General features: G+C 38.4%; 59 protein-coding genes (1 of these 59 cut by a window edge). 39 read left to right on the top strand and 20 right to left on the bottom strand.

The annotated features are described in order from the left end of the window. Positions 1-524 carry the 5' portion of a hypothetical protein gene (locus tag Q0948_RS04875; RefSeq protein ID WP_298349342.1) on the bottom strand. 100 nt of this gene lie to the left of the window's left edge, so the window shows 524 of its 624 coding nt (coding positions 1-524); the start codon lies at positions 522-524; its stop codon lies beyond the left edge, outside the window. Positions 525-776: 252 nt separating this feature from the next. Here Q0948_RS04875 and serS point away from each other — a divergent pair, with 252 nt between their 5' ends. Then, positions 777-2,048 carry a serine--tRNA ligase gene (gene serS / locus Q0948_RS04870; protein ID WP_298349340.1) on the top strand — a complete coding sequence of 424 codons (1,272 nt, stop codon included), beginning with the start codon at positions 777-779 and terminating at the stop codon, positions 2,046-2,048. A gap of 34 nt (positions 2,049-2,082) precedes the next feature. Then, positions 2,083-2,388, top strand: coding sequence for a hypothetical protein (locus Q0948_RS14925; protein ID WP_363317804.1), 306 nt, complete (start codon positions 2,083-2,085; stop codon positions 2,386-2,388). Positions 2,389-2,473: 85 nt separating this feature from the next. On the opposite strand, the gene Q0948_RS14920 is transcribed toward Q0948_RS14925, so the two are convergent. Next, entirely contained in the window at positions 2,474-2,581 is a 108-nt protein-coding gene (locus Q0948_RS14920) for a hypothetical protein (RefSeq protein WP_363317805.1), read from the bottom strand. On the opposite strand from Q0948_RS14920, the gene Q0948_RS04865 reads away from it, so the two are divergent. From Q0948_RS04865 to Q0948_RS04790, 16 genes are all read left to right on the top strand, one after another. Then, positions 2,543-3,970 carry a tetratricopeptide repeat protein gene (locus tag Q0948_RS04865; protein WP_366941186.1) on the top strand — a complete coding sequence of 476 codons (1,428 nt, stop codon included), beginning with the start codon at positions 2,543-2,545 and terminating at the stop codon, positions 3,968-3,970. The genes Q0948_RS14920 and Q0948_RS04865 overlap by 39 nt on opposite strands. Position 3,971: 1 nt before the next feature. Continuing rightward, positions 3,972-4,625 (top strand): hypothetical protein, encoded by a 654-nt coding sequence (locus Q0948_RS04860; RefSeq protein ID WP_298349335.1) that lies wholly within the window; start codon positions 3,972-3,974, stop codon positions 4,623-4,625. Next, positions 4,625-4,933 (top strand): DUF4286 family protein, encoded by a 309-nt coding sequence (locus tag Q0948_RS04855; protein ID WP_298349332.1) that lies wholly within the window; start codon positions 4,625-4,627, stop codon positions 4,931-4,933. Before Q0948_RS04860 ends, Q0948_RS04855 begins: the two co-directional genes overlap by 1 nt. Positions 4,934-4,982: 49 nt before the next feature. Continuing rightward, positions 4,983-5,849, top strand: coding sequence for a 16S rRNA (adenine(1518)-N(6)/adenine(1519)-N(6))-dimethyltransferase RsmA (gene rsmA, locus Q0948_RS04850; protein ID WP_298349329.1), 867 nt, complete (start codon positions 4,983-4,985; stop codon positions 5,847-5,849). A gap of 71 nt (positions 5,850-5,920) precedes the next feature. Then, positions 5,921-7,270 (top strand): magnesium transporter, encoded by a 1,350-nt coding sequence (gene mgtE, locus Q0948_RS04845; protein WP_298349325.1) that lies wholly within the window; start codon positions 5,921-5,923, stop codon positions 7,268-7,270. Then, entirely contained in the window at positions 7,267-7,695 is a 429-nt protein-coding gene (locus tag Q0948_RS04840) for a thioesterase family protein (protein ID WP_298349323.1), read from the top strand. Before mgtE ends, Q0948_RS04840 begins: the two co-directional genes overlap by 4 nt. 45 nt (positions 7,696-7,740) lie before the next feature. After that, positions 7,741-8,127: a cupin domain-containing protein gene (locus Q0948_RS04835; protein WP_298349321.1), complete on the top strand. Its 387-nt coding sequence runs from the start codon at positions 7,741-7,743 to the stop codon at positions 8,125-8,127. Between the two features lie 9 nt (positions 8,128-8,136). Further along, positions 8,137-8,307: a hypothetical protein gene (locus tag Q0948_RS04830; protein WP_298349319.1), complete on the top strand. Its 171-nt coding sequence runs from the start codon at positions 8,137-8,139 to the stop codon at positions 8,305-8,307. Continuing rightward, complete coding sequence (locus Q0948_RS04825; RefSeq protein ID WP_298349316.1) at positions 8,307-9,254, top strand: 2-hydroxyacid dehydrogenase; 948 nt, start codon at positions 8,307-8,309, stop codon at positions 9,252-9,254. Before Q0948_RS04830 ends, Q0948_RS04825 begins: the two co-directional genes overlap by 1 nt. Before the next feature lie 24 nt (positions 9,255-9,278). After that, positions 9,279-9,791: a DUF4199 domain-containing protein gene (locus Q0948_RS04820; protein ID WP_298349313.1), complete on the top strand. Its 513-nt coding sequence runs from the start codon at positions 9,279-9,281 to the stop codon at positions 9,789-9,791. Between the two features lie 22 nt (positions 9,792-9,813). Next, positions 9,814-10,209: a VOC family protein gene (locus Q0948_RS04815; RefSeq protein ID WP_298350208.1), complete on the top strand. Its 396-nt coding sequence runs from the start codon at positions 9,814-9,816 to the stop codon at positions 10,207-10,209. A 117-nt stretch (positions 10,210-10,326) separates the two neighbouring features. Next, positions 10,327-10,710 (top strand): TM2 domain-containing protein, encoded by a 384-nt coding sequence (locus tag Q0948_RS04810; RefSeq protein ID WP_298350206.1) that lies wholly within the window; start codon positions 10,327-10,329, stop codon positions 10,708-10,710. A gap of 91 nt (positions 10,711-10,801) precedes the next feature. Further along, complete coding sequence (locus Q0948_RS04805; RefSeq protein ID WP_035325968.1) at positions 10,802-11,131, top strand: metalloregulator ArsR/SmtB family transcription factor; 330 nt, start codon at positions 10,802-10,804, stop codon at positions 11,129-11,131. Further along, positions 11,131-12,555 (top strand): aminotransferase class I/II-fold pyridoxal phosphate-dependent enzyme, encoded by a 1,425-nt coding sequence (locus Q0948_RS04800; protein WP_298349309.1) that lies wholly within the window; start codon positions 11,131-11,133, stop codon positions 12,553-12,555. Before Q0948_RS04805 ends, Q0948_RS04800 begins: the two co-directional genes overlap by 1 nt. 65 nt (positions 12,556-12,620) lie before the next feature. Continuing rightward, entirely contained in the window at positions 12,621-13,088 is a 468-nt protein-coding gene (locus Q0948_RS04795) for a GNAT family N-acetyltransferase (protein WP_298491290.1), read from the top strand. Positions 13,089-13,198: 110 nt separating this feature from the next. Continuing rightward, entirely contained in the window at positions 13,199-13,912 is a 714-nt protein-coding gene (locus Q0948_RS04790; protein WP_298349303.1) for a flavodoxin family protein, read from the top strand. 16 nt (positions 13,913-13,928) lie between these two features. On the opposite strand, the gene Q0948_RS04785 is transcribed toward Q0948_RS04790, so the two are convergent. From Q0948_RS04785 to Q0948_RS04775, 3 genes are all read right to left on the bottom strand, one after another. Continuing rightward, positions 13,929-15,743, bottom strand: coding sequence for a lysophospholipid acyltransferase family protein (locus tag Q0948_RS04785; protein ID WP_298349300.1), 1,815 nt, complete (start codon positions 15,741-15,743; stop codon positions 13,929-13,931). 87 nt (positions 15,744-15,830) lie between these two features. Further along, positions 15,831-17,081 carry an aspartate kinase gene (locus Q0948_RS04780; protein ID WP_298349297.1) on the bottom strand — a complete coding sequence of 417 codons (1,251 nt, stop codon included), beginning with the start codon at positions 17,079-17,081 and terminating at the stop codon, positions 15,831-15,833. A gap of 61 nt (positions 17,082-17,142) precedes the next feature. Next, positions 17,143-17,634, bottom strand: a complete 492-nt coding sequence (locus tag Q0948_RS04775; protein ID WP_298349294.1) for a GNAT family N-acetyltransferase — start codon at positions 17,632-17,634, stop codon at positions 17,143-17,145. 118 nt (positions 17,635-17,752) lie between these two features. Between Q0948_RS04775 and fbp the strand changes: the two genes are divergently transcribed. The 5 genes from fbp (at position 17,753) to Q0948_RS04750 (ending at position 22,056) form a co-directional block, all read left to right on the top strand. Beyond that, on the top strand, positions 17,753-18,757 hold the full coding sequence (gene fbp, locus Q0948_RS04770) for a class 1 fructose-bisphosphatase (protein WP_298349291.1): 1,005 nt from the start codon (positions 17,753-17,755) through the stop codon (positions 18,755-18,757). 83 nt (positions 18,758-18,840) lie between these two features. After that, the gene (locus tag Q0948_RS04765) at positions 18,841-19,191 is read left to right on the top strand and encodes a fructose 1,6-bisphosphatase (RefSeq protein ID WP_298349288.1); all 351 of its coding nucleotides are present in this window, start codon (positions 18,841-18,843) and stop codon (positions 19,189-19,191) included. Between the two features lie 16 nt (positions 19,192-19,207). Next, positions 19,208-20,008 (top strand): cell envelope biogenesis protein OmpA, encoded by an 801-nt coding sequence (locus Q0948_RS04760; RefSeq protein ID WP_298349285.1) that lies wholly within the window; start codon positions 19,208-19,210, stop codon positions 20,006-20,008. Continuing rightward, entirely contained in the window at positions 19,995-20,492 is a 498-nt protein-coding gene (locus tag Q0948_RS04755; protein WP_298349282.1) for a Rab family GTPase, read from the top strand. The genes Q0948_RS04760 and Q0948_RS04755 overlap by 14 nt, the downstream gene beginning before the upstream one ends. After that, positions 20,485-22,056, top strand: a complete 1,572-nt coding sequence (locus tag Q0948_RS04750; protein ID WP_298349280.1) for an ATP-binding protein — start codon at positions 20,485-20,487, stop codon at positions 22,054-22,056. Before Q0948_RS04755 ends, Q0948_RS04750 begins: the two co-directional genes overlap by 8 nt. A gap of 77 nt (positions 22,057-22,133) precedes the next feature. Here the strand turns inward: Q0948_RS04750 and Q0948_RS04745 are convergent, their stop codons facing one another. Next, entirely contained in the window at positions 22,134-22,562 is a 429-nt protein-coding gene (locus Q0948_RS04745) for a TerB family tellurite resistance protein (RefSeq protein WP_298349278.1), read from the bottom strand. 92 nt (positions 22,563-22,654) lie between these two features. Between Q0948_RS04745 and Q0948_RS04740 the strand changes: the two genes are divergently transcribed. The 4 genes from Q0948_RS04740 (at position 22,655) to Q0948_RS04725 (ending at position 25,637) form a co-directional block, all read left to right on the top strand. After that, positions 22,655-23,248, top strand: a complete 594-nt coding sequence (locus tag Q0948_RS04740; RefSeq protein ID WP_298349275.1) for a HupE/UreJ family protein — start codon at positions 22,655-22,657, stop codon at positions 23,246-23,248. 74 nt (positions 23,249-23,322) lie between these two features. Next, positions 23,323-23,751: a dCMP deaminase family protein gene (locus Q0948_RS04735; protein ID WP_298349273.1), complete on the top strand. Its 429-nt coding sequence runs from the start codon at positions 23,323-23,325 to the stop codon at positions 23,749-23,751. Next, positions 23,751-25,340, top strand: coding sequence for a S41 family peptidase (locus Q0948_RS04730; protein WP_298349271.1), 1,590 nt, complete (start codon positions 23,751-23,753; stop codon positions 25,338-25,340). The genes Q0948_RS04735 and Q0948_RS04730 overlap by 1 nt, the downstream gene beginning before the upstream one ends. Positions 25,341-25,349: 9 nt before the next feature. Next, a complete protein-coding gene (locus Q0948_RS04725; RefSeq protein ID WP_298349269.1) occupies positions 25,350-25,637 on the top strand; it encodes a hypothetical protein in 288 nt (95 codons plus the stop codon). A gap of 1 nt (position 25,638) precedes the next feature. Here the strand turns inward: Q0948_RS04725 and Q0948_RS04720 are convergent, their stop codons facing one another. Next, a complete protein-coding gene (locus Q0948_RS04720; RefSeq protein WP_298349267.1) occupies positions 25,639-25,836 on the bottom strand; it encodes a hypothetical protein in 198 nt (65 codons plus the stop codon). Positions 25,837-25,840: 4 nt separating this feature from the next. After that, positions 25,841-26,425, bottom strand: a complete 585-nt coding sequence (locus Q0948_RS04715; protein WP_298349265.1) for a MarC family protein — start codon at positions 26,423-26,425, stop codon at positions 25,841-25,843. A gap of 327 nt (positions 26,426-26,752) precedes the next feature. On the opposite strand from Q0948_RS04715, the gene katG reads away from it, so the two are divergent. Further along, positions 26,753-28,969 (top strand): catalase/peroxidase HPI, encoded by a 2,217-nt coding sequence (gene katG / locus Q0948_RS04710; protein WP_298349262.1) that lies wholly within the window; start codon positions 26,753-26,755, stop codon positions 28,967-28,969. An 83-nt stretch (positions 28,970-29,052) separates the two neighbouring features. On the opposite strand, the gene Q0948_RS04705 is transcribed toward katG, so the two are convergent. Beyond that, a complete protein-coding gene (locus Q0948_RS04705) occupies positions 29,053-30,552 on the bottom strand; it encodes a M20/M25/M40 family metallo-hydrolase (RefSeq protein WP_298349258.1) in 1,500 nt (499 codons plus the stop codon). Positions 30,553-30,749: 197 nt separating this feature from the next. Here Q0948_RS04705 and Q0948_RS04700 point away from each other — a divergent pair, with 197 nt between their 5' ends. Together Q0948_RS04700 and Q0948_RS04695 are read left to right on the top strand one after the other, a co-directional pair. After that, complete coding sequence (locus tag Q0948_RS04700) at positions 30,750-31,316, top strand: DUF3109 family protein (RefSeq protein WP_038601058.1); 567 nt, start codon at positions 30,750-30,752, stop codon at positions 31,314-31,316. Between the two features lie 74 nt (positions 31,317-31,390). Next, positions 31,391-32,533, top strand: a complete 1,143-nt coding sequence (locus tag Q0948_RS04695) for a methionine aminotransferase (RefSeq protein WP_298349251.1) — start codon at positions 31,391-31,393, stop codon at positions 32,531-32,533. Here Q0948_RS04695 and Q0948_RS04690 read toward each other — a convergent pair. Beyond that, on the bottom strand, positions 32,530-33,042 hold the full coding sequence (locus Q0948_RS04690) for a DUF1440 domain-containing protein (RefSeq protein WP_298349248.1): 513 nt from the start codon (positions 33,040-33,042) through the stop codon (positions 32,530-32,532). The genes Q0948_RS04695 and Q0948_RS04690 overlap by 4 nt on opposite strands. A 222-nt stretch (positions 33,043-33,264) precedes the next feature. Between Q0948_RS04690 and Q0948_RS04685 the strand changes: the two genes are divergently transcribed. After that, positions 33,265-33,735: an ankyrin repeat domain-containing protein gene (locus tag Q0948_RS04685; RefSeq protein WP_298349245.1), complete on the top strand. Its 471-nt coding sequence runs from the start codon at positions 33,265-33,267 to the stop codon at positions 33,733-33,735. Positions 33,736-33,791: 56 nt separating this feature from the next. On the opposite strand, the gene Q0948_RS04680 is transcribed toward Q0948_RS04685, so the two are convergent. Genes Q0948_RS04680 through Q0948_RS04670 form a run of 3 tightly spaced genes read right to left on the bottom strand, consistent with a single transcriptional unit; the run spans position 33,792 to position 37,051 of the window. Then, complete coding sequence (locus tag Q0948_RS04680; protein WP_298349243.1) at positions 33,792-34,454, bottom strand: HAD family hydrolase; 663 nt, start codon at positions 34,452-34,454, stop codon at positions 33,792-33,794. Beyond that, positions 34,451-35,140: a 3'-5' exonuclease gene (locus Q0948_RS04675; RefSeq protein WP_298349240.1), complete on the bottom strand. Its 690-nt coding sequence runs from the start codon at positions 35,138-35,140 to the stop codon at positions 34,451-34,453. Before Q0948_RS04675 ends, Q0948_RS04680 begins: the two co-directional genes overlap by 4 nt. Then, positions 35,141-37,051, bottom strand: coding sequence for a DUF294 nucleotidyltransferase-like domain-containing protein (locus Q0948_RS04670; protein ID WP_298349238.1), 1,911 nt, complete (start codon positions 37,049-37,051; stop codon positions 35,141-35,143). A 93-nt stretch (positions 37,052-37,144) separates the two neighbouring features. Here Q0948_RS04670 and Q0948_RS04665 point away from each other — a divergent pair, with 93 nt between their 5' ends. Then, entirely contained in the window at positions 37,145-37,924 is a 780-nt protein-coding gene (locus Q0948_RS04665) for a nitrilase family protein (protein WP_298349235.1), read from the top strand. Here Q0948_RS04665 and Q0948_RS04660 read toward each other — a convergent pair. Both Q0948_RS04660 and Q0948_RS04655 read right to left on the bottom strand, forming a co-directional pair. Next, positions 37,911-39,551, bottom strand: a complete 1,641-nt coding sequence (locus Q0948_RS04660) for an Ig-like domain-containing protein (protein WP_298349232.1) — start codon at positions 39,549-39,551, stop codon at positions 37,911-37,913. The two genes, Q0948_RS04665 and Q0948_RS04660, sit on opposite strands and share 14 nt — an antisense overlap. Before the next feature lie 65 nt (positions 39,552-39,616). Continuing rightward, the gene (locus Q0948_RS04655; protein WP_363317807.1) at positions 39,617-40,219 is read right to left on the bottom strand and encodes a phosphoribosyltransferase family protein; all 603 of its coding nucleotides are present in this window, start codon (positions 40,217-40,219) and stop codon (positions 39,617-39,619) included. A 131-nt stretch (positions 40,220-40,350) separates the two neighbouring features. Here Q0948_RS04655 and Q0948_RS04650 point away from each other — a divergent pair, with 131 nt between their 5' ends. The 3 genes from Q0948_RS04650 to Q0948_RS04640 all read left to right on the top strand — a co-directional run bounded on the left by Q0948_RS04650 (position 40,351) and on the right by Q0948_RS04640 (position 45,988). Further along, entirely contained in the window at positions 40,351-41,232 is an 882-nt protein-coding gene (locus tag Q0948_RS04650) for a hypothetical protein (RefSeq protein WP_035325924.1), read from the top strand. Between the two features lie 164 nt (positions 41,233-41,396). After that, positions 41,397-42,932, top strand: coding sequence for a glycine--tRNA ligase (locus Q0948_RS04645; RefSeq protein WP_298349226.1), 1,536 nt, complete (start codon positions 41,397-41,399; stop codon positions 42,930-42,932). A 122-nt stretch (positions 42,933-43,054) separates the two neighbouring features. After that, the gene (locus tag Q0948_RS04640; protein ID WP_298349223.1) at positions 43,055-45,988 is read left to right on the top strand and encodes a proprotein convertase P-domain-containing protein; all 2,934 of its coding nucleotides are present in this window, start codon (positions 43,055-43,057) and stop codon (positions 45,986-45,988) included. 74 nt (positions 45,989-46,062) lie between these two features. On the opposite strand, the gene Q0948_RS04635 is transcribed toward Q0948_RS04640, so the two are convergent. Continuing rightward, a complete protein-coding gene (locus Q0948_RS04635) occupies positions 46,063-46,407 on the bottom strand; it encodes a hypothetical protein (RefSeq protein WP_298349220.1) in 345 nt (114 codons plus the stop codon). 38 nt (positions 46,408-46,445) lie between these two features. Further along, complete coding sequence (locus Q0948_RS04630; protein ID WP_298349217.1) at positions 46,446-49,871, bottom strand: hypothetical protein; 3,426 nt, start codon at positions 49,869-49,871, stop codon at positions 46,446-46,448. Positions 49,872-49,989: 118 nt separating this feature from the next. Between Q0948_RS04630 and Q0948_RS04625 the strand changes: the two genes are divergently transcribed. Genes Q0948_RS04625 through Q0948_RS04610 form a run of 4 tightly spaced genes read left to right on the top strand, consistent with a single transcriptional unit; the run spans position 49,990 to position 53,270 of the window. Beyond that, positions 49,990-50,754, top strand: coding sequence for an exodeoxyribonuclease III (locus Q0948_RS04625; RefSeq protein WP_038597754.1), 765 nt, complete (start codon positions 49,990-49,992; stop codon positions 50,752-50,754). Between the two features lie 37 nt (positions 50,755-50,791). Then, complete coding sequence (locus tag Q0948_RS04620; RefSeq protein WP_298349210.1) at positions 50,792-51,772, top strand: OmpA family protein; 981 nt, start codon at positions 50,792-50,794, stop codon at positions 51,770-51,772. Between the two features lie 2 nt (positions 51,773-51,774). Then, a complete protein-coding gene (locus Q0948_RS04615; protein ID WP_298349208.1) occupies positions 51,775-52,224 on the top strand; it encodes an RDD family protein in 450 nt (149 codons plus the stop codon). 11 nt (positions 52,225-52,235) lie between these two features. After that, entirely contained in the window at positions 52,236-53,270 is a 1,035-nt protein-coding gene (locus Q0948_RS04610) for an NADP(H)-dependent aldo-keto reductase (protein WP_298349206.1), read from the top strand. A gap of 71 nt (positions 53,271-53,341) precedes the next feature. Here Q0948_RS04610 and radA read toward each other — a convergent pair whose 3' ends face one another. The 3 genes from radA to Q0948_RS04595 all read right to left on the bottom strand — a co-directional run bounded on the left by radA (position 53,342) and on the right by Q0948_RS04595 (position 57,662). Beyond that, the gene (gene radA / locus Q0948_RS04605) at positions 53,342-54,712 is read right to left on the bottom strand and encodes a DNA repair protein RadA (protein WP_298349204.1); all 1,371 of its coding nucleotides are present in this window, start codon (positions 54,710-54,712) and stop codon (positions 53,342-53,344) included. A gap of 131 nt (positions 54,713-54,843) precedes the next feature. Beyond that, on the bottom strand, positions 54,844-56,277 hold the full coding sequence (locus Q0948_RS04600) for a LuxR C-terminal-related transcriptional regulator (RefSeq protein ID WP_298349202.1): 1,434 nt from the start codon (positions 56,275-56,277) through the stop codon (positions 54,844-54,846). Between the two features lie 239 nt (positions 56,278-56,516). Beyond that, positions 56,517-57,662 (bottom strand): alpha/beta hydrolase-fold protein, encoded by a 1,146-nt coding sequence (locus tag Q0948_RS04595; RefSeq protein ID WP_298349201.1) that lies wholly within the window; start codon positions 57,660-57,662, stop codon positions 56,517-56,519. Positions 57,663-57,671 lie beyond the last annotated feature (9 nt).

Genomic DNA, 57,671 nt, shown 5'->3' with positions numbered 1-57,671 from the left:
TAATCAGACCACTGTACAAATGCTATTTGCTTAGATGGATTTCTATATACTCCTGTAATCAGTCTATAAACCTTAGCCTCTATATTTTCTGCATCATAATCGAGTAAAAGATCTGATTCTAACATAGCCTTTATTTCAGAATTTAATGGAGTTGCAACCACTTTATCAGACGCAAAAAATTCTAAATCTTTATTAGTAAGAATGTCATTATACTTAATATAATTGTTTCTTAGAACACAAGGAACAGCACTGCTAGAGTCTTTGTATTTTGTAAGCACTTCTTTGCAAAGACTATCGGATTTACGGAACTTCTCTAAGTTTCCTTTGTATTCGCCCAAACAAACTTTTTTGAATTTTCTCTCTGTTGAGTAAACTAATGGGGTGTCTTTATAATTTGCCTGATAATCTTTAATGACCTTTTCAAAAATCTTGAGCGCGTTTTTATCTTCTGCTTTTCTTTCTACTTGGCAAGATGACAGTATTATAAGTAATAAAAGATAAGTTAAGGTCCTTAGTATATTCACAAGACTCGTTTGTAGAAGTGAGTCACTATAAACCCACCTAAAATATGAGGAGTAAAAAGTACTGCTCGGTTTTTTGATTGATGAATGACTGCAAAATTACAACCACTCGCGGCTACAATTTTACGGATTTCCGTAAAACGGGCGATATTTTTTAAAATTTCTCTAGCAGCTTGTAAAAACTAGGTGGTGGCTTTCCTTTTACTTGCAGGCATTTCCTTAAATTTACCCTTTCGTTTTTAAAACCCATTTACTATGCTAGAAGTAGCACACATTAGAGAAAACAAAGAAGCTTTCGCGAAAGCGTTATCTAAAAGGAACATAGACGCCGCAACCTTGCTAGATCAAGTAATTGCTGCAGATGAGTTACGTCGTAATTCCCAGTCACAGTTAGATGAAGTACTTGCAGATAGTAATAAGTTTTCTAAGGAAATTGGGATGCTTTTTAAGAGCGGAGAAGCTCAAAAGGCAAATCTCTTAAAGGAGAAAACAGCCGGTCTCAAAGAGCAGTCTAAAACACTACAGGAGCAGCTTAATGCGGCTACAGAAGAGCTTCAAAATTTACTATATCAACTACCTAACGTGCCTCACGATAGCGTACCAGAAGGTAATAGTGATGAGGATAATGAGGAGATCTTTAGAGAAGGAGACATCCCAGTACTACACGATGCGGCGCTACCACACTGGGAGCTTGCAAAAAAGTATGACATTATAGACTTTGAGCTAGGTACAAAAATTACGGGAGCAGGTTTTCCGGTATATAAGGGTAAGGGAGCTCGCTTACAGCGCGCGCTTATCTCTTATTTTTTAGATAAAAATACAGCCGCAGGCTACACAGAGTACCAGGTGCCACACCTTGTAAATGAGGCTTCTGGTTTTGGTACAGGGCAACTTCCAGATAAGGAAGGGCAAATGTATCACGTGACAGAAGACGACTTATATTTAATCCCTACGGCAGAGGTGCCGGTGACTAATATGTTCCGTGGTGATTTGCGCAGTCATAGTGAGTTACCTATTACTTGTACTGGGTACACACCTTGTTTTAGAAGAGAGGCAGGATCTTATGGAGCGCACGTACGTGGGCTTAACAGGTTGCACCAGTTTGATAAAGTAGAGATTGTGCGTATCGAGCACCCAGATAAGAGTGCTGCTGCGCTAGACGGGATGGTAGATCACGTAAAGACAATTTTGCAAGAACTAGAATTGCCATACAGAATCTTGCGTCTTTGTGGTGGTGATCTTGGGTTTACCAGTCACCTTACGTATGATTTTGAACTCTTTAGTACAGCACAAGATCGCTGGCTAGAGATAAGCTCTGTGTCTAACTTTTTGACCTTTCAGGCAAATCGTTTAAAACTTCGTTTTAAAGACCAAGATGGACAAAACAAGCTTGCACACACACTTAACGGTAGTGCCCTTGCATTACCACGTGTACTCGCAGGGATTTTAGAAAATTGCCAAACTCCAGAAGGGATAAAAATCCCTAAGGCACTTGTGCCGTACTGTGGTTTTGATATGATAGATTAAAAAAAATCACTTCCCACGCAAAGCCATTTCTTTAATGAGAAGGAGTGTAGCCTTTGTAATGGAACACTATTATAATATAGAAACGTGCTGCAGCAATGCTATGGCACGTTTTTCGTTATCTTTAGGCTATGAAGAAGAGTTTGTTACTACAAGTTGTTATGTTGTTGCTGGTTTCCGCTTTCGCGAAAGCGCAATCAGAACAGCTAGCGCGCAATTATGCAGACCAAGGCGAGTATCAAAAAGCCATTATCTCTTACAAAAAAGCCCTAGTAAAACAACGCGGAAACAGTGTGCTACTCGCTGGCCTCATAAAAAGTTACCAGCAACTAGAGCAGTATAATAAAGCCGAAGAGGTGATAAGTCAAAATCTTAAAACCACGAGAGATAAAGGGTTTTTACTTGTAGAGTTAGGTTATAACCACCAGTTACAAGCGCAAGACTCTATAGCCAGAAGTTATTATGATCAGGTAATTGAAGGTGTGGCACAGGGTACAATGAATCCTTATCGCGCCGCTCGCACCTTGCAACAGCATAGCTTGCTAGAAGAAGCCGTGCGTACTTATGAGGTGGGTATGGAGAGTAACCCTAATTCAAATTTTAATATACAGCTAGCAAAACTATATGGGGAGCTAGGCGAAGTGCAAAAGATGTTTGATGCCTATCTCAACCTTATAAATAGAAGCGGGAAGTATGTGCAGGTGGCACAACGCAATTTCTCAATTTATATAAATGATGACCCGCTTAATGATGCAAATATCATTTTTAGAAAAACACTACTCAAGCGATTACAGTCTGAGCAAAACGTACTTTATAATGATTTGCTTAGTTGGCTATTTATCCAGCAAAAGCAGTATAACAAAGCCTTTGCTCAAGAAAAAGCTATTTACCGCCGAACAGACGGTAGGTACGAAGGTTTAGAAAATCTTGCAGATATTGCGATAGAAGAAGGCGAGCTAGAAGATGCTAGAGAGATTTTACTGTTTTTAAAAGAAAACATCGCAAATGAAGATGTAAAGCTAGAAGCCGAACAAAAACTTATAAAGATAGACATCGCTAGTGCTAGCACTGCAGATGCGCAAGAAGCTATAAAAAACAGGTATGAAGCAATTCTTGATGAGTATGGTCAAACACCATTTACCATACCGCTACAGATAGATTATGCGCATTATTTAGCTTTTAATATGGAGCAGCCAGATGCCGCGATTACGTATCTCAAAAAATCACTTAAGTCACCGTTAAGAAGATTTGATGAAGCGCGACTCAAGATGGAGCTTGCAGATGTACTCGTGCTCAAAGAGAAGTTTAACCAGGCACTTATCTATTACTCACAGATCCAGAACAAGATTAAAAACAATGTCATCTCACAAGAGGCACGATTTAAAGTGGCACAGACGAGTTACTATAAAGCAGATTTTGACTGGGCAGAGGCGCAGCTCAATGTGCTTAAAGCGGGAGCCACACAACTCATTGCAAATGATGCCCTAGAGTTGCTACTCGTAATACGAGATAACTCTATGGATGATAGCTTGCAAACGGCGCTCAAAAAGTATGCTACGGCAAGCCTGCGTGCATATCAAAACAAGACCGAAGAGGCTATCACGCTATATGATGATATACTAGAGGTTCATAAGGGAGAAAAGATAGAAGACGAGGCACTACTATCTCAAGCAAAACTTCTTGAAGCTAAGAAAGATTTCAAAAAAGCCGAAAAAAACTACCTCACAATCATAGAATATTATAGCGATGGCGTACTGGCAGATGATGCTTATTATCGTCTAGCAAGATTATACGAAGGACCGCTCAATGAGCCAGAAAAGGCAAAAAATAATTATGAGCGCATCATTTTTGACCTTGCAGACAGTATCTATTATGTAGAGGCACAGAAGCGATTTAGGAATTTGAGAGGAGATGCAATAAATTGACATGGCAAAGAAGAAAAAAATAGACTGGCTCAACCATTTTCTGGAATTTATTGTGGTTGTCATTGGTATTTTGCTTGCTTTTCAGCTCAATACGTGTTCTCAAGCAAAGAAAGAGGGGGAGCTTGTTGATAGACACATTGAGAGTATAATTGATGAAACTGTTTACAATCAGAATAACGTAAAGAGGAGTTTAAAGTCTTCTAATGCTATGCTAGCGCTAGTAGATACTCTAGCTGTAGTTGTAAATGATAAACAACGCCTTAAAGGTGAGTACTGGCTAAGTTTTAAGTTACTTGCGGCAGATTATCTTTATATTAAAAAGAATGCTTACAATACACTTATGGCTACTGGCGACGTTAGATTTATAGAAAATCCAGTACTTCAAAATGATATTGTAGGTATTTATGAATATTATGGCTGGGCAGAGGGAGTAGATGAACAGAGCCGGAGTACAATGACAGAGTATTATTATCCTTATCTGATAGATTATTCAAATATGACTTCGGATACACTGGAAAACCCAGCTCCTTATGAGACTCAGAAATTTAAGAATATTCTAGCTTCATATGGATACGCTTTAAGAGAACGAATTAAAAAACAAGAGGATCTTGATAATGTAATTCAAGAATTTTTAGAAAAATATAAAAAGAACTAATGCTTATATACAACGTTACCATAAACATAGAAGAGTCTGTTGAGAAAGAATGGCTTACCTGGATGCAAGAAGTACACATACCAGAAGTGATTGCAACCGGAAAGTTTGAAAAAGCACTTATGACAAAAGTACGCGCCGAAGAGGAAATGGGCGGAGTCACATACTCTGTACAATATGGTTGCCCGAGCCAGCAGCACCTTGATGCCTACTATGCAGAAGATCAAGAAAGAATGCAAGCGTCTATTAACAAGTTTGCGGGTAAATTTGTCGCTTTTAGAACAGAGCTCGAGGTAATCTCGCAGCACTAGTTTTCAGGCAAGGAAATACAAGTAACACCTACTCACTAGCTCCACTACGATGTCAAAACAACAAAAGAAGAGAAAATTTGAAAAGCCGCACGCAAACCGTGGTCATCGCGATCAAGGGGTGAAGGCAAAAAAGCACTTGGGGCAACACTTCTTAGGTGACGAGTCTGTGGCAAGAGATATTGGGGACACGCTCACATTAGAAGGGTATAAACACATCTTAGAGATAGGACCTGGTACGGGAGTACTCACCAAGTATATTCTAGCAAAACCAGCACAACTCACGGTGATGGATCTAGATACCGAGTCTATTGAGTATTTAAGAAGTTCGTTTACGCTAGAGCATAAGCTCAATGATGAGAAGTTTACCGTACTAGAAGCCGATTTTTTAAAGTACGACCTAGACACTATTTACCCTGGAGAGCCACTAGCAATTACGGGAAACTTTCCATATAACATTAGTACGCAAATAGTTTTTAAAACTATTGAGCATAAAGAGCGCATCCCAGAGTTTACGGGAATGTTTCAAAAAGAAGTTGCCGCACGCATTTGTGCAGATCACGGGAGCAAGACCTACGGCATTTTATCTGTACTGGCACAAGCATTTTATGATGCAGAATACTTATTTACAGTACCTCCTACCGTTTTTATTCCGCCACCTAAAGTAGATAGTGGAGTTTTACGCTTAAAGCGAAAAGAAAACTTTAAAGACATAGGTTGCACAGAAGAGATGTTATTTAAGGTCGTAAAAATGGCATTTCAGCAGCGCCGAAAGACGTTGAGAAACAGTCTTAAGGGTATGGGGTTAAGTGACCGCTTTCGCGAAAGCGAAATTCTTAATAAACGCCCAGAGCAAATCTCTGTACAAGGCTTTATAGAACTTACAGCAGCAATCACAAAAGATATACAAGAGCAGTAAAATCTCTAGGCATTGTAATTACTCTGCGCAAGGGGTTTTCCTATATTTGTACTACTAGTAAAAACAAACCTATGCAATTTCAACTCACAAGCAATCTCATAGACCAGATACAAGCACACGTAGCTGTTCAAGATGAGGTAGCCCTCAAAGAATTGCTTACAGATCTTCACCACGCAGATATTGCAGAGATCCTTGATGAGGTAGATGCAGATGAGGCTGCCTACCTAGTACTTCTCTTAGATAGTGAGCAAACTTCTGAGGCTCTTATGGAGCTAGATGAAGATGTGCGAGAAAAACTTCTAGAAAACCTAACTCCTGCCGAAATTGCAGATGAGGTAGAAGAAATGGATACCGATGATGCGGTAGATATGATAGGTGAGCTAGATGATGATATACAGCTAGCAGTTATAAACCAGATAGAAGACGAAGAGCATAAGGCAGACATACGTGAGATGCTGCAATATGATGAGAATAGTGCTGGTGGTCTTATGGCAAAGGAGCTTATTAAGGTAAAAGAAACCTGGACAGTGGCAGGGTGTGTGCGTGAGATGCGTCGCCAGGCAGAAGAGGTGACTCGAGTGCACTCTATCTACGTGGTTACAAAAGAGAATGAACTCATAGGGAGACTATCGCTCAAAGACCTTCTTACCTCAGATACGAGAACAAAAATATCTGAAATCTATATACCTAAAGTAGACTCTGTAAATGTAAATGACCCAGCAGAAGATGTTGCAAAGGTGATGCAAAAGTATGACCTAGAGGCTATACCCGTTGTAGATGATAATGGTGTGCTGCAAGGACGCATTACAATAGATGATATTGTAGATTTTATAAAAGAAGAGGCCGAAAAAGATTACCAGATGGCAGCAGGTATCTCTCAAGATGTAGAGGCAGATGATAGCATACTACAACTCACTCGTGCGAGGTTGCCTTGGCTATTTTTAGGATTACTAGGTGGTGTAGGAGCTGCGGCTATTATGGGCGGTTTTGAAGAGGTGTTAAATGATCACGTTATTCTTTTACTATTTACACCGCTTATTGCTGCAATGGCTGGAAATGTAGGGGTACAATCTAGTGCGATTATTGTACAAGGTCTTGCAAATGATGATGTAAAAGGAAGCATAGGTAACAGATTAATTAAGGAAATGCTGCTCGCAATGCTTAACGGTGCTGCGCTGGCCATTGTATTGTTCTTTTACGTATGGATATCAGAAAGTGCGGTAGACTATGCGACGTCTATATCAATTTCGCTATTTGTTGTAATCATTGTTGCCGGGATTATAGGTACGTTTATTCCGTTGTTTTTGCATAAAAGAGGGATTGATCCTGCCATTGCAACTGGGCCGTTTATTACTACAAGTAATGATATATTTGGGATACTTATTTACCTCTATATCGCAAAACTTATACTAGGTATTTGAGCCAGAAAAGCTATGAATATCACCTCACCGTACCAGCATCTGCTATAGATGTGCTCAATCACGTAAACAATGTCGTGTACTTAGACTGGGTGCAAATTGCTGCATCAAAACATTGGAACCACGTAACGAGAGACTATTTTAAAGACGAAGACCCAGCCGAAGAGCGACTAGGCATCAATAAAATGGCTTGGGTGGTGATGGATCACCATATAAAGTATCACGGCCAGGCATTTAAAGATGACGAGGTTGTCGTAACAACTACGGTGGTTCAAATCTCTGGTGCAACCTCGCAGAGAAACACCACCATAAAACGCAAGGGAGAAGAAAAAGTACTGGTGAGTGCAGTTACAAACTGGTGCTTGCTCAAAATGCCCCAAGGACGACCTATGCGAGTACCGGTGGAGGTATCCCAATTATTTGCGTAGTATAAAGAGGTCCTTATGTGTATCTTTATATCATAGGAAATGCATATGAAACCCATTAATATCCACGAGAAATTAGGCAAATTTGATAAGCAATGGCATCCACACCAGATTGCTACGGTAGATGATATGCAAGTACTTCTAGCAAAGGTTTCGGGTGAGTTTGTATGGCACAGTCATAAGGATGAAGATGAGTTGTTTTTTGTGCAAAAAGGGGTGTTAGAAATGCGCTTTCGCGAAAGCGGAAACCGAGAAAAAGAGTGGTCTGAAACGGTACATCAAGGTGAAATCATAGTTGTACCTAAAGGCGTAGAACATTGCCCAACTACCAAAAATGGAGAAGAGGTACACCTACTGCTTTTTGAAAAATTAAGTACGGCTCACACGGGAGAAGTAACAAACGCCAAAACTCAAACAGATTATCCTAAAATTTAAAAGAGAAATATGAATAAGAACAAGATAGTAGGAATTATTGTTATGGCCATCGCGGGGATATTATTATACGCATTTGATGACACATCTGGAGGCATAGGTTTTGTAACTGGTGCAATGATGGCAATAGGATTAGGTCTCTTTTTAGGTTGGATTCCCGTGAGAAAAAATAAAACTAAGTAATGAAAATACTCCATCTAGATAATAATCACCCGCTACTGGTAAAGCAACTTGAAGAAGCAGGTCATACTAATGTTGAAAATGTTACTATCTCAAAAGAAGAGACAGAGGCTATCATAGCAGATTATGAGGGTATTGTAATACGCAGTCGTTTTAAAATAGATAAGCAGTTTATAGACGCTGCTCCTCACCTTAAGTTTATTGCTCGCGTAGGCGCAGGCCTAGAGAGTATCGATATTCCTTATGCTGAGAGTAAGGGCATTTATCTCATCAGTGCGCCAGAGGGTAACCGTAATGCCGTAGGCGAGCAATCACTAGGAATGCTGCTTAGTCTTTTTAATAATTTAAATAGAGCAGATGCCCAAGTAAAAGCAGGTCACTGGAACCGGGAGCCTAATCGGGGTGTTGAGCTAGAAGGAAAAACCGTGGGGATCATAGGCTATGGTAATATGGGGAAAGCCTTTGCTAGAAAACTGCAAGGTTTTGACTGTAAAGTGCTTTGTTATGATATAAAAGAAAAGGTGGGTGATAGTAATGCTAAGCAGGTGTCACTGAGCCAATTTCAAAAAGAGGTTGATGTTGTGAGTTTACACACGCCTTGGACTCCACAAACAGATAAAATGGTAGATGCTGCTTTTATAAATGCTTTTACAAAACCATTTTATCTCATAAATACCGCAAGAGGGAAATCTGTTGTGACAAGGGATCTTGTAGCAGCTATGAAAGCAAAAAAAGTACTAGGAGCTGGACTGGATGTACTTGAGTATGAAAAGTTATCTTTTGAGAATTTATTTACCACAGACGGAAATTCAAACCTTCCAGAACCCTTACAATATCTTATAGAGCAAGATAATGTACTCCTCACGCCACACATTGCAGGGTGGACGGTTGAGAGTAAAATAAAGCTAGCGCAAACCATAGTAGATAAGATACTGCAGCGTTTTTCTTAAATTGATGTTTTAAAAGATAAGTATATGAGTTTAGTGATAAAGAAATTTGGTGCGATTGCATTCTTTTTAGGTCTCCTAGGATTTACGATCGCACTGTATTTAGGTAAGAGCTTAGATTACGGTACGCAAGAACTCGTAGGTTGGGGAGTTATGGGTATGACGGCAGCGATGGTGTACTTTGGGGTGGCTTACCAGCGTGACACGGTTAATGCGGGTAAAATCTCTTTTGGTAGCGCTTTAAAAACAGGAATTATTATTGCTGCTTTGGGCGGTTTAGGTGTAGCACTTGCAGATATAGTGTATACCTTATTTGTAAATCCATCTTTTTTTCTTGAATACAATGATTATGCTAGAGATCTAGCAGAGCAGTCTAATAATCAAGCTGCGATAGATCAACTTGCTCGCCAGCGAGAGATGTATGAGGATTATAGCGGTACAGAGATGTCTTTTATAGCCGGACTTATGATGTTTGTAATGACGTTTATACTTGGTTTTGTGGTGAGCTTACTTGCTGCTGTGATTTTAAAGAAAAAATAGTTCACCATACGATAATACTTTAATTATGAAAAGAGTAACAGGCATAGGAGGGATGTTTTTCAAAAGTGAAGATCCAGATGCACAAAAGGAGTGGTATAAAAATCACCTAGGCATTCCTACAGATCAATACGGCTGGACATTCTGGTGGCGTGATGAAAATGGTAATAAGTGCTCTACCCAATGGAGCCCTATGAATGCGGATACAGAATACTTTTCTCCCAGCAAGAAACAGTTTATGTTTAATTTTAGGGTAGAGAATCTCATAGAGTTACTTAAAGTACTTAAGGAGGAAGGTGTTACTATAGTAGGAGAGGTAGAGGAGTATAGCTATGGTAAATTTGGCTGGATACTAGATCCAGAAGGAAATAAAATCGAACTCTGGGAGCCTATAGATAGTGTTTTTGAAAAAGATAATTAGCACGATAATCACGTACATCTTTTTTGTAGTTTTAAGGGCAACAAACTAACAACCAATAATATGAGTACAGAAGACAACAAAATACCAGGCGACAAGCCCGAAAATGATGGCAAACGTATGGCAGACGATGCAAAAGACGCCGTAAATGACTTTGCAGAAGATGCTAAGGAGACTGCAAAAGAATTTGGCGATAGTGCAAAAGAAGCCGCTGGCAATGTAAAAGAAGAGTGGAATAAAATGACAGGAAGTACAGAAAATAAAAAAGTACTTGCTGGGATACTTGCCATTGTTCTAGGAGGCTTCGGTATTCATAAGTTTATTTTAGGATATCAAAAAGAGGGTATTATAATGCTTGCAGTAAACATTGTAGGCTGGTTTTTATGCGGTATACCTAGTCTAGTGGTATGGGCAGTAGGGGTGATAGAAGGTATAATGTACCTCACAAAATCTGACGAAGAATTTTATAACACGTACCAAGCGGGTAGAAAACCTTGGTTCTAGTATAATTTAAAAGCTCAGTTTAAGACTGAGCTTTTTTTATTTTCTATTTTAATGTAATATTGCGATATTACATATTCAAATAAAATGTATTATGGGAGTTACAAAGAGACATATACACTCTATGAGAGCAAATCAAATTGCAGATGTTGCAAAGATTCTTTCTAATCCTGCTAGAGTGGCAATTATAGAATATATAGGAGATTGTGATGGCTGTTTGTGTCAAGATATATCAGACAAGATACGATTATCACAACCTACAACCTCTCAGCACTTGCAGGTTATAAAGAGAACTGGAGTTTTAAAAAGTCAGTTTAAAGGGAAGGCGCAATACTACAGTATAGATGCACGTAAATGGGGGCAACTACAGACCTTGTTTAATGACTTTTTTGAGCTTACAAAATCAAAAATGGCAGATAAGTAATGAGCACACCACTACTGCATAAAGCTTATGATAGTGCGCTCTTTAAAAATGAAGGAGAGCAACTTGTTAGTTTGCTAGCAAACTATCTACATACTACAACAACGGGTGGTTCAGATAAAGTGCTTAGATGGACTGAGCCAGAAGATGAGTACACATTTTGGCAACAATATCTCTCAACATCACATAGCACTTCAGACTTTTTTAAAGAAGTACTAGAGCGATCTATACACACGCATCACCCTAAATATATTGGTCATCAAGTTGCACCCACTGTACCAGTGTCTGCTCTTGCAACATTATTGAGCGCACAACTTAATAACGGGATGGCAGTGTATGAGATGGGAGCTGCTGCCACGGCAATAGAACGCCTCGTTATAGACACCTTTTGTAGGGCCATAGGCTACACAAACGGAGATGGATTTCTCACCTCTGGCGGTACCCTTGCAAACCTCACTGCGCTTCTTGCAGCACGCAGGGCTAAGGCTACAGATGATGTGTGGAATGAAGGTCACAGTAAGAAACTAGCCATTATGGTTTCAGAAGAGGCACATTATTGTGTAGATAGAGCCGCTCGTATAATGGGACTGGGAAGTGACGGAATCATAAAAGTACCAGCAGGCGATAATTACCAGATACAGACAGATGCTTTAGAGTCGTATTATACTTCGGCGATAAAAAATGGTTTTGAGGTAATTGCCATTGTAGGCAGTGCGCCAAGTACAAGTACGGGAGTGTATGATGATTTGGAGAAGGTTTACGCTTTCGCGAAAGCAAAAAAAATATGGTTTCATATAGATGCTGCACACGGCGGTGCGGCCATATTTTCTAAAAAGTATAAACACCTTCTTAATGGAGCCCATAACGCAGATTCTATAATTATAGATGGTCACAAAATGATGGGAACTAGCGCCATCACTACAGCCGTTATTTTTAAAAATAGCACAGATAGCTATGCTACCTTTGAGCAAAAAGCACAATACCTATGGGAGAAAAATGACGATGCAGACTGGTTTAATATGGCAAAGAGAACCTTTGAGTGCACAAAGAGTATGATGAGTGTGCGCTTTTATGTTATTATAAATGCATACGGCCTGCAGTTTTTTGACGATTTTGTAACGACACTTTATGATGCTGCACAGCAATTTAGCGATCTCATAGCTGCTCAGCAAGATTTTGAAATTGCTCTTGAGCCGGTGTCAAATATTGTTTGCTTTAGATATAAACCTTCTAATCAAGAGGATGTAAATGAAGTAAATAAGCGTATAAGAAGAGTTCTTCTAGAAGATGGAGAGTTTTATATAGTAGCTACCACGCTGCGTGGTGAGTATTACTTACGCACTACGTTTATGAATCCTTTTACTACAGAAGCGCATACAGCTGGGTTACTCAAAAAAATACGAGTTATTGCAGCTACCAGTTTTTAAGAGCATCTTTATAAGAGATTGATATGTGATATGTTGTAAAGTTTTATGCGGTGACCATTAGACCTTTGTTAGAACAAGATTATACCCATTGCGCTCAGATTTATCAAGATGGGTTAGATACAGGTATGGCAACTTTTGAGACAATAGTCCCAGACTGGATAAGTTGGGATGCTAAGTTTTTAGAGCAGTGTAGATTTGTAGCAATTAAAGAAGAGGTTATACTAGGTTGGGTAGCACTCACCCCGTTTTCTACGCGTGAAGTTTATAAGGGTGTAGCAGAGCTTACCTTATATATTTCTAAAATTGCCAGGGGCAAAGGGATAGGACGAGCATTACTTATGACCGCAATAAAGGAAAGTGAGCGAGCGGGATTCTGGACTTTACAAGCCAAAATTTTTGCTCAAAATGAGGCTAGTATGGCCTTATTTCAAAAATGTGGTTTTAGAATAGTGGGTGTACGTGAGAAGTTAGCGATGAGAGATGGTATATGGCACGACAATGTGCTTCTTGAGAAAAGGAGTGAGCTGTTTTAGGTAGGATAAGGGAATAGGAGACTCTCTAGAATGGTGTTTTGATGAGGGTTAAGAACTCATTATCAATGGATTTGTAAGTAATGAGTAACTTATACGACAAAACCTACCATATGAAAAATACAAACGACTTCTCAACATTAAAAGCTTTGTACATTAACTGTACTCTTAAAAAGACACCACGTATGAGCCATACTCGAGCTCTTATGGATGTATCAATGGATATTATGAAATCTGAAGGAGTGGAGGTGGAGCATCTACGCTTTGTAGATCACGACGTTGCTTATGGTGTCTATCACGATATGACAGAACACGGTGAGCATAAAGATGAATGGCCAGCTATTTTTAAAAAAATAGAAGAAGCAGATATTCTTGTAATAGGTAGCCCTATATGGCTGGGAGAAAAATCTTCTGTAGCGACAAAATTAATTGAGCGCTTGTATGGAGAGAGTGGTAACCGTAATGAAAAAGGGCAATACTATTTTTACGGTAAAGTAGGTGGTTGTATTATTACAGGTAATGAGGATGGTATAAAGCACGTTGCTATGGGAACACTTTATGCTTTACAACATATAGGTTACAGTATTCCTCCTCAAGCAGATTGTGGATGGATAGGTGAGGCAGGACCAGGTGCTAGCTATAATGATGAGGAAAGTGGTGCAAAGAATAATGACTTTACAAATCGTAATACCACATTTATGACGTATAACTTATTGCATCTTGCAAAAATGCTTAAGGATCAGGGTGGATATCCTGCTTATGGTAATTCTAGAGGTGATTGGGATGATGGGACAAGATGGAATTTTGAAAATCCAGAATATAGATAGAGACTCTTGTACGGGCCTACTCCTCTTCTGGGGTGCGTTGCCCGTACTTTTTTTCTAGCTCTGCTTGAAACTCTTCCATAACTGGTTTTACCGTGCTTTCTGGAAGATCTGATATGCGTATGTACATCAAGCCGTCTATGGCATTGTTAAAGAGCGGGTCTACGTTAAAGGCTATAACCTTTGCATTTTGTTTTATATACTTTTTAATAAGAACAGGGAGACGTAAAGAACCTGGCTCAACCTCTTCTATAAGCTTATCAAACTTATTGAGATCTGCCTTACTTTCATCAAAAACAAATTCTTTATCTGCGTCTTTGAGGTTCACTTTCCATTCTTTTTTGGGACGAATGTATTGAGCGATATATGGGTCGTAGTAGTGTGACTTCATAAACTCAATCATAAGTGACTTAGAGAAGTTAGAAAACTGGTTTGAGATACTTACACCTCCTATAAGATATTTGTGCTCCGGAAAACGTAGTGTGGTGTGTACAATCCCTTTCCATAATAGAAAGAGTGGCATAGGCTTTTGTTGATACTCTTTTGTAATAAAAGCACGACCCATCTCTATGCTCTCGCTCATCATTTTGTGAAGCTCTGGTTCAAAACGAAAAAGATCTTGAAGGTAAAAACCGTCAATTCCATATTCCTTATAAATTTTTGATCCTAACCCCATTCTGTATGCTCCGGCAAGGGTGTTTTCTTTATTATCCCATAAAAACATATGGTAATAATACCTGTCAAATTTATCAAGGTCTATGGCTTCATTTGTTCCTTCCCCAATGGCTCTAAATGTGATCTCTCTTAAGCGGCCTATCTCTCGTAAGATGTTAGGCATTTCTTGAGCAGGTGCTAGGTATACTTCGTAGTTTTTACTTTGTAGTAAACGACGGTCTTTTTCGCGCAAGCGTAAAATTTCATCTTCTATGAGATCGCTACTTATTTCGGTTACAATCTCTTTTGGTTCTTTTGTAACCTTGAGCTTTTGTGGGATATCTTTAAGTAAGCTGTTTTTTTCAAAAGAGTTTGCAAGCATATATGTTTTCTTGCGTAAGAACTCTGTAAAATCTGTAAGTGTCTCGTGCTCCTTTTGTGCAGCAACTTTAATAGGATTACCTATACGTACTTTTATGACTCTATGCTTTTGTGTAAGCAGTTCGCTAGGCAACTTTGCGGTACGTAGTGTGTCGCTTAGTCGTGATAATTGATAAAAGAGCCTGCTATTTTTTGCGTGAAAATAGATAGGGACAACTGGAACCTCTGCTTTTTTAATAAGCTTCATTGCTGCTTCTTCCCACGGCTTGTCTATAATGAGCTTATCATCTTTATAGGTAGATACCTCTCCTGCAGGAAATACACCTAGAGGGTGGCCGTCTCGCAGGTGTGAGATGGCGCTCTTAAAACCTGCAATACTAGATTTTACGTCTTTTTTATTTTCAAAAGGATTTACAGGCATCACATAAGGCTTAAGTGGCTCTATGCGATGTAATAAGAAATTTGCTATGATTTTAAAGTCTGGACGTTGCTCAAGCATAAGTTTGAGCAATAGTATGCCGTCTATGCCACCTAGCGGATGATTTGAAATAGTAACGTATGCTCCGCTCTTTGGGAGTCTCTTGAGGTCTTCTTCTGGGATTTCAAATTTGATCTTAAACTCGTCTAGTAGGGCATTGAGAAATTCAAGATCGCCTAGGTGCTTGTTGCGGTCATAGATTTTATTTGCCGTAGAGATTTTTAGAACCTTCATTAATGACCACCCAAGAAAGGTGCCTACAAAACCGAATTTATCGACATTGATAGCGCGGGCAACTTCTTTTGAGGTGACTAGACCCATAAAATTATTGGTAGCTTGTTAAGATGGCAAATATAACAAATAGGTGTTCTGTAATTAAACTTTGTTTAACCTATGGACAATACAAATTTAATTTTGTGTCACAAGCTGGACTGTATTTTGTGCTACTTGCTTGAGAAGTATCTTTTTATCCTCTTGAAACTTATCTAGCGCTTTCTGGTTAAAATGTCTAATGGTATATAAATCTACTTCCGGATTGACTTGAACTTTAAATTTTCCTTTAAGTTGATTAACTAGCTTTTCTAAACCGTTGAATTTATTATCTACACAAACAGAGAAACTTATGGCAGAGTTCTGTATGAGATCAACCTTAAGCTTAAATTGAGACAGCAGCTGGAAAACCTCTGCAATATTATCTTCTACCATAAATGAAAAATCTAGTGAGGATAGCGATATCAATACTTGATTCTTTTTTACAATATAACAGGGCACCTCTGGTACCAGTGATGCGACTGCACTTACTTTTGTGCCTGAATCTTTTGGATTCAAAAATGATTTAACATAAAGTGGTATCTCCTTGCGTTGTAGTGGTTGCAAGGTTTTAGGGTGTATGACTGAGGCTCCATAAAAAGCCAGCTCTATAGCTTCTTCATAAGGAATCTGGTGTAGTAACTCTGTATTGTTAAACACACGAGGATCACCGTTTAAGACTCCTGGCACATCTTTCCAGATAGTGAGATTTTGCGCATTAAGACAGTAAGCAAAAATACCTCCTGTATAATCTGAACCTTCGCGACCTAGTGTGGTCGTAAAGTTATTACTATCTGAGGCAATAAAACCTTGGGTGATAGAAAGTGCTTTTGGGTCTATAGATGCTTTTATAGCCGTTTGTGTTGTATCCCAATCTACACGGGCATCACGATAACTATCATCGGTCTTTATGATTGCGCGTGCATCTAGCCAGGTATTTGTAATTCCTTGCTCACTGAGGTATGCGCTCACAATAGTTGTAGATAATAACTCCCCATAACATACAATCTGGTCATAAACAAAATCATATTTTGGAGATTTGTTCCACGCTAGAAAACCTTTTAATTCGTCAAAAAGGGTTTTTATGGCCTTAAAGATGGGGTGACCAGTTGTAAAGAGGTCTTGGGCTATTTCAGTATGATAATCTACTGTTTTTTTAAGTTGATCTGATATGGAAGATTTATCATTAAAATAGGCATCTATGATAGCTTCCATAGCATTTGTGGTTTTTCCCATTGCAGAGATAACCACAAGTTTATGCGTCGTACCTGTTTCTTGAAGTACTGTTACTATGTTTCTTACGCCCGCCGAATCTTTTACTGAGGCTCCTCCAAATTTAAATACCTGCATAGTATAATTTATTGCATTGTGGTTTTTTGCGCTTTCGCGAAAGCGTAATTAAAATGATGAGTTAAAGGTTAGTTTCTAGAGTTTTGACGTATTTGTGTAGTCTACCCTCGTCCATCTGCACGAGATACCAATCTTTTAAAAACTGAGCACCGCTTTTTTTATAAAAAGCAATAGCATTTTTGTTCCAGTCAAGTACAACCCACTCTACTCTTTTGACGCCGTTTTCTTTACCAAAAGTCATTACTTGGTCATATAATTTTTTACCTACACCTTTGTTGCGATAGGCTTCCTTTACAACAAGATCTTCTAGGTGTAATGATTTACCCTCCCAAGTAGAAAAGCGATAATAGCATAAAGCCATACCGATAACGGTGTCATTTTCTTTTGCCACAAAACAATAAAAAAGAGGATTATCACCAAAACCATTTTCTAGTAGCACCTCTTCATTAATCTTTACTGCGTCTGGCTCTTTTTCAAAAATAGCGAGCTCATTTATGAGTGATAATACAGCAGGCATATCTTGCGGGACTGCCCTTGTAATGGTAAGGTTCATACGGGTGTTTTTTGTAGTAAATAGCTAAGGTATATAATTACAGCAACTATTCTTGTGCGAAAACGTTGTCGTAACTCCATTTTAAACCTACTTTTACATAAATTTTAAAAACACTATTGTGTCACGTAAAAATCAAACTCTAGGCGAATTTATAATTGAAAATCAAGCAGAATTCCAGTACTCATCTGGAGAACTCTCTCGATTAATAAACTCTATAAGGCTGGCTGCCAAAGTGGTAAATCACGAGGTAAATAAAGCAGGTCTCGTAGATATAGTAGGAGCCGTAGGAGAAACAAATATACAGGGTGAAGACCAGCAAAAGCTGGATGTAATGGCAAATGACACCTTTATTAGAACGCTTACTAATCGTAACATTCTTTGTGGTATTGCCAGCGAAGAAAATGATGATTTTATTTCACTAGAAGGTCAAAATGGGGATAATAACAATAAGTACATCTTACTTATGGACCCACTAGACGGCTCATCAAACATAGATGTAAATGTCTCTGTAGGTACCATTTTTTCTATCTATAGACGAGTAACACCACCAGGTACCCCAGTTACAATTGATGATTTTTTACAGCCTGGTAGAGAGCAAGTGGCCGCAGGATATATTGTTTATGGTACGTCTACTATGATTGTTTACACAACGGGTCACGGTGTGAATGGATTTACACTTAACCCGGCGATAGGTACTTTTTACTTGTCGCATCCTAATATGCAGTTTCCAGAAATGGGGAATATTTATTCTGTAAATGAGGGTAATTATGTGCACTTTCCAGAAGGAGTTAAAAAGTACATTAAATATTGTCAAGAGGAAGGAGAGGGGCGTCCTTATACATCACGTTACATAGGGTCGTTAGTGTCTGATATACATAGAAATATGATAAAGGGTGGTGTCTATATGTACCCAAAAAGTTCTAAGGCTACAAACGGTAAACTCAGGCTGCTTTACGAGTGTAACCCTATGGCATTTATAGCAGAGCAAGCTGGCGGTAAAGCTAGTGATGGATTTACACGTATTTTAGATCTAAAACCAACCGAGTTACACGAACGTGTTCCCTTCTTTTGTGGAAGTAAACTAATGGTTGAAAAAGCAGAAAGTTTTATGAATAACGACTAAAAGTTAACATAAGGCAATAATATGGATTAAACAAAGTGTATTTTTTTTATATTTGAAATACAACTATAAGGCTAAACCCTATTATGGCTAAAAATACAAAAGCAGACGACCAGCAACCTCAAGATGTAGCAAACTCAAAAATTGAGGCAATCAAGAACCTCATTTTTGGTGAAAACATACAAGAGTATGATCACGAGTTTGAGGCGTTAAAATCTGATATCACGCAAAAGCGTGAGGAGATGCTTGCTTATGTAGATGAGGCTCGTAAGGAAATTATGACTGCCGTAGATAACCTCAGTACTGATGTTAATATACGCATATCTGACCTTGAACAGTCTTTAAACGATAAGACAGAAGATCTAGATAATAAAAAAGTGAGTCGTGATACCCTTGGTGATCTACTTATACGTTTAGGTAAAAATATTAAAGAGTAATAGGTAACATCTTTAAATGACTACAGATGAGCGTCTTGAAATTTTAAAGGAACTTTTACTCACTAATGAGAAAGAGCCTGAAAAAGACGTATATAAGAAGATTAAAGCATTAGAAAACAGTCAGAAAAACTTATCTGATAGAATAGACCCCTTACTAGACGAGCGCTTACAGCAATTTGTGACCACAATGCCAGAAACACTTGGCCCGGTGATAACAGAAACACTTAAAAATGAGATTAAAAAATCTCAAGATGCTGTAGCAGAGGCACTTTTTCCTATTATGGGAAAGATGATTAAGAAGTACGTTCAAGCTGAGGTCGCAAAACTAAGTGACTCCATAAATGAAAAAATAAATGCTACCTTTTCATTTAAAAGCATATTTAAGTCAAAGTCAAAAGAAAGGCCTACGGCTGCAATGATGCTTAAAGAAGAATATAAAGCGTATATTGAACAAGTACTTGTAGTTGAAAAAGGTTCTGGAATACTCAAAGCAAATTTTGCTAAGAACCAGACAATGGATGAAGATATGATGGCGGGTATGCTTACAGCTATTAAAAGCTTTGCAGAAGATGCTTTTGAGAAAGGTGAGATGGAGCTTGAGCGCATAGATTATCAACTTTTTACTATACATCTACAGAATTTCTCAAAGTATTATATTGCTGTTATTGTAAGTGGTATATATGATGATAAGTTTAAGGATAAACTTGAAGATGTTTTACTTGATTTTGCTCAATATGTAATAAACAAGGAAGACTTAGATGATAATATTATATTTGCAAAAAAATTAAAAGAGTTTTTTACTGATGAGCGTATCTAAGAAAATTGTATTGTTAGGACATTTTGGTGTAGGTAAATCTTCACTTCTTCGCAGGTTTGTAGAAAATACATTCTCAGATAATTATGTGGTAACCATAGGTGTTCACATAATGAAAAAGGAAGTAGTTGTTGATGCAAGTAATAAGGTTACCCTTATTATATGGGATGTAGAGGGTACTGATGATTTTACTAAGTATAGGCCATCATATCTTATGGGGGCTTCTAGCTTTGTATATGTTTTTGATGCATCTAGGCCGGTAACTTATGGTGATCTAAAGTTCAACTTAGGTCATTTAAAAGAAAAACACCCTAACGTGCCTGTGCACATTATCGGTAATAAAGTGGATTTAGTCGATGCTAATGAAATTAAGAAAGCTCTAGAAGAGCAAGAAGTTCAACATAGTTATCTTTCAAGTGCCAAAACTGGCGAAAATGTTGAACAGCTGTTTAAGGATGTAGCAGCGCAATTGTTAGAAAATGCTTGATAATCTCAGACAAGATTTTATAAATAAAACTACACAACTGGTTGTAGTAAATAGAGAATTAGAGGTTGTAGACTCAGACAACAATCTTTTTGACATTAGTAAAAACTCTGATATCACGGATTTTCATCCGTTCTTTTTTGCTCTTACCACCATATTTGATGAAGAACTTCAAGAGGAGACCTTCTTCTGTGTGCAGATGGAAGTGCTGGGTAAACATTACTTTATAGACATAAAGACCTATATAGGTGAAGATGGAGATACACTCGTACTTATACTTAACGATCTTACAGATCACTATAAAACAGTGCATCAAATCAAGCAGGTGCGCAACGAGTCTATAATAAACTTTAATATCTCTCAAGAGCTCAATCAACAACTTGAGATACAGCGTAGTTTTAAAAATAAATTTCTTGCAAACGTAAGTCACGAGATTAGGACTCCACTTAATAGTATAGTAGGTTTCATTTCTGTGTTAGAAAACACAGAGATATCGAGAGAGCAACTGGATGTATTACATATTATAAAGGATAGTTCAAAAAATTTAGTCACCATCTTAGATGACTTAATGGATATCTCAAAAATTGAAGCTGGTAAGTTAGATATTAAGAAACGACGATTTGACTTTAGAGAGTTTGTTGAAAAACTAGCAAAGACCTATCAAATACGCACAGATGATAAGAGATTATCGTTTGATTTTGAACTTAGTTCTAAGATTCCTCGCTTTCTAGTAGGTGATCACTTGCGTATCAATCAAGTTATAGTAAATCTACTTGAAAACGCATTAAAATATACGCATCAAGGAGGCATTAAGTTTAGTGTAACTACCTCGTCTGTAAATGCTCGACGTATTCCAGTAACATTTGAGGTTACAGATACGGGTATAGGTATTCCTAAAGAAAAGTTAGACAGCATCTTTGACAGTTTTACTCAATTAGAAAAAAGAGGTCTTTTTGGAGGTTCAGGCCTAGGACTTAGTATCGTAAAGCAGCTCACAGACTTGCTAGAGAGTGATTTGGAGGTAAAGAGTGTTGAGGGAGAAGGGTCAACCTTTAGCTTTACAGTGTTTATGGGAGTTTCTCATAACCAGAAAAAAGAAAAAGTAGCCAAAAAGAAACGAGATAAAAAAGATTTAAAAGGTGCAAAAAGACCACGTATTCTTCTAGGAGAAGACGTTGAGGTTAACCAGTTACTAATGATGAGACTCTTTGCAGATTATGGTGCTTATAGCCTAGACATAGCAAAGAATGGTGAAAGAGTAGTAGAGTACCTAGATAGGTTTCCTTATGACCTAGTTATTCTTGATCTTACTATGCCTGTGATGGATGGTCTAGATGCAGCTGTACAAATAAGAAACAGTAGTAATAAAAAAGTAAGTAAGTTACCTATTATAGCCCTCACAGCGAGAACATCTCAAGAAGAGCAAGACGCGGCAAAAGAAGCTGGTATGAATGCCTATCTTACTAAGCCTATAGATGCAGATTTACTATTTTCTACTATAGAGCGACTCTTATCTAGATACAAGCGCAAGGATAAAGTGCTTGAGATATCAGAAGAAGAAGAGTAGAAGGATATATGTTATAAAATAAAAAGGGTCAAAAATTAATTTTTGACCCTTTTTATTTTATCTAAATCGATTTAAAACTAGCGATTCATATTCTTGATTTCTTCTTGAAAAGTATCAAGATCTGCGTTTTCTTTAACTAGTGTAAGTGCTTTATGCACAACATAGCTCGCATTTTTTGTATTAAAACCTAAGCCTATAGCAAGACGTTCTAGTAATGGCTCTTCTTCTTCAAACTCGTGATCTATGTGCACCATACGAGTAAGGTCATATAAACGCTCTAATCTTCTATCATACGTAGTAGGAGGGTTAATAGGGTGCGTCATATAATCCTTAAGGATGATTTCATAATCCTCTGCAGAGATAGAGAGGTTACGAGCAAGTCTATCTAAAAATGCTTTTTCTTTATCAGAGATCACACCATCATCCATAGCGACACGCACTATAGCTGCAAAGTGATCTTCATTTCTTTGGCGGAAACCGCTATCATATAAATCTGCAAAAGACATATTTCTTATGTATTAAAAGTAAGTCTCAAAGATAGCTATTTAATCAAGATTTTTAATTTGTACATTTGATAAAAACCCCCTAATTTTTTTAGATGGATTCATTCTTGTTTTATTTTAAAGAAGGCCTTTTCCACGTGTTGGATTGGAACGCTTATGACCATATTCTTTTCTTAGTAGTACTTACTGTACCCTACCTTATATCAAACTGGAAAAAACTCTTCACACTAGTAACAGTGTTTACCATAGGGCACACGCTTACACTTGCAATGTCTGCCTATGGAGTGATACGAGTAAACTCATCGCTGGTAGAGATTCTTATACCAGTAACTATACTTATAACCGCTTTGTATAACATATTTACAGCTGGCAAGAAAAATAGAAATCAAAAGATAGGGATACACATTTTTGCAGCATTATTTTTTGGACTTATACACGGTCTTGGTTTTTCAACATACTTTAAAATGATGACAGCTAGCACAGACAGTAAGTTATTGCCACTGCTGGAGTATACTTTAGGTATAGAGAGCGCTCAGATTATTATAGTGCTAGTAGTATTAATAGTAAGCTTTATTGGGCAATCTATTTTTAGGTTTTCACTACGTGATTGGGTAATGGTTATATCATCTATCGTAATAGGAGTTGCTATACCTGTGTTTCAAAGTGCATTATCTAATATTAATTTCTAGTAAAACTGTATTTTAGAGCTGTAAAAGTTCTTAGTACGCTTTCGCGAAAGCGTACTCATAACCACACATAGTTAATGGCTTCAAAACAACACAAATACGATATCGCATACCTTAGAATGGCTCGTGAGTGGGGGAAATTATCCTACTGTAATCGCAAGCAGGTAGGTGCCATAATCGTGAAGGATAAAATGATTATCTCAGATGGTTATAACGGTACGCCTACAGGGTTTGAAAATGTGTGTGAAGATGATGAGAATAATACAAAATGGTACGTTTTACACGCAGAGGCAAATGCTATTTTAAAAGTTGCAAGCTCCACACAATCTTGTCACGGCGCGACACTGTATATTACCTTAAGTCCTTGTAAAGATTGTAGCAAGTTGGTTCATCAAGCTGGTATAAAGCGCGTAGTTTATCATAGCGCCTATAAAGATCTTACCGGTGTAAAATTTTTAGAAAAAGCTGGCGTTGAGATAGTGCACCTTCAAGATATAGACTCATAATGAAAATACAGCGCAAATATATTCCCATTTTATTTGGGCTAGGCATTGCTCTAGGCATCCTTTTGGGGAGTTTGCTCGATTTTGGATACAATGACACGGCACTTTTTGCCACCTCAAATTCAAAAAAAGAAAAACTTAACAAACTCATAGATTACATAGATTACGAGTATGTAGATGCAATTAATACAGACAGCATTGTAGATGTAACCGTAAACGGGATATTAGACAACTTGGATCCTCACTCAAGTTATATACCACCAGATGAGTACCTAGCAGTAGAAGAAAGTATGAAAGGCGACTTTGTAGGTATAGGAGTGAGTTTTTACCCATATAACGACTCCATTGCAGTGATACAGGCTATAAAAGGAGGCCCTAGTGCACGAGCTGGTGTAAAAGGAGGTGACCGCATAGTATATGCAGATGGGATAGACTTATCACAAAATGCAATTACAGATGACTCGCTTTCTCGTATTCTTAAAGGAAAAGTAAGAACACCTATAGAGATAAAAATTAAAAGACCAGGAGAGGAAGACTTACTTACTTTTAATTTTAAAAGAGATCGGGTACCTATCTCTAGTGTGATAGGTAGTTATATGCTTACTGATGAATTAGGCTATGTAAAAATTAACCGCTTTGCAGAGTCTACACATCAAGAATTTGAAGAAGCGTTAACAGACTTAAAAAGTCAAGGAGCTACTAGCATTGCTTTAGATCTAAGAGATAACCCGGGAGGCTATATCTCAAGCGCAGAAGGCGTGGTAGATGAGTTTTTAGAAGAAGACAAACTCATTTTATTTACTAAAAATAAATCTGGTAATATATCTAATAGTTATACAGATAGTGGAGGTCTTTTTGAAGACGGAGAAGTTTTTGTACTCATAAATGAAAACTCTGCAAGTGCTAGTGAGATTGTCGCGGGTGCTCTTCAAGATAATGACAAGGGAACCATTGTGGGGCGTAGGTCCTTTGGTAAAGGTCTTGTGCAACGAGAGATGGACCTAGGTGATGGTAGTGCTGTAAGACTTACCATTGCGCGCTATTACACACCTACGGGTAGGTCTATACAAAAACCATATGAGCTAGGTGATAAAGACTATTTTGAAGATTACCTCAATAGATATGAGAATGGAGAACTACGCAGCGTAGATAGTATAAAAGTAGCAGACTCACTCAAGTTTAGAACTCCAAAGGGTAAGATAGTTTATGGCGGTGGCGGTATTATACCAGACGTATTTGTGCCTAAAAATACAGATTATGAAGTAGAGCATCTTAACTATGTGTTGCGCTCTGGTTATATGCGTCTTTTTATATTTGAACAGTTAGAAAAAGATAGACCTTACTATAACGCCCTGTCTATGGAGCAGTTTAAAAATGAAGTAACTATCTCAGACGCTGTTATAGAAGATTTTATATCTTTCGCTCGTTTTAGAAAGATTACTTTAAAGGCAAGTAAGTATAAAGAATTGTACAGAAGATATCTCAAGGCTACTATGGCTGGACAGTTATTTGGTAACAATGCTTTTGAGATGATGGTTAATCAAGAAGATGATGTGATTCAAAAAGTCATTAGTCTCACAAAAGAAGAGTAAACTATGTTAATGGTAGTAGCGGTATTTGTGTATATAATAGCCATCATATTCAGGTTGCTGGATAATAGTGCAGGGCTGCTTATACGTCACGGTATATCTGTAAGTCCTTTTTATTTAAAACCTCCCATTATACTCGAGCAAATAGAACAGCTTGAAGATAAAAAACTCATACGTAAGCTACACCGTAATTTATGGTACCAAAAGCTGCATATAGCTTTTACAGTCTTAGCGATACTCACACTAATTGTAGGTATTATATATGAAATATATAACCCATATATTATTTACTTGATGTAAACTATTTACCGTGTTTCTCAGCAATCTTGCGAGAAGTACGCAAGATTAAAAGTAGCAATATAGCACAGGTACAAGCAATAACACCTATGAGGGCAATACTACTATCTCCCTGTAACGGATTAGAAAAATCAAGCAATGTAAGGTTATAAATAAGTAGTCCTAGTGCTAGTAAAATACCTATAGGGATAATATATTTCATACGTCTATTTGAAAAGTTCTTGAATGTTTGCAGTAAATAACTTTACAGCTATTGCTAACAAAATTACACCAAAAACTTTATGTATAATAGCAATCCCATTCTTTCCTAAAAAGCGTTCTATATGTCTTGATGTTTTAAGAACCACATAAACAAGCAAGATGTTAAGAAGTACAGCTATAAGTATATTCATAAGGTCATACTCTGCTCGTAGTGCTAGTAATGAGGTAAGGGTACCAGGCCCAGCAATAAGTGGGAACGCTAGCGGAAAAACAGATACCGTCTTCTTACTAAGCGTATCATCATCCTTAAAAAGACTTACACCCAGTATCATCTCTATGGCTATAAAAAAGAGGATAAATGAACCTGCAACGGCAAACTCATAAACATTAATACCTATAACGCCTAGTATACTCTCTCCTACAAAAACAAATAAGGTCATCACAATGAGCGCAACTAGCGCTGCCTTCTCACTTTGTATATGTCCAGCCTTCTTACGTAATTTTAGAACAATAGGGATACTTCCTACTATGTCGATAACTGCAAAAAGGACCATTGTAGCCGTAAGAATTTCTTTTAAATCTATTTTCATTTGTGCTCTTTTTTAAGACGGCGCAAAGATACTTCATATTAGAGCCTGCATCTTTCACTTTTGGTGTGAATAAATTGTAAAGTTTTAATTACGCTTTCGCGAAAGCGTAATTCTTAATTATTTTTATGCAAGATATTTAAAACCAACCATATACTAGTTTTGTGTTGAGGTTATATGGTTTATCTTTAATACCTATCAGACAGTAACTTTGTTGTCTAGCTATAAATATTATTGATAGTTTGTTTTTATAAATTAATCATAAACTATAGTTGTCAAGAAAGTCTTTAAATATCTTTGGTAAAAGTAAAAGTCTTAAAACACCTAATAATGAGTAGTAAACACACAAACGTATGGGACATAAATGATCCCAGTGCAGCAGCAAAATGTCCATTTCTTGGTAATCCAGATCAGTTAGTAGCCGGTAAGGGTACAACAAATAGAGACTGGTGGCCTAATGAGTTAAAATTAAATATCCTGCGTCAAAACGGTACAAGTAGTGACCCTATGGATAAAGATTTTGATTATGCCGCAGCTTTTAATAGTCTAGATTTTGCGACTTTAAAGCAAGAGGTTATAGATTTAATGACAGATTCGCAAGACTGGTGGCCTGCAGATTATGGTCACTACGGGCCATTTATGATACGTATGGCTTGGCACAGTGCTGGTACTTATAGAATAGGTGATGGCCGTGGAGGTTCTAGTTCGGGATCACAGCGTTTTGCACCACTTAACAGCTGGCCAGATAACGGTAACTTAGATAAGGCACGTTTACTTTTGTGGCCTATTAAAAAGAAATATGGTAAAAATCTCTCTTGGGCAGATTTATTTATCCTTGCAGGTAATGCAGCTTTAGAGTCTATGGGCTTTAAAACATTCGGTTTTTCTGGAGGAAGAGAAGATGTATGGGAGCCAGAACAAGATATTAACTGGGGTTATGAAGATGAGTGGCTAGGAGAAAAAGAGCGTCACGAGGGAGATAGAGAGCTTAAAGGATTTTTAGGTGCTACTCATATGGGACTTATTTATGTAAATCCAGAAGGACCTAGCGGTAAGCCAGACCCTATAGGAAGTGCATATGATATCAGAGAGACCTTTGGCCGTATGGCAATGAATGATGAAGAAACAGTGGCACTCGTTGCTGGAGGGCATACCTTCGGAAAAGCACACGGAGCGGCAGACCCAGAGAAGTATGTAGGCGCAGAGCCACACGGAGCAACTCTAGAAGAGATGAGTACTGGGTGGAAAAACACATACAAGAGCGGGGTACTAGATGATACTATTACTTCTGGTCTTGAAGGAGCCTGGACACCTAATCCTACACGTTGGGATGCAGAGTACTTTGACGTATTACTAAACTTAGACTGGGAGCTTACTACAAGTCCAGCAGGGGCACACCAGTGGAAACCATCTAATCCAGATGCACCACAAGCACCAGCTGCAGGAGGAAATGGTACTCAAGGCATAATGATGTCTACAGCAGATATGGCCCTTAAAATGGATCCAGAATATCGCAAGATTTCTGAGAAGTTCCATAAAGATCATAAAGCATTTGAAGATGCATTTGCAAGAGCTTGGTATAAATTGACACACCGTGATATGGGACCATTATCACGTTACTTAGGACCAGAATTGCCAAAAGAAGAATTATTATGGCAAGATCCTATCCCAGAAGCAAACGGATATACATTATCAGATAGTCAGGTGGAAATACTTAAAACGGCTATCGACACAACAGATTTATCTGCTTCAGATATGGTAAGCGTAGCCTGGGCATCTGCTTCTACATTTAGAAATAGTGATAAACGTGGTGGAGCAAATGGTGCTCGTATACGTCTAGCACCACAAAATAACTGGGAAGTAAATAACCCAGAACAATTAAGAAGAGTGCTTAATGAACTTAAAGATGTACAAGATAATGCTGGGTTTGATGTATCTATGGCAGACCTTATTGTACTTGCAGGTGGAGTAGGTGTTGAGCGTGCTGCTCACAATGCTGGCCATAAAGTAACGGTGCCTTTTACCCCAGGACGAACTGATGCAAGTCAAGAACAAACAGATATTGACTCTTTTGGTTACCTAGAGCCTAGAGCAGATGGTTTTAGAAACTATCAGAAAGGTGGTATGGAAACAGCTGCAGAGGAACTTCTTATAGATAGAGCAAATCTTATGGGACTTTCTATACCAGAGATGACTGCCTTAGTAGGAGGTATGCGTGTGATAGGTTGTAACTATGACGGGTCTAAAGTAGGAGTGTTTACAGATAAAGTAGGAGCCCTTACTAATGATTTCTTTGAGAACCTATTAGACTTCACATATACTTGGAAAGCACTATCATCAGACGATACATTATTTTCTGGAACAGATAGACGTACAGGAGATATGAAGTTTACAGGCTCAAGAGTAGATCTTATTTTTGGATCAAACACAGAGCTAAGAGCTATTGCAGAAGTATATGGAGCAAATGATGGTGAAGAACGTTTTGTAAACACCTTTGTAAGCGCCTTTGCAAAAGTGATGGATGCCGATCGTTTTGATGTGAAGTAATATAATTACGCTTTCGCGAAAGCGAAACAAAAAACAAAAGCCGACTTATCATAAGTCGGCTTTTTTATTGAATTTTTTATAAGCTAGAAATTGGTTTCAAAAAGACCTAGACACACCTTAATACCTTGTCTCATATTACCTATGCGTATATTCTCATTAGGATTATGCTGGTTGTTGTCCATATTAACAAGAGGCAAGATAAGGGTAGGAAGATTTAAGGTGTTAATAAGCGGTACAATAGGCACCGTGCCACCCATCATACGTATCGTTACGGGCTCTTCATTAAAAACTTGTGTTAATCGCTGCCTCATTTTTATACCAAAATCTCCCTGTGGACTTGTTCTAAAAGCATTTACAAGGGTTTTAGTCTTAACTGTTGCTATGCGCTTGTGAGTAAGGCGTTCTTGTGCAGTAGGGAGTCTGTCTAGTACAAAATACCCCTCATTGCTTATATGCTTTTTAATTTTATCTAGCTGGTCATCTCCATTTATTTCTGGTACAAGGCGCACATCAAGGTGTGCAGTTGCGGTGCTAGGTACTACGGTCTTGAGCCCTTTACCTGTCCAAGAGGTGTTGAGCTGTCTCACATTAAGTGTAGGATATTGTAGCGCTTCTTGATAATTTTCACCTACTTTTTCGGCGCTGTGTAAGCCTAGTTTTTTATTAAAGCTAGCAGCGGTAAATGGCACAGACTGCATAACAAGAGCTTCTTCTGGGCTTATAGTAATACCATCATAATAACCATCTATAAGTACCTTGCCATCATCATCTTTCATACTTGAGAGTAAATGGGATAGTCTAAAAGCTGGGTTAGGTACATAATTACCATAGTGACCACTATGCTGTGGTAAAGCTGCGCCATAGGTTGTAATCTCACAAGTGGCTATACCACGACACCCAAAGGTGAGTGTAGGCTTATTAGAACTATGCGCAGGGCCATCCATCACTATAAAATAGTCTGCAGCATAGCGATTTTTATAAGTGTCAAGAGTGCCTAGTAGAGCAGTAGAGCCATACTCTTCTTGAGGGTCAAAAATTACTTTGATATTAAAATTTGGTGTTTTGCCTTGCTCCTGTAATATTTCTAATGCGGTAATAAACATTAGGATAGGCGCTTTATCATCTGCTGCGGCTCTTCCATATATGCGCCATTCATCATTTATTTTTTGGTTTAATGCATCCCAGCCCATTGCCGTCCAAGTTCCAGATGGGTCTTGTTTTTTTAACACAGGGGTAAAAGGATCTTCTTGATCCCAGACTGCGGGATTTACCGGTTGCCCGTCTATGTGCACATAAAAGAGAATTGTTTTAAGCGCAGGGTCGTATATTTTTTCTGCAAGTAGTATAGGCAATGTCTCGCTTTTAAGACGCGTAGTTGTAAAGCCTAGTGCCTCATATTTTTTTTCTACCCAAGCAATGTTTTCGAGCATAAGCTCTGGACTTTCTGGGAGATTAGGAATGCTCACAAAATCTTTGTGCTGTAATAAGGTTACTCTAAGACGTTCATCTATAACTGCATCATAGTTACTTTGGGATAGTGCAAAAAGTGGGACTAGACATAATATGTACAAGAGCGTTTTCATAGGCTTAGATTATATGTTGGCATTAGGTTTACGCTTTCGCGAAAGCGTACTTATCACTCTAGAAAGATACACAATAGGACAATGTGTAAAAAGTGTGGTTTCTAAAACTAAGTGCAAATTAAACCATATGACAAATACTAAAGGTGGGGTGAAAAATATCTTATAGTTTTAAGCACAAGGCAGTATCTTTGCCATCTATGTTTCAACTCAAAAAAACCATCGTTTCTGAAGACATCATCGAAAAAGATTTTGTCTGTAATCTTAATGCCTGCAAGGGTGAGTGCTGTATAGCTGGAGAGGCTGGCGCACCACTGGAGGAAGATGAGGTGAAGATTATGGCAGACATTTATGAGGAGGTAAAACCATTTTTACGCCCAGAAGGTATCGCTGCTATTGAAGCACAAGGTACATCAATCGTGCGTGATGGTGAGCTTGAGACCCCACTTGTAAATGGTGCAGAGTGTGCCTATGTTACTTTTAATGATAAAGGCTGGGCAAGTTGCGGTATAGAAGATGCATATAATGCTGGTAAAGTAGACTGGAAAAAACCTATTTCTTGTCATTTATACCCTGTGAGGGTACAAAAGTACAGCTCATTTTCGGCAGTAAATTATCATCGCTGGCCTATTTGTGATGATGCCTGTACACTGGGGCAAGAACTTAAAGTACCTGTTTACAAGTTTACTAAAGATGCGCTCGTACGTAAATTTGGCGAAGAATGGTATGCAGAGCTAGAAACTACTGCTGCAGAAATGGGTAAATAAGAGTAAGGTAACCGTGGCCTTATCTGTAGTATAGTTGTCTTATCTTTAGTCATCATAAAGAAAAAGAGACTGCAATGCACTTTACTTCAAAACTCCCAGATGTAGGTACCACCATTTTTACAGTGATGAGTAAGCTTGCTCATCAAGAAGGAGCTATTAATCTTGCTCAAGGTTTTCCTGGGTTTGATAGTGATCCCAAGTTACAACAACTGGTAACTAAGGCTATGAGTGATGGGTATAATCAGTATGCACCTATGCCTGGAGTATATGGCCTACGCGAGCAAATAGCCAATAAGATAAATGCATTATACGGCAGTGATTATCATCCAGAGAGTGAGGTAACTGTGACGGCTGGGGCCACACAAGCTATTTATACCATTGTATCTGCTTTTATAAGACCAGGAGATGAGGTAATTGTTCTTAAACCAGCATATGATTGTTATGAGCCAGCAGTAACAGTAAATGGAGGAACTATAGTCCCTATACAACTCAAGGCACCATTGTATAAAGTAAACTGGAGTGCGGTAGAGAGTGCTATAACGCCTAAGACTAAGATGCTTTTTATAAACACGCCGCATAACCCTACAGGTACTATACTTGATAAGGAGGATATGATGGAGCTGTCTAGAATACTAAAAGGCACAGATATTATCTTGCTAAGTGATGAGGTGTATGAGCATATTGTTTTTGATGGTAAAAAACACGAGAGTGTAGCTAGATATCCAGAGCTACGAGCGCGTAGTTTTATTACTGCATCTTTTGGAAAAACCTTTCACAACACAGGGTGGAAAATGGGATATACAGTAGCGCCTAAGGCATTAATGGAGGAGTTTCGGAAAGTACACCAGTTTAATGTTTTTTCTGTGCATCACCCATCACAAAAAGCCTTTGCAACATATCTTAAAGAACCAGAACATTATTTGAGACTCAATGATTTCTTTCAGCAAAAGAGGGATTTATTTTTAGACCTAATTAAAGACTCACGTTTTAAAGTAACACCCGCGGCTGGTACTTATTTTCAAATGCTAGATTATAGCGAGATAACGCAGGAGGAAGATGTAGAATTTGCAAAGAGGCTCACAAAAGACCATAAAGTAGCGTCGATACCAACCTCAGTTTTTAATCTTCATCAAGAAGATTTTAAAATGCTCCGTTTTTGCTTTGCAAAAGATGATGAAACCCTTAAAAAAGCAGCAACTATTTTATGTGAGATTTAATCATCTAGTCTTCTAGCCACCCAGCCTCTCACAAGCTCTGCAGTTATACCAAAGGCTACGTGAGCCAGAAACTCATTTGCTTGTAACTTTACTGGGATGTCTTCTGGAGCTTCTTCTAGACCCATAAGTGGTAATGATGTCTCGTGTGTAGCAAGATATGCTGTCGTTCCGAAGAGGGCGCCCTCTACCACATTAGTCTCTGGTCTGTCACGTTTTGCATAGCCTAGACTCGCGCCTAGTGTCACCCCTATTGGGATGTTTACTAGTTGTTCTGCTAGATCCCGGTTTGAAGCACTTACGGGTTCACCCGTGAGTTTTTCAGAAATATTATCTACAAGTTTTAGTTGCGCGCTTTCTGTGTTAGGTTGTCTTACTGGTAAAAAACGTTCGATTACTGTTTTTACAATAGTACCTGCAAGTCCACCTAGTACACCAGAGATAACTCCTCTCGAAGCGTTAAATGCCATTGTGTCTTTTTCTAGCCAGTTTGATAATGCAGAGTTGCTCATTGTAATATAGTTTTGGTTAGTGTTTTTAAATATAGTTTAGAACTTGAGCTTAGGGTCTTAAGAGAATTGTAATTAACAAGATTTTAGCGAGCCTACTAGATGACCAAATGTTTTTACAATGATTACTTAAATCATATTATAGGTAAATATTATGACTGCTTGTGAGTGCGATATTTGTTTTGTGATTATATTTATACATTAAGTTAGATAGCACAGCATATTATGAATGACAAACTTTTTGATGCCATACGCAACGGAGATGTAGAGATGGTAAAAGCAATTATAACGGCACACCCAGAGCTTATTAATATAAAAGATCAACGTGGTTCAACGCCACTCTTACTTGCGACTTATTACGGTAATCAAGATATGGCAGAGGCTATGCTTAAGCACAAACCAGATCTTAATGCAAAAGATGCTTCTGGTAATACGGCTCTTATGGGTGTTTGTTTTAAGGGATATGCGTCCATCGCAAAACTACTTATAGACCACGGTGCAGATGTAAATGCTCAAAATTTAAATAGTGCAACCGCTTTGATTTATGCAGCAACTTTTGCACAGTCAGAAATTGCACAGCTACTTATAGATAATGGCGCAGACGCAAGCCACGTAGACGAAAAAGGAAACACCGCTTATGATCACGCAAAAATGCAAGGAGCAGAAAAGCTAATGGCTATTTTAGAAGGCAAGTAGCAGGTTTACGCTTTCGCGAAAGCGTAATTCTCCATCTTTACTCACGCATTTTTAATCTATCCAAATTGCGAGAGGTCAAAATTTGCATAGTCTTTTACCCAATGCGTGCATCCATTTTTAAACATTGCGTCTTTGTTTTTTGTGCCTATTCCTAAAAAATCTATCTCAAGATCTTGTGCAGCTTTGAGATCCCAGAGACCATCGCCCACAGCAATGATGCGCTCAAAACTAGAGTGACCATAATGTGCCTTAGACTTCTCTATGGCTTCTTTTACAAAACCTACTCGTGATACATTTTCTAGCGAGGTAGCGAGTACTTCTGGTATAAATGGCACACCAGAGCCTTCCATCTTTACCACTGTTGCTTTTGGGAAAGCTCCCGTACCATATGCAAAAGGAATTTTTTCGTTTATGAGAATCTCAAGTAATGTTGTAGCACCTTTTATCTCTGGAACAGAAGGGTGTTTTATGAGCTCTTCTCCCAAGAGTGTATCTAGTGTGTACCGTAAATCTTGTGGTGCTTTCTTGCCAAAATTGCGCTCATAATTATACTCTAGTGCATAGCGGTCTGTATGATGCAGGTAGTTGTCATAGTCTGTATCTATATCTTTAAGACCTATATCTGCAAGTACTTTGGTTATTACCGGTAAATAGGTTGGTATGCTGTCAGTAAGTGTACCGTCTATGTCAAATACAATAAGTGTGTCTTGATTAATCATCTAAAAAGGTGTTTTAATTTCATCTCGCCATCGCTGTTGAGCTTATGAACAATTTTTATAAAAGCAAGCGCCGTGATTAAAGAGTCTCCTGCTGCGGTATGCCTGTCGTGTAGTGGTATTTTAAGCGCTTCGGCAAGCTCATCTAGGGTGTAGCGCTTGTCTTGTAGTGGTCTGTTTACTGGGTGTACTAGTCTCTTGTATAAAATCTCTGTATCGAGTTGTCTGTTTTTTAGTCTGCCTAGACCAGCTCTTTTAAGTGATTGATTTACCACTGCTACGTCAAAGCCTACGTGATGCCCTACCAGAATATCTGTACCTATAAAATCTAGACACTGGGCAATGGCTTCTTTTTCATTTACCTTGAGGTAATTGCCTTGTTTTAAGATCCCGTGTATTTGTGCGCTGTCTGGATTGTAAAAGTCTTGTTTTAAAAACAGCTCGAGCGTGTCTGCCATAATAACTTGATTGCCTACCACAGCAACACCACCTAGGGAAAGAATGCGATCTTTTTTATAATCTAAACCCGTGGTCTCTGTATCAAAAACTACAAATCTTGTGTTTTGTAAACCCTTGCTGTCTGCGGTTTTTTTAAAGAAGCTTTTTTCCTTTTTTTCTTTCGCGAAAGCGTCAAGATATTTTATCCAAAACTCTGGTAGTGAGTCATTATTTTTTGAGAATAAGGACATCTAGCTTAAGTTTTGAGTTTGAAATCGTACACGTAGTACTTCTTGTACATCTCGTAAGGGTTTAAAACATCTCTTGAGTTTAAGTTTATCAGATTTTGATAATGACTCTAGTTGTATAAAGCGACCACTATCCCCGTTTTTTAAACCTTGTTGTACTCTAAATTTAAGTAGTGCTTTAAATGCATAAGCACAACTTTCATATAACTCTCGGTTTTCTGGTTCTAGCATTGCGAGTTGCTCGTATCTAGTAGAAGTTCTATTTACATTTTTGAGACCGTGATATAGAGAAAGTACTCTTGCCGCACCTATAAGAGGTGCCATTGCTCTGTTTTTTATATCAAATCCATCTTTGTGAGCTCCATCACTTTCTACCAGAAAGTTTCTAAAAAAACTCACCGGCGGCGGATTTTTAAGCGCATCTTTTGCCATAAATCGATAAAAAATGGAGCTGTCACCTAGTAAACTGTAAATGTGAGTAGTGAGCTCTTCAACGAGTTGCTGGCTTCCAAAAGTACGCCTGTAATCGAAAAAGATACCAGAGAGTAGCATACTCTCTGGTGAGGGGTCGTATATCCAGCCTTTAAATTTTTCTTTCCACTCACTTATGGGTAAACAATACAAAGGGTTGCTCCCCATCATATCTGCAGGACAATAATCATAGCCTATTTTATGCAGGCGTTTGTTCATACGGTTTGCCAGTCTTAAGAAATAAGCTTTTGTGGCTTCCTCTTTTTCTGCGGGGACATTTTCATAAACAAGGGCATTATCTTGATCCGTATATAACAACTGCTCTTCCCTGCCTTGACTCCCTAATGCTAGCCAAGTAAAAGGCACTGGAGGTGGTTCACTCATTTTGGCTAGTGAGAGTTCCATCGTGCGATATATGAGGGCACCCTTGAGCTCAGAGAAGATATTGAGTATGTGCGATAGTGGTAAGCCTTGGTCAAGGTAGTTTGTAAGTATTACCGTTGCTTTCTCCCAAGACATACGTAGGAGTTTAGTCTTTTCTGCTCTTTTGATTTCTTTAATAAGCTCTGCAGGACTATTACCAAATGAGACTACAATATCGTGCTTGCTTAGTATCCCTATTATAGCGCTTCTGTCTGTTCCATCTTTTGTAATTACGAGATGATTTACTCCGTACTTTATAAGCATAAGCTGCGCCTGCCCTACCGTTATATCTCCAGGAGCGCACACCACGGGATGAATCATTATATCCCTTGTAAGTGTGCTTGTAGTGTCTGTACCACTTGCAATAGCGTTGCGCAGTTCTCTATTAGTCAAAATCCCAACAGGTAGCTCGTTGCTAGTTACAACCAGACTACCTATCCTGCTAGATTGCATAAGTTGTGCTGCCTCTTGCACAGTAGCACTTGGGTCACAGCTTACTACATTCTTACTGTAGTTTGCTTGCTGCAAGCCTAGCAAGTCTTGATTGCGATTGGGCTCATAGGTGTTAAGTAAGGATCCGTTTTGTTGTAAGGTATAGGGATCCTTTATGTTTGAAGCAAAGCTGGCGATGAGGTAATTTGAGATGGCTTTGTTCGCTTTCGCGAAAGCGGAAAACGCTTCTACCGGTATCGTGTAGATAATAGTTTCCTCATTTGCCGTTGCTGTCGTACGGTAGGTGTTCTCACTTGTTACTTTAAGGCCAAATAAATCGCCCTCATCACAAATGTCTACCACCTTTGTCTTATTGCCAGAAGGTCTGGTGAGTTTTATGGCGCCTTGCTGAACGATATAAAAGCGATCACTATAGAGCTCGTCTCGAGAGAAAAGAATCTGATCTTTATCTAGATAGAGCACATTTGCCAGCGTAGATATTTTAAAGAGATCGTCACTCGCCATAAACTGAAAAGGCGGGAACTGTTTTAAAAAATCATATATACGTGTTGCGATTGTGTTTTGCATAGACAGTGCGATGGTACGTAAAGATAATAATGAGTTGCTAGCTTTTATAATAGTACGGTGGTTTTATATAGGCATACGTTTTATCTTTATGCTATGGAAAGAGATCAACTTAATGTAGCAATGATACAAAGCGATTTAATCTGGGAGCAACCCGCTCAAAATCGCCTAGCCTTTGAAAAGCACTTTACACAATTACCAGAAAACTGTGATCTCGCCATCTTGCCAGAAATGTTTACAACCGGTTTCTCTATGAATCCAGGACCTCTAGCAGAGACTATGGATGGCATCACAGTGCAGTGGATGAAAGCACAAGCAAAAAAATATAAAACGGCTATTTGTGGTAGTCTCATTATAGAGGAAAACGATTTGTACTATAATCGTTTTGTTTTTGTAACTCCAGAGGGTACGGTAGATTATTACAATAAAAGGCACACCTTTAATATGGCAGGTGAGGGTGAAAAATATCAAGCTGGTGATGCTCCCATCACTGTGACCTACCTAGGGTGGAAAATACTATTGCAAGTTTGTTACGATTTGAGATTTCCTGTTTTTGCAAGAAATACCTCAGGCTATGATGTGGTCTTATATGTAGCAAACTGGCCAGAGGCTAGAGTAGGAGCGTGGGATACTTTATTACAAGCGCGCGCTATAGAAAATATGGCTTATACCATAGGTGTAAATCGAGTAGGTACAGATGCAAATAATCTCAATTATGTAGGTCACACCGCTGCATATGATGTGCTGGGTAAAACTATGGCTATTGCAAGAGTTGAAGAAAAGGTAGTGCTTGCTACACTTTCAAAAAACCACATTAAAGAGACAAGAGTAAAGTTGCCGTTTCTTCAAGACAAAGATGTATTTACTCTGGGGTAGGAATTTCTAGTGGCTGTTCTTTAGGGAGTAGCTCAAATCGCTCCTTTGCAAACCAGCTAGGTCGCACCTCTATCTCACCAGGGTAGTTTATTATAATTTCTGGCTGTCTCTTTAGTAAAAAGTTACCAGAGTCAAAAACTTTATTGTTATTTGCATCTTCTACAAGGCGCACTTTGTACTTACCAGGCTTGAGAAGCTTAAACTCAAATACCGTTTCTTTTGTACTAAAGCGCTCTTCTACCACCTTTTCTTGACTATCGAGCAACTGTACGATATATGGGAATGCTTGTGCATTTACTAGTGTGAGCTCTATATCACCGTAATCACCTATTTCCTTAGTTTGGGCTTTGTAGCGCAAGGTGTCATTCTTCTGTCCAAAGTAATCTGTAATCGCATTTGGTAAGACCGTGATACTATATTTCGTTTTTTCTTCCTTCTTGAAGTCAAAATCAATAGCTGTACTATTCTCTGCAAGGGCGTAGTCAAACTCTATTTCTGTAGAGTCTTTTATAACGGTAATAAGGTCTTTGTTTATACTATCTATGGGGATATTACTCTGTATACGATAAGCTTTATTAAATAAAACTACATTTCGGTACTTAGATGAAAATGAGAGCGAGTCTAATCTTGGTTTTCTTATACGTGCTTGTAAGGTGTCTGAGTATCCAGGAGCAGTAGCGTTAAATATAAGAGAGTCTATTGCCAGCTTAGGCTTGTACCAGTAGTAAAGGGTGTCTTCACCTTTTTTAGTAATTGTTGAGGTGTGTTTGTCTCCTGCATCTGTTAGAAGATTAATAGCAATACTATCTCTATATCCCGTGGTTCCAAAGGCTATTCTACCTTCTGCTGCGTGCTTAGGTCTTGAGACTTTATAAGCAGGAGCCTCTGTAAATAACTTTAATGTATAAGAAGAGTCTGTAGGAACATTAATAAACTCTTCTATAAAGGCAATTTTATCCTTTTTAGGCTGGAAGGTATAGTTTGCATCCTCATCTTTGAGACCTATAAGCGCATACTTTCCAGGCTTGAGGTAGTCTAGTGTAAAAGTGTCTAAACTATCTAGTGTATTAGTAACATATAGAGGAGGTTTGTTATAAACCGTTGAGTCTGTATAAGTACTATCTGCTTCGTAAAGCATTACAGTAACAAAGTTGTCTGGCTTTTCTGCCACTGCATCTATAATTTTCCCGGATACTTTGAGGCTATCTATATAGTCTCCAGTAGACATCACATATTTAAATGACGGGAAAGGGTTTCCTTCATTATTATCTACAATACTTAGCCCAAAGTTAAATACATAAGTGGTGTTAGGAGCTAGCGTATCTTGAATGTCAATTTTGATATATTTTGAAGCAGTTCCCTGCGGTGAGATGACCCTATTTACAATAGGAGGCGAGATGATAAGCTGCTTGCGCAAGTCTTTAAGCTTTACATATTCATCAAAGTAGATGCGTATCTCATCTCCATCAAAGTTGGTTGTAAAGTTAGGCGGTGTCGCTTTTACAAACACAGGAGGTAGGCTATCCATAGGCCCTCCGTCTGGTGAGCCGCGTTTTGCACAATTTACCAGAGTGAGTGCCATACCCACGATTACAAGAGCAAAAACGGTTGCTCTTTTTAAGTTCATAAAGTACCAAGGGTTATCTCTCATCTATTTGCAAAGAAACAATTAATTTACCCAAAACGAAATACCTATTGCGCTATTGCCATAACAGCAATACTTAACTTAATATTAGGGATTTTAAGCAACTGCAAAGCGCAGGCCTCCAGCGTGGCTCCCGTAGTGAGTATATCATCACATAGTAAAATATGCTTTCCTTCTAGCGAGTTGTATACCGCTACTTTAAAAGCATCTAGCACCTCGTCACTGCGAGTAAAACGGCCTTTAAAAACTTGAGTCTTCGTATTCTTAGACTTTATAAGCACATCATCTCTATATGTTGCAGTAAGTGACTTTGCAAGCGCTTTACCAAAACCGGCTACTTGATTGTACCCTCTTGTTTTCTTCTTTTTAGGGTGTATAGGTACGGGCACAATACAATCTATTTCTTTATAGTTGTCAAGAATAGCAAGGTCTGCACCTAGCCAGTTGCCTAAAAACTCACTTATGTTTTTGTGACCTCTATACTTTAAGTTATGTAAGAGTTCTTGTACGGAACCTTTTTTCTCAAAATAAAATAAGGCTGTCGCTTCTTCAAGATTGAGACGCCCGTAAAATACTTTTTTTATTGCAGGGTCGTTGTACCTATGAAAATCTGTAAGAGGGAGTGTATGTCTGCATTGTGTGCAAATCATAATTTCTGCCTCAAGAAGCTCATTGTCGCAAGATTTACAACTTTCAGGAAAAAACAGAGATCGTAAAGATTGTAGCAAGGTTTTACTTTTTTTTTCTAATTTAACGCCTTTGAGCGAATAATAGACCATCTATGCGTACTAAAAGTACCAATAATACTTTACTAATTCTTGTTATACTGCTATGTCTAGTTGTCGCTGGGTTAGGGTATTATACGTATGATTTTCAAAGTGAGGTGCAAAAGAGAGAAGCACAATTACTCACAGAGAAAGCACAAATAGCTACGCAGCTTGAGCAAGAAATATCAAAATATAGCACACTGCTAGAAGAACGTGATGCGCTAAAGGCAAACCTCAAACAAGCACAAGTAAGACTTATAGAGCTCAAAAAGACACTTCAAGGAGAAGATGTTACTAGGTCAAAGATGCGACAATTTCAGCTCGAGATACAAAAACTGCGTAGAGAGCGTGAGTACTTTATTACCGAAAATGACAGCCTTACGCTAGAAACTAAAAGGCTGGCAACACTCCAGCAAGAGACACAAAAAGCACTAGATGATGCAAAGAAGTCTCAAGACAGTATTCAAAAATCTAATAGAGAGCTTGCAGACAGGCTTACACAAGGAGCAAAGCTCACCGTGAGTAACCTCGCTGCACGCGGCGTTATACAACGCAACAGTGGTAAATTTGTAATCACCTCTCGCGCCAGTCGTGTAGAGATGATACAAGTATGTTTTACGGTAAATGATAATCAACTGGCAGTAGCAGGTGATAAAATCTTTTATGTACAAGTTCTTAACGAGCAAGGTAAAATGCTAGGTGTAGAGCGATCAGAAAAGTGGCCTAGTGGAGAAGAGATTGTGTACAATACAAAAACTAAAATCCCTTACTCAAATAAGGCCTATACCATATGCGAGCTAGTGCTTCCTGTACAGCAAATAGATAGAGGTGCATATACTGTGCGCATTTTCCACGATCAAGCAATGTTGCTCTCTACAACCCTTACCTTAAAATAGGTTGCTTGCAATTTCCATAACTACAGATGGATTGCTATTTTTACGCCTAGTTAAATAAGTAAATATTACTCTCAATTATTGAGATTTAAAGGGTTTTTATTACGCTTTCGCGAAAGCGGAAACAGCTCCACATAAATCATCAGTATCATAACCATCTACATACTATGGCTCAACAAGACGATCAATTTAAAAAAGTAATCTCCCACGCAAAGGAATATGGCTACGTTTTTCAAAGTAGCGAAATATATGACGGACTAAGCGCTGTTTACGATTACGGTCAAAACGGTGTAGAGTTAAAGAAAAATATACGCGATTACTGGTGGAAATCTATGGTGCAAATGCACGATAATATAGTGGGTCTTGACGCGGCAATCTTTATGCATCCTACTACCTGGAAAGCATCTGGTCACGTGGATGCTTTTAGTGATCCGTTAATAGATAATAAGGACTCAAAAAAACGTTACAGAGCAGACGTGCTAGTAGAAGATTACTGCCTTAAGATTGAAACAAAAATCGAAAAGGAAGTAAAGAAGGCTCAAAAGCGTTTTGGGGATGCGTTTAATAAAGAAGAGTTTTTAAGCACAAACCCACGTGTACTTGGATATCAAGAAAAGATAGATACAATTTTATCTCGCCTAGGTAAGTCACTAGAAAAAGAAGACCTGGCAGATGTAAAACTGCTCATAGAAGAGTTAGGCATAGGTTGCCCGCTAAGTGGTAGTAAGAACTGGACAGATGTAAAACAGTTTAACCTTATGTTTGGAACTAAGCTAGGTGCTAGTGCAGAGAGCGCTATGGATCTTTATTTGCGACCAGAAACTGCTCAGGGTATTTTTGTAAACTTCTTAAACGTTCAGAAAACGGGACGTATGAAGATTCCTTTTGGAATTGCACAAACGGGAAAGGCTTTTAGAAATGAGATTGTTGCAAGACAGTTTATCTTTAGAATGCGTGAGTTTGAGCAAATGGAGATGCAATTTTTTATAAAACCTGGAACACAAGGGGAGTGGTACAAACACTGGAAAGAAACCAGAATGAAGTGGCACTTATCTCTAGGTATGGGTGAGGATAATTACCGTTTTCACGATCACGAGAAGCTTGCTCACTATGCAGATGCTGCGGCAGATATTGAGTTTAAATTCCCTTTTGGGTTTAAAGAGCTAGAGGGTATACACTCTCGTACAGATTTTGACCTTAAGGCACACGAAGAGCACTCTGGTAAAAAGCTACAATATTTTGATCACGAAGATAATGCGAGTTATACACCTTATGTTTTAGAAACATCAATAGGTCTTGATCGTATGTTTCTTGCAGTATTTTCTAATTCTCTCGTTGAGGAAGAGTTAGAAAACAACACAACAAGAACAGTACTTAAATTACCTGCTGTACTTGCGCCTGTAAAAGCAGCTGTTTTTCCGCTTGTAAAGAAAGATGGTTTACCAGAAGTAGCAAAGCAAATTATAGATGATCTTAAGTATGACTTTAATGTGTTTTATGACGAAAAAGATGCTGTAGGTAAGCGTTACAGAAGACAAGACGCAAACGGAACACCTTTTTGTATTACTGTAGACCACGATACGCTAGAAGATAAAATGGTGACCATACGCCACAGAGATACGATGGAACAAAAGCGTGTTCTTATCACAGACCTCGCAGCAATAATTGATAAGGAAGTAAATTTTAAGCACTGGATAGCATAGTATTTATTATGCATACACTGTTAAAACGCCCATTTAGTGGGCGTTTTTTTATGCTTTAAGGTGTGTTTTTGTTATTTTTAGGAACTTTTTAACAAATTATTTATATAACCAAAAACTACACAATGAAAAAAATTAACCTTCTGTTGTGCATTGCACTCTTAGCCTTTGGCTTTGGAGTTTCTGCTCAGCAAGTGGAGCCAGTGGGTCCCTTTACTGTATCAACAGCAGCTACAGTAACACAAATGCCATCTATAGCTTCGCGCTCAGAACTTATCCCTTCTGTAGATAAGCCAGTGCCTATGCAAGATGGTCGTGCAACAAAAAATAAAATATTAATCGGAAAGGGTAGCTCTGGTCCTGATGCACTTGCACAATCTCAGCACCGTTCTGCAGGTACCGTACCTGGTAGAACACCTAGTCTTGTTATAGAAACGGCTTTATCAAACTCACAGCCTACAGATCCATCTGGAGCCGTAGGTCCAGATCACTATTTTGCAGTATTTAATACTGGATTTAGAATATTTGATAAAGATGGAACACCTCTTACAGCACAATTAGGTACAGATAATATTTTTCCTGCATCTGGATGTTGTGATCTTACCGTATCATATGATAACCTAGCAGATCGTTGGGTAGTTTCATTTTTAGGAGGCGGAGTTCAAGTAGCAATCTCAAATGGGCCAGATCCTGTAACATCAGACTGGACCGTGTATAGTTTTCCAAACATATCTGACTACAATAAACTTTCAGTTTGGAGAGACGGATACTATGTAACAGAAAATACAAGTGGCTCAACTAAGCTATGGGTTCTTGAGAGAGCATTTCTTGGAGATGGATCACCAGATCCTGCTGCACAGATGGCTGGATTTGAATTGCCAGGTATCGTAACTAGCGGTTTCCACAGTCCACAAGCACTTAATATCACAGATGATAATCACCCTACAACGGGAGGATGTCCAATTGTATATCTTCAAGATGACGCCTGGGGAGGTGTAGCGACAGACCACGTAAAATTATGGGAAGCAACAATGGATTGGGACAATACAGCCAACTCAACAGTTTCTGCACCTTTAGAAATTGCAGTAACAGATTTCACATCAGTATTTGATGGAGGTTCTTTTGTGAACTTATCTCAACCTGGAGGTGGATCAGATATTGATGCGTTACAGGCAACTATAATGAACCAAGCACAGTTTAGAAAATTTGGAAGCCATAACAGTGGTGTTTTTAACTTTGTAGTTGATACAGATGATACTGCAGGAGAACTTGCGGGTATACGCTGGATAGAAATACGTCAAGCTGCAGATGGAGGTGCTTGGACACTTTTTCAAGAGGGTACTTATACAGCACCAGACGGAAAGCACGCGTGGCACGCGTCTATGGCAATGGATCAAAACGGTAACATTGGTATGGGTTATTCTGGTATGGCGGGTCCTACTACGCCTACAGATGGATCAGCTGATTTGACGTTGAGCTCTTATTATACTGGAAGATTTGCAGCAGATGCACCTGGTACAATGACGGTTGAGGAAACGTTAATCGCAAAAGGATCTGGAGATATACCTGGTACTCGTTACGGAGATTACGGTAAAATGGATGTAGATCCATCTAATGATAAAGGATTCTGGTTCTTAAATGAATATGTAGGAACAGGTGGTCGTGCTAATGTTTTGGGAGTTTTTCAACTAGCACCAAACCTTCCTAATGATACTGGTGTTACTAGTATAGACGCGCCACTAGATGGTAACCTTTCTAATGCAGAACAAATTACAGTTACTATATTCAACTTTGGCGAAAATGAAGCTTCAGACATAGATGTAACATACCAAATAGATGGTGGAGCAGTAGTTACTGAAACTTTTGCAGGACCACTTGCATCTTCTACTTCAGCTCAATATACGTTTACAGCAACTGCAGACTTTTCAACAGAAGGGCAAGTTTATTCAGTTACAGCTGCAACAGATTATAGTATTGACGAAGACAATGCAAATGATTCAACTACAAGAGATGTGACTAATATACCAGCAGCAGATGTTGGTGTTGTTGCTGTAACAGCTCCTACAACGGGTGAGAACTTAATGACAGAGACGGTTACTATTACCATAGAAAACTTTGGATCTGTTGCACAAACTGGGTTTGATGTAACTTATACTCTAGATGGTGCTGGTGCTGTAACAGAAAATGTAGGAGGACTTAGTATCGATCCAGGAATGACAGGAATGTACACATTTACAGCTGGTGTAGATTTGAGTGAGATAGCAACTTATGTGATAGAAGCGACAACAGCTTTAGCCGGTGATGCAGACACTACAAATGATAGTGCATCTACATCAGTAACAAATTTATCTTGTTTGTCTTATGATAATACTGATTCTGCAGCTATAGGACCTAACTCAGGTACAGTAACAGAAACTATAATTGTCGTTACCGATGATTTTATTCTTACAGATGTAAACGTAACTGTAGATATTACCCACACTTGGGATAGTGATTTAACTATAGAACTTGTTGCTCCTGATGGGACAGTTGTTGAGCTTGCAAATGCAGTAGGTCTATCTGGAGATAACTTTACAAATACGGTATTTGATGGTGATGCTGCTACTTCTATAGTAGATGGAGATGCACCTTTTACTGGAGTGTTTGCTCCATCTGGAGATTTAAGTACACTTAATGGTCTTACTTCTTCTGGGGACTGGACACTTAGAGTTACAGATAATGCAAATGGTGATGGTGGTACTTTAAATAGTTGGATATTACAACTTTGTGCTGCCGAAAGTCTTTCTGTTCCTGAGCCATTCTTAGTAGGTACAGAACTTCAGGTTATTAATAGAGGAGATAATCAGTTTAATATTTCTCTTAATACAACAGAGTTTAATGAACGTCTAGATCTTAACGTATATAATATGCTAGGGCAACGTTTACTAAACCATAGACTCTTTAATGACGGAAGCGGTTATGCTTATGACTTAAATATGTCTTATGCAGCAAAAGGTATCTACATTGTAAAAGTAGGAACTGGTGATGCTGGAAAAGTAAAACGCATTGTTGTACAATAAGAAGAACATCTTATTATAAATATAAAGAGCCGTTGCAATTGCAACGGCTCTTTTCTTTTACATTGGTGATAATATTACTCAGCCATTTTAATCTCTGTAAGGTCAACAGGATTTGCCTTGTCACAACGTTGCATACGTCTTTGTGGTAAAAACTTGATCCATACGGTAGCACCGTCTTTCATAAAATTTTTATCTATAGTCATAGGGTCTAAAAAACGACCGTCTTTAAGCTTTATCGTCCACTCACAATCACCTTCTGCTTTAGATTGTACAATTGTTCCAGATGTGTATCCTGTAGTATCAAATGACATAGTAGTTTCTTCTTTTGCTTTTTCCTCAGTAGTAGCTTTTTGACCGCAGCTTGCGAGCACAAGCCCTGTCACTAAGGTAATACCGGTAATAAATAGCTTTGTTTTCATAAATAGGTTGTTTTTAGTACTTTAAATATCGTAAAAAATTAGAAGAACGCTTTAATCTGTATGTTACCAGTATGAATTGTTCTATTTTCTTCGCTCTTTCTTCCAAAGTAAGAAACATTAAGATCTAAAAACTTCGTAATTCTTTTTTGTGCGATTACATTCCACGTAAAATTTGATCCTGGCTGTAGTCCTTCTAAGATTTGATAAGCGACTGGGCTGAATGCGCTTCCGCGAAAATCATTATTTATAAACTTCATCTCACCCGAAACAGATATCTTTTCAAAATCTGCTAGTGCAAATGAGATGCCAAGATTTTGTTGATCCAATCTTTCTTGTCCCTCGCTCTGGTTTTCTTTGTTTTGAAATTCATAAAACAATGATACCCTAGATTGCTTTCCAAAAAGGTATGACACCTTAGGATTAAAGCCGCTATTATCAATATCAAAGTTACGAGAGACAAAATTTTCGGCGATACTCTGTGTACTTCCCACGCTACTTTTAAAATTAAAAAGCCAGCTCTCCTTAATCTTATGTAAAAAATTAAGTTGATGTGTGAGTAATTTCCCTTCTTGCAACCCAGTAGAAAGTAATGTTTTTGAGGTGTTAGATAAAAAACTATATGAAGTAGTATACCGCTGTTTACCTCTGTTAAAAAATAGTGTGTTCCTCAAGTTTATGGTGGCACCTATCTCGTTGTCATCTTCGTTAAATGGGTTCAGACTAAAATCGTTAGAAAGGCGCAACACCTTTTTGTCAAGTATATAACTCGTCTGGTTATAAAAATGTGACAAGAATTTTTTAATACCCTTCTGTCCAGACCACTGGCCCGGCTGCAGTGTGAGTTGCTGGCTTAATCTGTTTTGATGCGTTCGTACAAACACTTGATTGGGTAACAAAACTCGTACATAATCTGCCTCATCTTGAAACTGGGCAATCTCAAATTCATCTAGCTCTTGCACACCATCGCCATTATAATCATTCCAAGTGTGTGTGCCTTGTCCCTCATCTACCTGTATATAAGTAAATTCTTGTTGAGGTTGCGTGCCACTATTTGTTTCATAAACAGTATTTAACCTAACGATATCATTTGCAAACCGCTGGTCATAAAGCAATCGTGAGTTAAGTGAGTTTTCACTCTCTCGCTGGTCTGTGTATACCAGGTTTCTGTAGTTTACAAAGATGGACAAGTTTGTTTTTTCATTTTTAAGAAGCTGTGACTTTAGGTAATACGTATGTGAAGTATTAACCCGCTCTATTTTATTAAGTCGTAAACTGTCATTAGTACGGTATTTAAAACCTGCTTCTACATAAATATTTGTGCTGTCTCCTACACCTGTGTAGAGGGCATACTCATTAAATCGCTGGCTATCTGGTGTGATAGAGTCATTACTCTTTGCAACACGTAAGTTATCTTCTAGATGTAGGGAGCCGCCTACCCACGCTTTTTTAAAATCATAAATAGTTCGTGCATTTACTCGTGTAAAGTTCGTTCTGAGCAGTAAATCATCTGTAGACAGGAGACTTGCGTTTGCGATAGTTTTTAGACTTCCTAGTTGCCATCTACCTAAAAGACGATGTCGCAAACCGTTATAGTATCCATCAAAATGTAGATTTTGAAAAGTATACGTAAGTGCGCCATTTTGCACATCTGTGTAGTCAAGGCCTAGCGTACTATAATTTTGTGTACCTAGCAAGAGCCCATTTACGTTTGCCAGCGAATTTTCCAAATTCCAATCACGATTGAACTCCACATTATAAAGCCCCTCTACATTTACAAAGTCTTCTTGAATATAATCCCAATTTACAAATGCTTTGAGAAGCTTTGTGCTATCTTTCTTGATAAGGTGTTGATTTACATCAAGGTGTAAAGCATAGCCGTTATTATCACCATCATCTTGAGTAGAAAATGTGTTAGTATCATTTTTACTCCCTGCAGCTTCAAAATTTATAGTGGTCTTCTCAGATGGTGTATAACTACCATTTACAACACCTAGTTGCAGCAATGTGGGTGAAAACAATTGTACCTCTGGCGCAAAAGACCCTTGTGGCACACCATTTACTGGAGCTACGTACTCAAAAGTGCGTTGTAATGTGTTTGTAGTACTCAAAACATAGTCACCCTGGTTAACACCTACATTAGTAAATCGCACTTGAAAAAGGGACTCATTTGGGTCTGTGCTAAACTCAAATACCTCTACACCATTTATTATAACCTGCCGGTATAGTATTTTATTAGTGTCAAAGGTATCGGGTACGGCGCTGGGTGCTACCATTTCGGCAGTATTATCTCCTGCGGCTTCTAGAATGGCAACTTGTTCGGTGGTTAGGTTTTGTTGTAAAGGTTGGTTCTTTAGGTCACTTTCAGAATATACGTGAGCAGCAATTTTCAGGTTATCGCTTTCGCGAAAGCTTCCCCCCGCATAAGCCAGCACGCGAGTATATCTTCGCTCAGAAAATTGATACTCTACATTGATACGCATCTCACTTGTGATGGGATATGTAGCGTTAAAACGTATTTCCCCAGCATTGTAATCTATTACATAATCTTCATTTTCTCCTCGTTGCAGCGGGATGCCATTTACGTATACTGTCTCGCTACCAGAGACCACAAGCACAAAAAGTTCGCCATTAGGTCCTGTGAGTTTATAAGGTCCTTGATTACCCTCTTGACCTGTAAATGTACTTTGTGTAAATACCCCACGCACGAGCGCACCAGAGCCAAAAAGGTCTGTGCTTTTTGTGTCTGAGTGATTAACAGTGCCTGATAATGAAAGCCCTTGAATCTTTTTTGTAAACTGCCCAAAGTAGGAATCTGTGTTTTGAAGATTTATATCTCCTGCTCTTATATTCCAATTGTCTGAAAAGAGCTCAATAAATATTTGATCAAATTCGTCCAGATTTTGAGAATACCCTCCCTGCTGGCTTGGGATGTTTGCATCTTGTAAAGAAGCCCGTAAAGTAACTTTCTCACTAAGCTTACCACTTATTTGTAAATCTAGTTCGGAGTTGAGTGTGCTGTTTTGACTATTACCCACGGCGACTCCTCTTAAAATGCTTCCGCTCACGTTAAGACCAGAGAAGGGCTGAGCGCTATTTTTTCTTTTATCAACACCAAGGCTTACAAGTTTATCTAGGGCGCCAGTGCTTTCTACGATTTGACTTTTATCAAATTTTGAGTAGCGCCGAGTGAGAAAATCTGGATACAGTTTGTATGTAATCTCTAGACTGTCTGGGAGTGTGGTTTTTTTCGCTTTAAGCGAAAGAATACTCTTAGCATAATCTATAGTGTAAAGAGAACTGTCTACTGTTTTGCCTGTGAGTGATTTTATACTAAAAAGGGATGGATTAATACTTACAGAGTCTATTACAATAGTATCTCTAGTCGCAACTTTTACTGTACGAGTTTGTTGAGCCAGTAGCGTGCTGGTAAATAGAAAACATATGATGACGTAAAATAACCGCATTTATAGTAAAACTCCATACTAGGCTTAATAGTGCCTACTCGTAAAGGTAAACTTTATAAGGTTTTTAAGAGGAGTGAAAAAACCTAATTTATAACTTAGCACTTTAATAAAGCAACGTATGAAAATAGTATCTTATAATGTAAACGGAATTCGTGCAGCATTGCGCAAAGATTTTGCACTCTGGCTTAAGCAAACAGATCCAGATGTGGTCTTGTTACAAGAAACTAAAGCTACACCAGACCAGGTAGATGTTGCCGTTTTTGAAGAACTGGGATACGAGCACTACTGGTTTAGTGCGCAAAAGAAAGGATATAGCGGTGTAGCCGTACTTACTAAAAAAACACCTAAGCATATAGAATATGGTACTGGTATCGCCTCTATGGATTTTGAGGGGCGCAACATACGTGTAGATTTTGATGACGTGTCTGTGATGAGTATGTACCTGCCTTCTGGTACTAATAGTGCCCGTCTTGAGCACAAGCTGGAATATATGGATTTACTACAAGATTATGTAAATGAGCTCAAGCAAGATAAACCTAATCTTGTGATAGGTGGAGATTATAATATTTGTCACGAGGCTATAGATATACACGACCCTGTGCGTAATAAGAAGGTAAGTGGCTTTTTACCTGTAGAGCGCGAGTGGATAGGTAATTTTATGGAGAGCGGCTTTATAGATTCTTTTCGCCATCTTAATAAAGAACCAGATAACTATACCTGGTGGAGTTATAGAGCAAATGCTAGGGCAAACAATAAGGGCTGGCGTATAGATTATAATATGGTGAGTGAACCTCTTAAAGATAAAATATCACGAGCAATCATACTCTCTGATGCAAAACATAGTGATCACTGCCCTCATATGGTAGAGCTTGACTTATCATAAAGATCACTAAATTTCACACAAAAAATAAAGTTATAAAATGAAAAAAATACTGATATGCCTTCTGGCTGTGAGTGCGCTAGTATCTTGTGTACCTGCAAAAAAGTTTAAAGATCTTGAGGCAAAATATAGCCGCCTTAGAAAGGATAACCGCAATATGTCTAAGGAGCTTGCCGAAGCAAAAGCTGCTCTAGAAAAAACTAAAGAAGAGCGCGATCTTGCTCTAGTAGATCTTGATGCACTATCTAATAAATACAATGAGGTAAGTGGAGAGTATGATGCGGCAAAGGCAAATCTTGCACAATTACAAGACAGCTATAATGCCCTAGAGACTAACAGCAGTGCCTCAATAGCAGAAAACTCAAAGAAAAACAGACAACTGCTCGCAGAGCTAGAATCAAAACAAAATGACCTTGCCGAAAAAACAGCAGCGCTTGAGGCAGAGCGTAAGCGACTAGAACGATTACAAAAAGATCTAGCAGATAGGTCTGCGAGAGTAGATGAGCTAGAAGGTCTTATTGCGGCAAAAGATGCAAAAATGAGAGGTCTTAAAGATGCGATATCTAAAGCGCTCACAGATTTTGAAGGTAAAGGCCTTACTGTAGAGCAACGAGATGGAAAGGTATATGTCTCACTTGAAAACAAGCTTCTTTTTGACTCTGGTAGCTGGACCGTGGGTACAAATGGAACGAAGGCAGTAAAGCAACTAGGTAGTGTACTTGCAGATAACCCAGAGATTGCCGTGCTTATAGAAGGACATACAGATAATGTGCCTTATGGAGGAAGTGGTAACCTACAGGGTAACTGGGACCTTAGTGCAAAGAGAGCAACATCTATTGTAAACATACTACGCCAGAATAAAAGAATAGATCCCAAAAATCTTACAGCAGCAGGTAGAGGAGAATATGCTCCCGTAGCCGAAAATGACACGCCAGAAAATAAAGCCAAAAACAGAAGAATAGAAGTAATCCTTACACCAAAACTTGATGAGGTAAAGGCTTTGTTACAAGAGATAGATTAAAAATGATTTATAAAACTAATCTCAAACGTAGATTCTTAGCGGGATTTATAGATTATGCTATAATTTATTCTTTAACCTTTCTATTGATATTTGCTTTTGGCACTCCTGATGTAGAGGGAACATATCATCTCAATGGATTGCCGGCGTTAATACCAGTTACGGGATGGTTGATTCTCACCGTTGTTTTTGAATCATTATTAGGAGGTACACTTGGAAACTCTATAATGGGATTGAAAGTATTACCGGCAAATCTGAAGATTAGAAATCTCACGTTTATAGAGTCTTTAAAAAGGCATTTATTAGATCCAATAGATATGTTTATGTTTGGTTTAATTGCGATTATAACAATAAATAATACTGATAAGAGGCAGAGGTTGGGTGATATCTGGGCTAATACAATAGTTGTCAAGGCAAGTGATATTACACCTATTAAAAATTCAATTGTTAAGTAAAAAAAGAAGTGATGCAATACAATAAAATACCGCATACAGATATAGAAGTATCAAAAATATGCCTAGGCTCTATGACGTGGGGACGTCAAAATACTGAGGCAGAAGGACACGAGCAAATGAGCTATGCGCTTGATAATGGAGTAAACTTCATTGATACTGCAGAGATGTATAGTGTCCCTTTCAAACCCGAAAATCAAGGATCTACAGAGACTATTATTGGGACTTGGCTTGCAAAAAATAATAATCGTGATAAGATTGTGCTGGCATCAAAAATTACGGGTCCTAGTCCTACTTTTAAACCTATAAGAGATAACCTAGGTTTTTCAAAAGAAGCACTAGAAGATGCTTTACACAAGAGTTTAAAAAGACTACAAACAGATTACCTAGATATTTATCAATTACACTGGCCTGAGCGCAATACAAATTACTTTGGGCAACGAGGTTACAAGCACGACAGCAGCGAGCAGTGGGAAGATAATATTGCAACTATTTTAGAAAGTCTCGACACTTACGTAAAGCAGGGTAAAATTAGGCATATTGGTCTATCAAACGAAGGGCCGTTTGGGACAATGCGATTTATGGAAGAAGCTCGTAAAGGAGCACCTAGAGCCGTAACTGTACAAAACCCATATAGCTTACTTAATCGCACAGACGAGGTAGGTCTTACAGAAGTGTTACATAGAGAGGGGTTAGGCTTACTACCATACTCACCTCTTGGTTTTGGGCAACTTACAGGTAAATATCTTGATGGTTATCCAGAAGATGCGCGTGTTACTTTGTTTCCTAACTACAGTCGTTATCATAGTGATAACTCATTTGAGGCTACAAGACGTTATAAAGCAATTGCAGATAGTCACGGTTTAAGCCTTGCACAAATGGCGCTTGCCTTTGTAAACGATAGGCCATTTGTTACGGCAAATATTATAGGGGCGACCAGTATGAAACAGCTTAAAGAAAACATAGGCAGTGCATCTGTTTCCCTTTCTGAAGAGGTTCTTAAGGCTATAGATGAGGTACACGAGGCAATACCAAACCCTGCACCATAAGTCTATTGTACATATTATCAAGAAGCGCTACCCTAGGGTGGCGTTTTTTTTACGCTTTCGCGAAAGCGTAATTACCCAAATAAGTGTCTCACTACATCGTGCACCTTGGCCACTTTTATCACATTTATATGATAGGTGTTATCTGGTATTTTACAGTATTTTGAAATAATAATACTGGTAAAACCTAGCTTCTCTGCTTCCAGAATGCGTTGTTCTATGCGGTTTACGGGTCTTACCTCTCCTGCAAGCCCAATCTCTGCAGCAAAGCACATTGCCTTATCTACAGGGATATCTACATTACTTGATAATACGGCCGCTACCACGGCAAGATCTATCGCAGGGTCATCTACAGAGATGCCTCCTGTCACGTTAAGAAACACATCTTTTGCACCTAGTTTAAATCCAGCTCGTTTTTCAAGTACGGCTAGAAGCATATTGAGCCTCTTTACATTATAGCCTGTAGAGCTACGCTGTGGTGTTCCATATACTGCGGTGCTCACAAGTGCTTGTATCTCTATCATAAGTGGTCGCATTCCTTCCATTGTTGTGGCAATGGCTGTACCGCTTAATTCCTCATCATTTTTTGATATGAGTATCTCGCTAGGGTTACTTACCTCCCTAAGGCCTGAGCCTTGCATCTCATAAATACCAAGCTCGCTGGTACTCCCAAATCTGTTTTTGTGTGCTCTAAGTATGCGATACACGTGGTTGCGGTCTCCCTCAAACTGTAGGACAGTATCTACCATATGCTCCAGTATCTTGGGCCCAGCTATATTGCCATCTTTTGTGATGTGACCTATAAGAATCACTGGTGTTGCTGTCTCTTTTGCAAAGCGTATAAGCTCTGATGTGGTTTCTCGTATTTGAGAAATACTGCCTGCTGTACTCTCTATATGATCTGAGTGTAGTGTTTGTATAGAGTCTATAATCACGATATCTGGCTGTACCTCCTCTACGTGTCTAAAGATGTTTTGGGTTTTTGTCTCAGTGAGAATGTAGCACTGATCACTTTCTGGGTGTATGCGCTCTGCACGCATTTTTATTTGTTGTTGGCTTTCTTCACCAGAAACATATAGTGTTTTATAAGGTAGAGCAAGACTTATTTGTAACAGCAGTGTACTTTTCCCTATGCCTGGTTCTCCACCCAAGAGTGTAAGCGACCCTGGTACAAGCCCACCACCCAGCACACGGTTAAGCTCGCCGTTTTTTGTATTCATACGCGCCTCAGAGGCGGTAGAGATGTCTGCTACTTTAAGTGGCTTGCTTGTTCTTGTGAGTCCTGAAACTTTGGTAGTGCTGCTTTTCCAATCTTTCTTATCGGCTTTTTGTACTACTTCCTCTACGATGGTGTTCCATTGTTTACAGGCGTTGCATTGCCCCTGCCATTTGGCATACTGGGTCCCGCAGTTTTGACAGAAAAAGGTGGTTTTAATTTTGGCCATTGTGAGAAAAGCTTTTGGCTAAATTAGGAAATCATATGATGTAATACTGGTGATGCGACACTAAGATATACACAAGATGGTAGGTAACTTTGTAGAGGGTGTGAGTACGCTTTCGCGAAAGCGTAAACATATTAGGTTACCTTCTCAATTACTTCTAACCTATTAGAAACATCTAGTTTTGCATAAATATTACTGGTGTGAAATTTTACCGTGGCTATAGAGATGTGTAACGCTTCTCCTATTTGTTTATTTGTGTAGCCTTTAGAGAGCTCTAAGAGTACTTCGGTCTCGCGCTTAGAAAGATTGTGACTTGTACTTATTTGATCCACACTCTCTTGGAGTGTTTGCTCTTTTGAGGAGGCTACATTTTGTAACTCTCTTACGTAGTGCTCTAGCTGGTTACGTATGTCGTGGTTTTCTCTTTTTATAAATTTAAAGCGATATAATAGTGCTGTGCCTAGAATGAGCATTTCTATAATACCACCAAATTTTACTTGATTTGAAGTAATCTCAATAAATTGATACCCCGTTACTCGCAATGCAAAGTGGCCTATGGAAGAAAACAGTAGTATAAGGTATGCTATTACAAGTATATAGGCATAACTGTATTTTGTAGCGATATACCAGCATAATAACCAGCAGCCTATAAGTAGAGAAGACATCAAATAACCAGCAGATCTAAAAAGATAGAAATTATCAAGTAACAAGCTCCCTGTATATAGTCCTGCAGCTATAAATAGAGCGATATAAAACCACTTTTTTATGTGTGGCATTACAGAGTTTATTCTTAAAAAAGTAAAACTGAATAAGGCAGCTGTGACACCACATAGCCAGTGTAAAAGCATCTCTATAAAGTCATAATATTTAATAATCCCCGGAAAGAAATAGGAGAAAAAGCCATCATCATAAAAGATGCTTGCAGAGGTGGCAAACAGAAAATAAACATAATATAAATATACCTTCTCATTAAAGGTGAAATACATAAATAGATTCAAGATGATTACCAGAAGGGCAAACCCAAAATAACTACCAGAAAAGGCAAGCGTAGATATATTGTTGCGCTGGTATGTGATATTATCTACAACGGTAAGAGGGAAGTAAGCCTCGTGCCAGAAAAAAGTTTGTATATAAAATGTGTTTTCTCCCTTGTTAAATTTTGCAGGGACACTGGTAAGCCTCTCAAGTTCTGGTTTTTCTATAATATGAATGTCATTTCCAGAAGTGCCTAGGTATTTTATAGAATCATTTGAGTGTTGAAACAGAGAGAAACTTTTAATGTGTATAGAAGGTACTTTGAAGTGGTAGACACCCTCTTCACTTTCTTTAAGATCTAGCGTGATTTTAAACCAGTACCATCCGTTTTCGCTTCCCCAGTTTAGGTCTTTTTCATCTATGGGCTTAAACTCTTCTTTGAGTAGTGTGCTACTAGATATTTTATTTTCTACGTCTCTTATAAATTCAAATGAAGTTACCGTTAGGTCATCTGCTACTTTTTGGGAGTGAGCAGCAAGGGTGGAAATAAATACAAGAAGTATAAATGATATTTTTTGTTGTAGGTTGTTCAAATCAAGGGGCTTGTTAGTAATGGTTACTTTTTTTGTAAAAAAGTGGGGTTTTTGTACAAAAGACAGTGGTTTAGGTAAAAACTATACCTAAAGTATAGGTCGATAATTTGTGATTTTTAAGATTTTTGGGGTATACATTTCATTTGAGGGACTGAAATGTATGTGTAAAAAAAAGCTATTCATTAATAGTGGGTAGCTTTTTATTTTTTTCGCGAAAGCGTTATTATTTTTTACACTACTTAGTATCCAAAATCCTCTTTTATTTTATCAGCTCGATCAAGCATAAGATCTTTAGTAAGAAAAGAAACTTCTTCTAATAGGTATGCATTTTGATAAGTGCGCATCGCTTTCTTAGGTTCCCCAGCCTTTTCAAGAGATAAAGCTAGGTAGTAATTACCTAGCATAGTCTCTGGATATTGTTTTCTAGCTAGTTGCCCCAGGTTTGCAAGCCCCGTCCAGTCTGCCTTTTTTTCTAATGCAGTAGCTGTAGCTACGTAATCATTAATACGTATAGGGTCATCTAGTCCAAAAAGATCTTTTACGGTGGTGTATTTGTCTATAAGATAATCGTAGGGAGCGTCGCTTTTGAGTAAGCGTTCTTTGTATTCTGTCTTACTTATAGGTCTATATACAGAAAACATTTGCTCTAATGCCTTTGGTATAGCTCTACCCACAAGAGAATAATGGGTTGCTCCTTCAAAATTGTCAAAATTGTATTGCAAGCTTTCATTCTTAACTTGTTTAATCTGGCCGTCTAGCTGGATAATAGAGTTGCGTAGGGCTCCTATATCTTCGGTTCCAGTAGCGAGGTAATAAAAGAGCTTTTGATCGATGGCTCCTAACCTAGCAGTAAGTCGTTCTTCCATTTGAGGAGCGATGTCTGGGCTAAGAGATATATATCCTTGAAAGAGTGCTGGGTCTTTCATAAGGTAGTAGTTCATAAAATTTGCTGTGAGATCGTGACCTACGGCAATTCTAAAAGTACTGGTTCTATAGTTTTTATCTAGATAAGGCATTAACTCTAGCCCTATAAATTCAAAAAACGAAGCGCCAGTGTCTGAGGGTAAATTGCTCGCCTCATCATAATAGGTGTCGTCATTACGGCTATCTACTTGATTAATGCCTACAACTATTACCTGTGGCATTTCTTCCCAGTAGCTGTAGTAATCTACATTACCAGCAACGGGCTCAAAAAGATAATCACCGTCCATAACAATGATGATAGGGTAGGTTTTATCGACATTGCCCTCGTAATTACGAGGTAGCTGTATTTTAAGTTGTCTCGTCTCTGCTAAAATATCTGAGGAAAGCTCTTTGTAGTCTATTTGAGCAAATAGGGGGAGGCTTAAAATACTGATAATGAGTGTAAAAAAACGTAATTTCATTTGGGGCTT

Source organism: uncultured Dokdonia sp. (genome assembly GCF_947496725.1).
GTDB lineage: Bacteria > Bacteroidota > Bacteroidia > Flavobacteriales > Flavobacteriaceae > Dokdonia.
The sequence above is the reverse complement of the archived record's forward strand: the minus strand, read 5'-3'. Positions and strand labels throughout refer to the sequence as shown.

Bases quoted from the DNA above. Each gene is read 5' to 3' on its own strand.
- serS (WP_298349340.1), top strand. From the start codon at position 777: ATGCTAGAAGTAGCACACATTAGAGAAAACAAAGAAGCTTTCGCGAAA.
- Q0948_RS14925 (WP_363317804.1), top strand. From the start codon at position 2,083: ATGAGAAGGAGTGTAGCCTTTGTAATGGAACACTATTATAATATAGAA.
- Q0948_RS04865 (WP_366941186.1), top strand. From the start codon at position 2,543: ATGAATCCTTATCGCGCCGCTCGCACCTTGCAACAGCATAGCTTGCTA.
- Q0948_RS14920 (WP_363317805.1), bottom strand. From the start codon at position 2,581: ATGCTGTTGCAAGGTGCGAGCGGCGCGATAAGGATTCATTGTACCCTG.
- Q0948_RS04860 (WP_298349335.1), top strand. From the start codon at position 3,972: ATGGCAAAGAAGAAAAAAATAGACTGGCTCAACCATTTTCTGGAATTT.
- Q0948_RS04855 (WP_298349332.1), top strand. From the start codon at position 4,625: ATGCTTATATACAACGTTACCATAAACATAGAAGAGTCTGTTGAGAAA.
- rsmA (WP_298349329.1), top strand. From the start codon at position 4,983: ATGTCAAAACAACAAAAGAAGAGAAAATTTGAAAAGCCGCACGCAAAC.
- mgtE (WP_298349325.1), top strand. From the start codon at position 5,921: ATGCAATTTCAACTCACAAGCAATCTCATAGACCAGATACAAGCACAC.
- Q0948_RS04835 (WP_298349321.1), top strand. From the start codon at position 7,741: ATGAAACCCATTAATATCCACGAGAAATTAGGCAAATTTGATAAGCAA.
- Q0948_RS04830 (WP_298349319.1), top strand. From the start codon at position 8,137: ATGAATAAGAACAAGATAGTAGGAATTATTGTTATGGCCATCGCGGGG.
- Q0948_RS04825 (WP_298349316.1), top strand. From the start codon at position 8,307: ATGAAAATACTCCATCTAGATAATAATCACCCGCTACTGGTAAAGCAA.
- Q0948_RS04820 (WP_298349313.1), top strand. From the start codon at position 9,279: ATGAGTTTAGTGATAAAGAAATTTGGTGCGATTGCATTCTTTTTAGGT.
- Q0948_RS04810 (WP_298350206.1), top strand. From the start codon at position 10,327: ATGGCAGACGATGCAAAAGACGCCGTAAATGACTTTGCAGAAGATGCT.
- Q0948_RS04805 (WP_035325968.1), top strand. From the start codon at position 10,802: ATGGGAGTTACAAAGAGACATATACACTCTATGAGAGCAAATCAAATT.
- Q0948_RS04800 (WP_298349309.1), top strand. From the start codon at position 11,131: ATGAGCACACCACTACTGCATAAAGCTTATGATAGTGCGCTCTTTAAA.
- Q0948_RS04790 (WP_298349303.1), top strand. From the start codon at position 13,199: ATGAAAAATACAAACGACTTCTCAACATTAAAAGCTTTGTACATTAAC.
- Q0948_RS04785 (WP_298349300.1), bottom strand. From the start codon at position 15,743: ATGGGTCTAGTCACCTCAAAAGAAGTTGCCCGCGCTATCAATGTCGAT.
- Q0948_RS04780 (WP_298349297.1), bottom strand. From the start codon at position 17,081: ATGCAGGTATTTAAATTTGGAGGAGCCTCAGTAAAAGATTCGGCGGGC.
- Q0948_RS04775 (WP_298349294.1), bottom strand. From the start codon at position 17,634: ATGAACCTTACCATTACAAGGGCAGTCCCGCAAGATATGCCTGCTGTA.
- Q0948_RS04765 (WP_298349288.1), top strand. From the start codon at position 18,841: ATGGCTAAAAATACAAAAGCAGACGACCAGCAACCTCAAGATGTAGCA.
- Q0948_RS04760 (WP_298349285.1), top strand. From the start codon at position 19,208: ATGACTACAGATGAGCGTCTTGAAATTTTAAAGGAACTTTTACTCACT.
- Q0948_RS04755 (WP_298349282.1), top strand. From the start codon at position 19,995: ATGAGCGTATCTAAGAAAATTGTATTGTTAGGACATTTTGGTGTAGGT.
- Q0948_RS04750 (WP_298349280.1), top strand. From the start codon at position 20,485: ATGCTTGATAATCTCAGACAAGATTTTATAAATAAAACTACACAACTG.
- Q0948_RS04745 (WP_298349278.1), bottom strand. From the start codon at position 22,562: ATGTCTTTTGCAGATTTATATGATAGCGGTTTCCGCCAAAGAAATGAA.
- Q0948_RS04740 (WP_298349275.1), top strand. From the start codon at position 22,655: ATGGATTCATTCTTGTTTTATTTTAAAGAAGGCCTTTTCCACGTGTTG.
- Q0948_RS04735 (WP_298349273.1), top strand. From the start codon at position 23,323: ATGGCTTCAAAACAACACAAATACGATATCGCATACCTTAGAATGGCT.
- Q0948_RS04730 (WP_298349271.1), top strand. From the start codon at position 23,751: ATGAAAATACAGCGCAAATATATTCCCATTTTATTTGGGCTAGGCATT.
- Q0948_RS04725 (WP_298349269.1), top strand. From the start codon at position 25,350: ATGGTAGTAGCGGTATTTGTGTATATAATAGCCATCATATTCAGGTTG.
- Q0948_RS04720 (WP_298349267.1), bottom strand. From the start codon at position 25,836: ATGAAATATATTATCCCTATAGGTATTTTACTAGCACTAGGACTACTT.
- Q0948_RS04715 (WP_298349265.1), bottom strand. From the start codon at position 26,425: ATGAAAATAGATTTAAAAGAAATTCTTACGGCTACAATGGTCCTTTTT.
- katG (WP_298349262.1), top strand. From the start codon at position 26,753: ATGAGTAGTAAACACACAAACGTATGGGACATAAATGATCCCAGTGCA.
- Q0948_RS04705 (WP_298349258.1), bottom strand. From the start codon at position 30,552: ATGAAAACGCTCTTGTACATATTATGTCTAGTCCCACTTTTTGCACTA.
- Q0948_RS04700 (WP_038601058.1), top strand. From the start codon at position 30,750: ATGTTTCAACTCAAAAAAACCATCGTTTCTGAAGACATCATCGAAAAA.
- Q0948_RS04695 (WP_298349251.1), top strand. From the start codon at position 31,391: ATGCACTTTACTTCAAAACTCCCAGATGTAGGTACCACCATTTTTACA.
- Q0948_RS04690 (WP_298349248.1), bottom strand. From the start codon at position 33,042: ATGAGCAACTCTGCATTATCAAACTGGCTAGAAAAAGACACAATGGCA.
- Q0948_RS04685 (WP_298349245.1), top strand. From the start codon at position 33,265: ATGAATGACAAACTTTTTGATGCCATACGCAACGGAGATGTAGAGATG.
- Q0948_RS04680 (WP_298349243.1), bottom strand. From the start codon at position 34,454: ATGATTAATCAAGACACACTTATTGTATTTGACATAGACGGTACACTT.
- Q0948_RS04675 (WP_298349240.1), bottom strand. From the start codon at position 35,140: ATGTCCTTATTCTCAAAAAATAATGACTCACTACCAGAGTTTTGGATA.
- Q0948_RS04670 (WP_298349238.1), bottom strand. From the start codon at position 37,051: ATGCAAAACACAATCGCAACACGTATATATGATTTTTTAAAACAGTTC.
- Q0948_RS04665 (WP_298349235.1), top strand. From the start codon at position 37,145: ATGGAAAGAGATCAACTTAATGTAGCAATGATACAAAGCGATTTAATC.
- Q0948_RS04660 (WP_298349232.1), bottom strand. From the start codon at position 39,551: ATGAACTTAAAAAGAGCAACCGTTTTTGCTCTTGTAATCGTGGGTATG.
- Q0948_RS04655 (WP_363317807.1), bottom strand. From the start codon at position 40,219: ATGATTTGCACACAATGCAGACATACACTCCCTCTTACAGATTTTCAT.
- Q0948_RS04650 (WP_035325924.1), top strand. From the start codon at position 40,351: ATGCGTACTAAAAGTACCAATAATACTTTACTAATTCTTGTTATACTG.
- Q0948_RS04645 (WP_298349226.1), top strand. From the start codon at position 41,397: ATGGCTCAACAAGACGATCAATTTAAAAAAGTAATCTCCCACGCAAAG.
- Q0948_RS04640 (WP_298349223.1), top strand. From the start codon at position 43,055: ATGAAAAAAATTAACCTTCTGTTGTGCATTGCACTCTTAGCCTTTGGC.
- Q0948_RS04635 (WP_298349220.1), bottom strand. From the start codon at position 46,407: ATGAAAACAAAGCTATTTATTACCGGTATTACCTTAGTGACAGGGCTT.
- Q0948_RS04630 (WP_298349217.1), bottom strand. From the start codon at position 49,871: ATGCGGTTATTTTACGTCATCATATGTTTTCTATTTACCAGCACGCTA.
- Q0948_RS04625 (WP_038597754.1), top strand. From the start codon at position 49,990: ATGAAAATAGTATCTTATAATGTAAACGGAATTCGTGCAGCATTGCGC.
- Q0948_RS04620 (WP_298349210.1), top strand. From the start codon at position 50,792: ATGAAAAAAATACTGATATGCCTTCTGGCTGTGAGTGCGCTAGTATCT.
- Q0948_RS04615 (WP_298349208.1), top strand. From the start codon at position 51,775: ATGATTTATAAAACTAATCTCAAACGTAGATTCTTAGCGGGATTTATA.
- Q0948_RS04610 (WP_298349206.1), top strand. From the start codon at position 52,236: ATGCAATACAATAAAATACCGCATACAGATATAGAAGTATCAAAAATA.
- radA (WP_298349204.1), bottom strand. From the start codon at position 54,712: ATGGCCAAAATTAAAACCACCTTTTTCTGTCAAAACTGCGGGACCCAG.
- Q0948_RS04595 (WP_298349201.1), bottom strand. From the start codon at position 57,662: ATGAAATTACGTTTTTTTACACTCATTATCAGTATTTTAAGCCTCCCC.